We start from the raw sequence: 46,991 nt of genomic DNA on the forward strand, positions 1-46,991 counted from the left end.
ATCGCAGATGTTGAGTGGATTGACCCAGAGCCGTTGCAGGCCACAGCCCATAAAGCGGCCGAGATGAAGGAGTATCTGCGGGAGTGGGAACGGATGAACGACATCATCCGGGAGAAGTTGGCTCCAAAGGAAGCACGGGCTGCGGACCTGACCGCGAAGATAGAGAAGGCCCGCGAGTTGCCGAAGGAACTGCTTAAGACCGCCGCACTGCCGGTGGATGGACTGACAGTTGACGACAAAGGGCGCATCCGCATTGATGGCACGCTACTGGATGGGCTCAGCGAAGGAGAGTCCTTCGAATTCGCGTTCAAGCTCGCCAAGGCTCAGGCCGGGGAACTGAAAGTAATCTGCATGGACGGCTGGCAGAACCTCGGCAGCAAGCAGCAAGAGATTCTGGAGGCTGCGCAGCAGGATGATTACCAATACTTCTTGCTTTCTACCGTTGAGGGCAAAGAACTGAATGTCGAAACCGTGGAGGGATAAGGAATGTCAAACACCCAATTAGCGACGATTCATAATAACCTGGAAAGATTGATCGATTCCAAAAGGGACGCTATGCCCTCCAGTTTTAATAAAACCAGGTTCTTGCAAAACTGCATGACCGTCCTGCAAGACACCAACAGGATAGAAAAGGCTGATCCTGTCAGTATTGCCCGGACAATGCTTAAGGGCGCGTTCCTCGGTCTGGATTTCTTCAATAAGGAATGCTACGCAATTATATATGGCGGAAAAGTCGAATTCATGACGGACTACAAAGGCGAGGTTAAGCTCGCTAAGAAGTACAGTTTAAACCGGATAAAAGATATCTATGCAAAGGTAGTACGGGCAGGGGATGAATTCGAAGAGATCATCGAAGGCGGAAAACAGAGTGTTAATTTTAAACCTCTACCGTTCAATGATGGAGAAATATTGGGGGCTTTTGCGGTCGTTACGTTTGAAGATGGCTCTATGAATTATGACACCATGAGTGTTAAGGATATCGAAAATATCAAGGAGAACTTCTCCAAGAAGTCCAAAGAAACGGGACAGTTTTCCAAGGCGTGGGTTGTCACCACAAGTGAAATGTACAAGAAGACGGTCCTCCGGAGGCTCTGCAAAAACATTGAATTGGACTTTGATACTATCGAGGCCAAGCAAGCTTTTGAGGATGGCGGAGATTTTGATTTCAATAAGGAAAAGCGCCCGGTGCAGGAGAGTCCGCTGAACCCCAAAGCAACGGTAATTGACGGAGAGTTTACAGAGGTCAAGGAGGGCGCTGCTGGTGGAACTGAACAAGAGTAATTACTTCAGCTTGGAAGCCAATCGCCACTATATGAGTGTCAGCCAGTTTAAAGGCTTCCTGCCCTCCTATGGGGGCTGTGAGGCTCAGGCAATGGCTAAGATCAACGGCGAGTATGTTCAGCCGCCGTCTGTAGCCTTCATGGAAGGACATTTCGTCCATGCTTGGAATGAAGGCACCCTTGCAGAATTCAAGGCTAACAATCCTGACTTGTACAGCAGCAGAGGGGCGACAGCCGGGCAACTTAAATCCAACTTCCAGCATTGCAACAAAATGATTGAGGTGCTGGAGAACGATCCGCTGGTGTTGAAGGCGCTAGCCGGACAAAAGGAAGTCATTATGGTCACGGAAATGTTCGGCATCCCTTGGAAGGTCATGCTGGACAGTTACCAACCGGAGGCCAAGATATTCGCTGACTTGAAGGCACTGAAAGAGATGGACAGCAAGTTTTGGAATCGCGAGGCGCAGGCTTACGAAAACTTTCTGGACCATTACGGATACATCATCCAGATGGCGGTATACGCCGAGGTAGAGCGCCGGGTATCCGGGCGCAAAGAAGAGGATTGGTTACTACCTCACATGGTTGTCGTGACTAAGCAAGACCCACCAGACCATGAGATTATCTATTTTGATTTTGATGATATCGCGTCTCACCTGCGGATTGTAGGCAATCACATTGAACGCGTCAAGGCGGTCAAGTCCGGCAAGGTAGAACCGGTTCGCTGCGAGAAATGCGAGTACTGCCGGCAGACGAAGAAAATCACCCGAATCAAACATCACAAAGAACTGGCGTTGTACTAATGAGCGCCTTCGGCTTTCATCCTGCACCGAAGCCGAGCTTTGGTCGGGGAAAAGTGAAGCGCGGCGTTCGGGGAAAGTTTAGCCAAGAAACAATAGAGGAAATCTTTCGGCGTGACGGATACCGATGTGTCAAATGCGGTGAAGGCAGGGACTTGGAAGACAAGCCACATCATGTAGTCTTCAAGTCTCAGGGTGGACCGGGCACGGTAGACAATGGCGTTACCGTCTGCCGAACCTGTCACCGCTGGGCTCATAAATCCCGGGAAGGGCGGATATGGTTTGAGCAATTCATTATCCGGCTGTATGGCCGGTTGAATGGAGCTGAGCCCCATGAATGAGATGGTTGAAATTCACCTCCGGCTGCTGGACTGCCAGATATGCGGCGGCGAGATTAACCCGGACCGAGAAGAGTACTTAGGCCGCAAACGGGTGTGTCGTCGCTGCTATGACAGTCTGACTTGCGGACCAGACCGGAGGTCAAGGAAAAACGGATATACCAAAAAACGATACAGAGGTGTAAAAATGCCAATTGAAATAAAGGTGTTTAACAAAAGGAGTGCCGGGGAGGCTCCAGCGGTGAAATATGCCGCAAGGCTGTTAAATGAAAAAGGTTTCGGATTAGCCCAAGATTCGAACCCTTGCAGGAGCGCGCAAATCATTGAAGGTATCCATTCGGGGCAAATCGTGCCGTATGACAGTTACGTGATTACAGGTGAGTTGCCTGCTCAGGCTGATGTAATGCTACAAAACACGAAGATGATTGAAGCCCTCGCTGAAGCCGGGCGGACCATTAATGCACATGTCCGAACCATCGGTTCCCTGCGGCAACAGCTTGAAGCCGGCAAAGGAAATGACAACCTTGCCGCATTACATGATGATGTTCAGCGTGCGGTTAAGGAATGGTGGGTTTCGGCGGAGTCTACTAGCGATAGCCTAATAGATTCAATCTTTAAATATATCCGGCAACGCGAGGACGGCAAACAGCCCTTTTAAAGCAAAGCAGGTGAAGTAATGGCAAAGCCCCAGAAGGAGAACGGGTTTGCGCCTATTGCAAATGAAATCTTAGATGCGTTATGTCAGTACACCTTCAACGGAGCGCAACTGAGAATTGTACTGAAGATATGGCGGCTCACCTACGGATATGGCCGGAAGGACCATGACTTCTCAATTACCTTTCTGCAGCAAACAACAGGTATATCAGGGAGAACGGTAAAGAAGGAGATTGCCTTCCTGATTAAGTCCAAAGTGCTGCTTGTCACGAAGAGCGAGACGAAGACCACGGCCCGGCGTCTCGCCTTCAATAAGAATTACGATGAATGGACAATAACGAAAAGCGGTGATTTCATGGAGGAGCAAATTGAAATGTTTTCCACTGATGAGGGGAGCAATACTTCCCCTCCTTATGATGAAGGGGGAGGGGAGCAATACTTCCCCTCTGAGGGGAGCAATACTTCCCCTCAAGTAGCATCTGGGAGGGGAGCAATACTTCCCCCATATAAAGAAATAAAGATCTTAAAGAAAAGTATTAAAGAAAATATAGAGCGGTTTGATGAGTTCTATCAAAAGTACCCTCGAAAGGTCTCAAAGGATGCTGCTAAGAAGGCATGGGAGAAGCTGTGCAAACTGAAGGGTTTCGAACCGGATACAGCTATCCAGAATACAGCCAATTTCGCAGAGACTTGCAAACTGCTCCAAACGGAGAAGCAGTTCATCCCGCATCCTTCGACCTTTTTAAACCAGAAGCGCTATAAAGACTATCCGGTGGTAGATCCGGAAGGGATGCTAAAGCCTGCCGAGACATCAAAGAAAACGGGCAGCGTGCTGGACCGAGCACTACAGAGGGAGGTGGAGGGCATTGGATCGAGTCGGCGTGACATTACTCCTGAAGTACCTGTCGGCAGCTTACCGGAGCTTTGTGATTAACGAGGACGAAGTGCAGGATGTCGTAGGAGTATGGACGGACATTCTGCAAGACATTCCGCCGGATGTCGCCATGGCTGCCGCTCGCAGGCTCTGCCGGGAGAATACCAGCTTTGCTCCAACACCTGGGGAAATCTATCAGGCCTGTATGGATAGCGGACCTGAGCTTACTATCTACCAGTTACAGAAACAGGAACAACAACAGCGATTGCTTGAGCTGCGAGAGTATCACGAAACGGAGAAGGTCGGACCGCCGCCGGATCATATCCGGCAAAAGCTTGATGCGATCTTTAAGAAAGCGCGGGTGACTGAAGATGAATCTTGACGCTGAACGTGCAGTGCTTGGGTCATTGCTAAAAGATCACTCACTGATGGATGACTGCTTTCTCAGCCCCGCAGATTTTACAGAGGATGAAGAAGATAACCGACTGCTTTATAAGGTCCTGCAGTATGCCAAGGAACACTCAGAGGGTGCGACTAATCCATTTGACCCGGTAATCCTTGTATCAAAATGGGGAGCCAGGCTGCAGCGCATCGGCGGGATAAGCAGACTTATGGCATTGCGTGATTCTGTACCGAGTACAGACAGCTTTACGTACTACCAGCGGGCAGTGCGGACAGAGCGGGTACAGAAGGAACTTGCTGAGATTGGCAGAGATATTGCAAACATAGGCGGCGGTGACCTAGGGGAACTCAAAGCCAGGATGGAACAATTGGAAGAGTTGCAGCAAGGCGATAGCGTAAGCGGTCCTGTGCGCATGGCAACTCTATTGGAGGGTCATGAGAAGGTCATTGCCAAGCGAACCAACAGTGGGGGTATCACTGGAGCGAAAACGGCTTGTCATGACTTTACTGAGCTAAGCAAGGGGCATCAACCTGGAGACCTTGAGATTATTGCTGCGCGGCCTTCAATGGGCAAGACACTATATACAGTAAACGACATGGAGGCAGTAACGGCGTCCGGCTGGGCGGATGTATTGTTCTCCTTGGAGATGGGTGCCCTTGAAGTGGTAGAGCAGATGGCTTCTTGTGTCGGCGGGATTAAACGGGACCGGATATCTTCTGGTCAAATGTCGGATAATGACTGGCTGAGATATGGTGACGCCTTGGAAATCATCGCTTCTAGGTCCCTGTACATCGACGACAAAATAGGAGCAACGGTGGAGTACATCCGGCGGCAGGTAAAGATTCTGAAAAAAAAGAACCCGAGACTGGTTGTGCATATCGACTTCCTTCAATTTCTTCAGACGGAGAAAGAATTCGGCACCGCCAAAGAACGTATCGGTTACATCACGAAGTATCTGAAACGCATGGCAAAAGAGCTTCAAGTCTCTGTCGTTTGCTTGTCAGCAGTGGGACGGAATTGCGAGCAGCGACCGGATAAGCGTCCTTTGTTGTCAGACCTGCGCGACTCCGGCGACATCGAGTCTGATGCGGATATCGTCACATTCCTCTACCGAGACGATTACTACAACGCGGACAGCCCTAAAAAGGGATTCGCGGAAATCATTGTCGCCAAGGGCCGAAAGATCGGCACAGGAACGTTTGAAATGGCGTTTTTCCCGGGAATCAGTCGATTTGTGAATTTGACGAAAGATGAGAAATACAAGCTCGCTGAGAAGGTGAAAGAGTATGAGCAGCAGCGGACGAATCGAAGATGAAGAAGCATATGAAAAATCACTTGCGTGGTTGGTAGAAAAGGCGGAATTGCTAAGCGACCCTTTAACATTGACGACAGAAGAACGATCAAAGCTGCAGCGCACTTACGACTTCGTGGAACAGCGAATACACGAATACAAGCGCGGACATATGGTTTTGTTATATCCCTATCTCAGGGAGATATACAAGGCCGCAGGGGTTGAGTATCAAGAATTTACCTCTCCAAGAAAGGAGTGATTGGCCTTGAATTTATTAAAGAAGAATCAACTGCAACTATATGAGATATCAATTGACGATAGCGTTGATCTGAGTATCCGGTATGAGTGCTGTCGCAGGATGAAAGCTCATGAACACTATAACCCGCACTTGGGCGATATGACTGAGTTTATCCAACAAAACAAAGGATTGGTTTATGACCTAGCCTACAAACATAGAAGGAAAACAAGGCTGCCGGTGGAAGTGGATGATCTCATTCAGGAAGGATTTATCGGACTGATTAAGGCTTATAACTACTACGATCCGAGCAAAGGAGAATTTTCAACGCTGGCTTATCCAATCATTCGGAATGAAATGATGATGTACATGAGAGACAGATTGCCATCGGTTAAACCGCCAAGCCGCATTTATGATTTAATCGGGAGAATCCTCAAATACCAACTGGACAATAGTCCACCGGAGGTAATCGCAAAGGCGCTGGAGGTCCCGAACGAGTCAGCAGAAAGAGCACTTTGGTACATGGAGTACGGAGCCCATACCTCTCTTAATCAGCCTGTTGGCAATATAAACGGGACAGAAGTTGAGTATTCCGCATTGATTGGCTTTTGCGAGGACGAGAGTGGTGTTGAGGTTGAGGATTTCTTAAACGCCCTGCCGGACAGGTTACGCAAAACCATCCTTTATCTGATGGCCGGGTATAACATTCCGGATATCGCAAGGGAGTTCGGAATTAGCAGGGCTTGGGGATATAAGTTGCTCGAAAAGGCTCAGGAGATTTACCTAAAGGATCGGAGGCGGTCCACATTCGTTTCGTAGGAATCGACCCAGCCACGACAACCGGATTTGTCGCATTGGATGAAGAAGGAAATGTCCTTGTGGCAACAGACGTCAGGGGCGAAGGAAAGCGAGTCCCAGGAGGGATTAGCACAAGCATGTTGGTGTCGCTGGAGAACAAGGTATATGGGCTGCTCAAGCCTGGTGACATTATCGCGATAGAACAACCAGCCATGGGCACACAGACAGCCGTCACAGCTGGGATGATACACGGTGGGCTGCGCTCCATGATCTACCGTAAGGATCTTGAATTTATTGACGTCAACCCACAGCGCACTAAAGGATTTGTGAACCGGAATCAGCGCGTGCCAAGTTCGGAGAAAAAAGCATTTGTGGCTGCCGGCGTCCTGGAGCATTACGGATACGAGCACAAGAGCGACAACGTGACGGATGCTTATATCATTGCAAAGGTTGCCGAGGCGGTATATCGGGTCAGGAACGGCGGCAGCCTAGAGGGCTATACATCTTATCAACAGCGGATTATTCAGGCGATTATAAGCCCAGAAACCAAGTCGCCCAAAGCGATATCTAAAACGAGCAAACGCCCCGGGAAGCCTACGGTGGCGGACAGTCACACCCAAAATACAGAACAGACGCTCTTATTTTAAGGATGGTGTACGCCGAATGAGTGCAAAACCTAACAGATTGATTGCTTCCAGGAGACTGAAGCGAACTTGCATTTACTGTAACGGTCGCATTGAGAAAGGCCGAATCTACTACCGGCAGCGAACGGTAATTGACGAAGACGGAGAAATTTTTGCTTCCGAATATGTTTTCTGTGCTCGTTGTAATTTCAAAGGACAGGATCGGAAAATCCGGTATGCAAGATTTCAAGAGACCTGTGTCCATCCAGATAAATTTATCGAAACGGTATGGAGCTACATTCCAGGTGAAGCGATTAAGGAGCCACATCATTCAGTATGCATCCTCTGTGGAGCTTGGGTGTAAGAAAGGACGGATTGAGAGATATGAAAACAGTAATACGTCTACGGGACGACAACGGACGCATCATCGGCACAGCCCGGGAAGAGGAACAACCAAGCCCTACCCAGGTATTGGTGAGGTTTAGCGTGGCTCTGGCGGTGCTGGGACTTCTGCTTACTCTGCTGATTTAATGGCAGACTGGACACCTGAAGTCCCTACAATAAAGCAGCACCCCGGCAGGGATGGCAAACTACGCACCTACATTGTAGCCGGCAGTGAGTTTGAAATTGAGGTTATGCTGCGGGCTGCCGGGGTGTTTGCCGGGACGATTCACCAGCAAAATAATGCGGCGCTGACCGGATACTATCGGATATTGCGGCCGCAAGAATACAAACAGGTAAGGGAGAGGTTTCCGTGATCTTACAAGGAGACAACATGCTGATCATGCCGACGCTGGACGCTGAGTGCTTTTACACCTGCGTCACCAGCCCGCCATATTGGGGCTTGCGAGATTATGGCATTCCGCCGACAGTCTGGCCGGAGACCACTTACACGCCGATGCCCGGGCTGCCGCCGGTGACCGTGCCAGCTTGGACTGGCTGCCTGGGACTGGAGCCTATGCCGGAAATGTTTGTGGCTCATAGTGTGGCGGTGTTTAGGGAGGTTTGGCGGCTGCTGCGGAAGGACGGGACGCTCTGGCTCAATTACGGGGATAGCTACGCAGGCAGCGGCAAAGGTGGCGGCGGCTCCTACGAGAAGGAGCGTCCAGGGTGGCAACAGGCAAAAAGCAAGCGCATAGAGCGTGGATCGGGAAGGTGGGGGGGCGGAAACAGTCCTGCCGGAAACGGACTTAAACCCAAGGATCTGATCGGCATCCCCTGGCGTGTAGCATTTGCTCTTCAAGCGGACGGCTGGTATCTCCGAATGGACAACATTTGGAGCAAGCCTAACCCAATGCCAGAGAGCGTGGCGGACCGGCCGACAAAGGCTCATGAATATTTATTCCTTTTGGCTAAGTCGGATCGGTACTACTGCAATATGGATGAAATCAAGGAATTGGCTGTTGCGGATCATTTACCCGGCAACCACTCACACAAGGGGACGAATGCATATGAGGCTGGAGACAAGCACTTCCGAACAAAAGCCGGACTGGTTGCTTACGCCCAAAAGGTCAGGGCTAATTCATTTGCACGCAAGGTAAACGAATCGCCGCCGCCCGGCCAGCCGCAGCAGCACCGCCCTGATCGGGAAGACATTGAGTACAACGGCATGCGCAATAAGCGCAGTGTTTGGACAGTGGCCACTCAAGCATTTCCAGAAGCTCACTTTGCCACGTTTCCTGAAAAGCTCATTGAACCTTGCATCCTGGCAGGCGCTCCGTCGGGCGGACATGTACTTGATCCCTTCGGCGGTAGCGGAACCACCCGTAAGGTCGCCCTGGAGAACAACCGGGAATGTACCATTATCGAAATTGGTCCGCAGTATGTTGAGATTGCGCAGCGGCGGACGGCAGTTATACAGCAGCAGTTATTTTGAAGGGGCTGTTATAGCCCCAGGGAGGGAACAGACATGACCACGATAAACGTCCTTAACAAATCAGGCGGCAAGGATAGCACAGCAACATGGCTTTATTGCTTAGAACAGGGCGTCGAGCCGATGGTTGTCTTCAACGACACGGGTAATGAGCACCCGCTGACATATGAGTATCTGGATTATTTGGAGAGTAAGCTTGGACCGATACGCCGGATTAGAGCAGACTTCCTGAAACAGATAGAGCGCAAGCGGGAAACGGTGCAGACAAAGTGGAGGAATGAAGGGATAGGGGAGGACGTGATTCAGGCAGCACTTGAAATGTTGCATCCAACTGGAAATCCGTTTCTCGATTTATGTATCTGGAAAGGGCGCTTTCCGAGTACAAAGATTCGGTTTTGTACGGTGGAATTGAAGGTGCGGCCAATGTTTGACCAGGTATTCTTACCTCTTCTGGAAGCCGGAAACAAGGTCGTATCCTGGCAGGGGATTCGGGCTGATGAAAGCCGGGCGCGTGCATTGATGACTGAACGAGAAGAGACCCCGGAAGGATATGAAATTTACAGGCCTCTGCTGAAATGGATAGTAGACGATGTGTTTGAAATCCACCGGAAGCATGGAATTGATCCAAACCCTCTATATAAGCTTGGCATGGGCCGTGCGGGCTGCATGCCCTGCATCAACTGCGGGAAACAGGAGCTTTTCGAAATAGCCCGCCGATTTCCGGAGGAAATTTCCCGTATCGCTGAATGGGAACGAATCGTGAAGCAATCTTCTAAGCACGGAGGGGCGACGTTCTTCCCAACAGCAAACGGCCGCGAAACGGAAGGAATATACGACAACGTGGAATGGTCGAAAACAAGCTACGGCGGCAGGAATTATGACCTGATCAAAGTGCTTGAGTATGAGGACGTACCGTCTTGTTCCAGTCAATACGGACTTTGTGAGTAAATCAGGGCATAGGCCCATAAGGAGAGAACCAACATGCTAACGATGAGTGAAATCAAACACAAGATCATACAAAACAGACTACCTATGCCCATGTTTATCATTAATGAATTGGAAGAACGAGATGAACGGATTAGAGAGTTAGAAGGTAGGTTAGCAGAGGCAAAACAACGAGGCAGCGAGCTATCGGATGAAGTAGAGACCTACTTTACTTGGTGGGAGATGGCGGACAAAAATTTAGACGAGGCACAACAACAATTAGCAGAAGAACAGAAATTGCGTGCAGTAGAACATGAAGTTGCTGGAGGATATCACCGTGAGCTGGTAGAGGCACAACAGACCATAGCCCGGCAACGGGAGGCCTCATTAGAACAGCAGCTTTTGGAGATGTGGGAGGCGGCTGGCATTGAAGAAATTTTTAAATACAAGAATCGGATTAAGGTATTCAAACGTCCGGGACTTGTCAACTATGAATTATTTTGTGATTTGACGTACAGGATGTTCCAGGATGTTTACGACACCGCAAATGACGACCACACAACAGCAGAAGACGTCAAAGTGAGCGTTAAGGCGCTGCTGGAAGCCATAGTAAATAAGGGAGGGGAGACACAGCCATGACACAGCCCACCAAACGCCAAGCCATCTTTAACAAAACCGGGGGACGCTGCTATTACTGCGGCGATCCTCTCCCGGCAAAAGGATGGCATAAAGACCACGTAGAGGCAATACGCCGTAACTTTGACTTAACGGGCAGGACAGACGGCACCAGCCTTAACCCGGATGCAGACCGCGAGGACAACTTTGTGCCGGCCTGTGCCAGCTGTAATTTGCAAAAAGGGCCGCTGACGGTAGAGCAGTTTAGGGACAAGATAGCTCAGTTTATCTCCAGCCTCAACGCTTACCACAATCAGTACATTGTAGCCCGGCGGTATGGGCTTGTGGTAGAGACGGGACAAAATGTAACATTTTGGTTTGAAAAGGAGGCGAAGTCAGTAAAACCATGACACAGGTACAGACAATGACCAACCCGGAGCTTAACCGGGCGCTGGCGGAGCTGATGGGGTACACCGTCAAATCGCTAACTATCGGAGATAACGGCAAACAACTATATGCCTTAGTAACTCCAATGGGTAGAGAGAGACTACCCGCGTCAACAATAGACAAAGCATATTTGGACGCACCCGACTACTGCACTGACCCTGCTGCCTCTCTAGAGGTACAGACAGCAGCCAGGAAGATTGACCCGGAAGGGTACGCCCTTAACCTTGCTAATCAGATACAAAATAGCATGATACGAAAAATTACTGATCCCTATTACGGAACGTTGGTTGCTGCGATGTGCGACGCCAGCCCCCGAGAGAGGGCAGAGGCGGCATATATCACGCTTAGTAGTAAGCAGTAGACACATACGGTTCAGCAGAAAGGAACAGCAAAGTGAGAAAACTTAGCCTGTTTAGTGGCATTGGTGGCATTGATTTAGCAGCTCACTGGGCTGGGATGGAAACTGTAGCTTTTTGCGAAAGAGAGCCGTTCCCGCGCCGGGTACTCGCCCACCACTGGCCGGGCATACCGATATATGAAGATGTTTGTACTTTAACAAGAGAGGTGCTGGAGCGCGATGGCATCATTGGACCAGATAGAGCAATTGACATTGTTTCCGCCGGATACCCTTGCCAGCCTGAAAGTTTGGCCGGGCAGCGTAGAGGCACAGAAGATGACCGTTGGCTCTGGCCGTACGTTATCAGACTTATCCGGGAAATCCGGCCCCGTTTCTTTATTGGCGAAAATGTTGCTGGGCACATCTCTATGGGGCTCGACACTGTGCTTGCTGACTTGGCAGCCGCGAATTACGAAGTCCAAGTCTTTGTTATACCAGCTGCGGCCGTCTACGGCAGCCATAGACGAGACAGAGTTTTCATTGTGGGGCACACCGAATGCTTCGGATTCGACTGGGAGTCACGGCGGGGGACAGAGCAAGAGCCTGAGAACGGATGTATACAACGCGAATCGAGCGTACTGGGCGACACCGCAGGCTCGGGATTATCGCAGCGGGGACGATCCGAACGGACCGAGATCCAGCAGGAAACGGGAACAGGGTTGGAGCCAGAATTTGAACGATCAAGTCAAAATGTGGCCGACTCCAAGGGCCAGTCAACGCGGGGATTGTCCATCAGAAAGAGAACGCCGGACACCAGATTTGCAATCGGCAGTCAAGATGTGGCCAACGGCAACTGCGCAGGACAGCAAGAATGCCGCGTTGCCGCCATCACAAATAGATCGGGACTTAGTACCCGGGGCGCTAATCCAGGAGGGCTATTCGGGGCAACTCAACCCGGCATGGGTGGAAACACTGATGAATTTTCCGCCTGGCTGGACCGAGGTGGAGTAAATCCACTAGATAAACTGGCTGATTTGATAAGCTCTTATCCGCAGCCTGCACTCATGGGAATGCCGCAATATGAATGGGAGCCCCCCAGGGTAGCAACCGGCATTAAGGAGAGAACGGCCCGTCTTAAAGCGCTGGGCAATGCAGTAGATCCTCTGCAGATATACCCGGTAATGGCTGCAATAAAGGCAGTAAATGATTATACCAGCTGCTGAACAGTACGAAGATATCGGGACAGAGAGGGTATACAACCCTCCTCTCCCAAAGGCAGAGTAGACGCATACGGCGTATCAGAGGGAGGTTGAACCGTGAAGTACAATTTACAGCCATTATCTCTTACTGAAGCGCGGGCGTTTGTGGATGAGCATCACCGGCACAATGTCGCCCCGCAGGGACACAAGTTTTCAATCGGTCTCAATGATGGGGAAAAGGTGATCGGTGTCGTGATCGTAGGCCGACCAGTAGCAAGGCATAACCAGGATGGCTGGACGCTTGAGGTTACACGCTGCTGCGTCCTTGATGGATATAAAGATGCCTGTTCCAAGCTCTACGCAGCTGCTTGGAGATCGGCGCGAGGTATGGGATATAACAGATTGATTACCTACACTCTCAAGAGTGAACCGGGAACAAGTCTACGCGCGGCAGGCTGGAAGGTAATCGGGGAGACTCAGGCCCGGAAGAATGGATGGAATACTCCATCAAGGCCACGGGTAATGGCTGAACGTTATCCGACAGAGCAGAAGGATTTATGGGAGATCAGTTAATGCGCATTACGAAGGAGGAAAGGCATGAACACAGAGATGGAAGAATGTCCGCATTGCGGATCTGATGAAGGGTTCTATGAGAAACAAACGGTCAGCGGAAAAGCCGAATACCGCTATGCATTTGACGGCAGCGAAGCAGAAAACGGTGAGCTGCACGAAGGGCTGACATATAAACGCAGAAGTAAATTCGCATTTTGCTGCTCGTGCCATAAGAAATTGTTCGTCTTGTGACGCAGTCCGAGAGGACTGGGTAGTTGACGAATACGGCGCAGTTAAAATGGAGGGATTTTAATGGATCAGGAAAAATGTGTGGTATGTGGACGTACAAAATGGATTGATGAAATGCAATATACTCTGGATTCTGAGGGGAATAAATCTTGGGAATGCGAAGGACATTTTGGGGACGGGGAGACAGTAAGGATTCGAGAAACGGACGAAATTGTAACAGTAGAACGGTGGTGGGTTGCTAAAAATATGCCTAGTTGGGAGGTGCAATACAATATCAAAGAACACCCCGCAACTTTTTTTACAGAAAGTGAACTGGATAGGGTTTGGTGATGCATAGAACGAAGACAGCAGGGACAGAGAGGGTATACAGCCCTCCTCTCCCACTAAGGGAGGATATAAGCATGTCAAAAAGAGTTTATCTGTCAGCAGCAGACATTGAAGCATTTGAACTGATGGAAACATGTTTCAATGCAGACGCAGCCAACACGGGAGATTATACGGCAGAAGAAGTTGAAGCAGTACGGAAACTAGCTTCAAAAATTACTGGGGAGGAAGCCCAATGACACAAACACCGCAACACCCGCCAATGACCTATGAACAGTTGCAACAATCGCATGACGAATGGAGGATGCTCGCCATGCACAATTACGGCGTTGCAAAATCAGCAGAGGCCCGGGAACAACGACTGAAAGATGCTGTAACAGAGGCATTATCCTGGACATGGGATTGTGCAGAGGGGAACATGCTGGAGGTTAGGGAGGCGCTGAGTAAGGTTTTATCCACCCTATACCCAGATACCCCAGCACCCACAAACGAGGAGGAATAATTATGGGACCAGGAAGAGAACCGGAAGTATGCGAAAATGACGAGTTGGTATCCGAGTTTGAGATTGCCTGCCGTGCCGGTGATTATGAATTTGCGGATGAGTACAAAAAAGAGATCATTCGGCGCTTGGAGGCAAATAAACAACCGGAGACCATTGATCCTAACGCCTTGCTGGAGCGTAACGGCATTGATCCTACGGGCTGGACATGGCATACCCCAACACCCACACCTGAGATTAAACAGCCGATTACTGCGAGACCAATAGACGATTGGCACGAAGACGTAGGGGATGTGCTCTGGTGGGAGTTTCCGGTTTCTGAGCCTCCATACTGCGGAACTCCAATAGATGTAGACTGGCCGGGATATCACACTCACTGGACACCAATCGTTATTCCAGAAGCACCCAAGGAGGGCGACACTCTTGATTAAGCCAATAAACATAAAGCTTAGAAAGCCGCAGAATCCTGGTATCTTCCATGATTCCAGAGGAGACTCTGAAAAACTCCGGGAGGTTTGCAATATTCTAATCGACAAAGTGAACGAATTGGTAGAAAAGGTAAATAAATTGGAGGATAACCAATGACACTCACAAGGGAAGAGAAGACAGAGAACGACAAGATAATCACCCTTGATGTTATCCGGCTTGAACGGCATAAACCACGTAAATGCACATGTGGAGACGACAAACATTTCACCGTTGATAAGGTTAATCGTGAAATTACCTGCGATTGTGGCATGACGGTAGATCCGTTTGAGGCGATGCTACACCTTGCTGAACATTACGACTACCTCAATAGGCAGCATGAGTCTTTGAGCCAGCAGCGGCTGCAATGGTTGAAGGAGAAACCACACTCAGTGATATTCAAAAAACTAGAAAGGGAATATCAACGTGGAAAAATGCTCCCGTATTGTCCGCGTTGCGAACAACCATTTGACTACAAGAACATTAACAGTCATGTCAGTGCAGAGTATTTTCGAAAGTGGCAAGAAAGGCAGCAAAGAACTTAATTGGCCGTCAGGCCTCCGATTCGACCGCAATACTCAGCGTAGCGGAGGCCGTAACAGGTCTGGTACTTAACTTATAAGGGGGCAGAGACATGAAGGTGAAGGTCAAAAATTGCCGCAAGTGTAAAGTTGAAATGAAATGGCAATGGTCAGATGCGGACGACCTGGGCGGCATTGAAGAATGGATGGAATGCCCGGAGTGCGGATCTACAGCGAGAGTTCCTAAAAAGTGAATTTAGGGGGCATAGACCCCGAAGGGAGAGGATATACGTGAGAGAGCTTAAGTTCCGGGCCGGAGGCCATCGTTACGACAGCATAAACCCTGCAACACGTGGGCAGACAAATAAAATGCTTGATGATTGGAGGGATGTTAATGGATGAGCACGAGGTAATCAAGTTCATGGGCAGGTTCCCGGACCGGATCAACCCGGACCCCATGTTGTCTAAAAGCTGGAAATGCAGCATGTGCGGTACAGAATATAAATTTGCAGAGCCTGTAGATATACCAGGACCATGCAGCTGTGGGAGTATTGCTTTTACAAAAACGGATTGAGGGGGCAATCCCCCTCTCCTACGGGGAGGAATGGCGTTTATGAGTAGTGACAAAATCGTTATGAATCTACCACCTGGGCATGAGTTGAACAGGCTGGTGGAAGAAGCTTTGAGCGAATATGTAGAATGCGTCCATGATGCTGCTGGCATGGTATTCCGGTGGTCAGAGTCCGGGAAAGAAGCATTGGAGCTTTGGGGATATATCGAAGAAAACGTTGGAGAGGCTGGAGTCCTGCGCATGCCGGACGCTCCTTCTATCATCCGCCATTTTGCCAGCGTGGGAGATTCAGAGAGTAATGTATCAGTCTGGACCAGCGACTGGAAGGAATCGCTTTGCAAGGCTTTCCTGCTCTATCAGGCGGGGTATCGTGGGGAATACATGCATCCAAAGTGGGAAGAGGCTGAACGAAACGCACCTAAACGAATTACCCAATAAACCCAAATTCGAGAGGAGCAATTATAAATGAAAATCCAAGTAGCAGCACACTTCAACAAGCAGACCAAGGACTCCAAGAAGGAACTGGTACAGTTCCACGTAAAAGGCGAAGACGAGAAGAAGCCAGAGCTGAATGCTATGACACGTTCGGTTGTCCTTCTCAGTATCGAAGGCGTAGAAAAATCGCTGACCACTGAATTCAGCAAAAGCACCAAGGACGCCAAGAAGACGGTACTTGAATTTATCGTTAAGGGAGACACCTCGTCTGAACACTCCTATGAGTTTTACCGAAAAGCAGGCTCGGATGTAGTGCTGGACATTGCCGAGTCACAAATGAGCATTGAAGAATTCCGGGGTGACGAGGAATACGACGACGAAGAACACGACGAGCCGCGCGAAGGTGTTCACGGCAAACTCAATCCAGACGGCACGGTGGACGTAGACGATCCAAATCAATTGACCCTGGAGGATACGCAGGGAGACACCGAGGGCGGCGAAGACGGCCCGGTAATACCTGAAGGTGATTCAGACGATCTGCCGTTCTAATTGCTCAATCCCCGGCTTCGGCTGGGGGGACTCTTTTACAGTGAGGTGATAGCAGGTGCAACAGAGCTTCCTGCCTGAGATAGATAGAGAGAGGACGCAGGCTGCCGTTGAGGCTGCGCTTGAGAAGTATCGGATGAACAAATTTCTTTCATTCGAAGAACGTGAGGCAAGTACAACCGCAACTTGGTCGGACTCCCCAAAAGGATTCACGGGAAATACTACAGACCAGACCGCTAGCATAGCCATTCATAATGTCGATACCAAAGCAGCGCAGCGAGAGTATTGTGAACGGATCGAGCGCATTGTCCGAAGGCTGCCGCGAATGGAAAAGTTCCTAATAGAGGAACGCTACATGACTAACGAACATGATTACATCACACACGAGAAAGTGTATTCGTTCAGCTTCAAGCCGCCGATCAGTGCGGGGACTTATAAGAAAATTCGCTGGAAGGCATTTTACAAGCTGGCTCTTGATTTGAATTTGATTGTGGAAAAGGAGAGTGATAAAGGTGAGTGATAGCGCATATAAGTCAACTTCTGATTTGCCTGCTGTGCTCTCGGCAAAGGAAGTGCAGGAGATATTAGGGATTGGGGAAAGGCAAACCTATGAACTCCTAAACTCCGAACAATTTCATATCGTCCGAGTTGGCCGAATGATTAAGGTGTCTAAGGATGTCTTTCTCAAATGGTTGGAAGGATAAAAAATAGTGGTGCCATAATAGGCACCACTTTTGCGTTAGTCCACTACAGGGCACCAAAATGGCACCAAATCACTAAATGATTCAATGAGACAACAGGCTGACCAAAAGAAAAAGCCTTATAAAATAAGGCTTCCCCAGTATAGGACGGATGGGGTTCGAACCCATGACCCCTACCCTGTCAAGATAGTGCTCTCCCGCTGAGCTACCGTCCTGCAACGAAATTTATAATACCACAGGATGTGAGATGAAGGCAATATCTTTTTCAGAACTGATCCAAGATTCTGTTGCCGGGTGATGTTAGCCGGCTGCAGAAGGGGGTTCTTATGTCTCCTGGCATCGGCGGTAGTACCTTGACCGGTCTTGATTATCCGCCGGAGAGTGGAATCGCTACCTTCAAGATGATAATCTTAAACTTAAACAACGATAAAAGGAGCAAAGAATTTGCCGCAACCAACTGAGGAAAAGAATAAAACCTCCGCCGGACTGAAATGGCTGGGGGGCGGGGCAGCTATGCTGCTCCTGAAGGGAAAGGCGATTTTATCTTTGCTCAAGCTCGGCAAAATCGCCGGTCCGCTGATATCCATGCTGTTCTCCGTGTGGGCGTACGCGCTGATCTATCCCTGGCAGTTCGCCATTGGATTTGTGCTGCTGCTGTTTGTCCATGAGCTGGGGCACGTGATTGCCGCAAAGAGAATCGGGCTCCCGGTAAGCGCTCCGCTGTTTATTCCTTTTCTGGGAGCTTTAATCACCATGAAAAAACAGCCGCTTGATGCGAAAATGGAGGCTTATATAGCCTTCGGCGGTCCTCTTCTGGGCACCGCAGGCGCGGCAGTTGTTTTTGCGTTCGCGTACTATTACCACAGTCCGCTCCTGTATTCGCTGTCCTACATCGGATTTCTTCTTAATCTGTTGAACCTGCTGCCGATTCACCCGCTGGATGGGGGGCGCATCGCGACTGCGGTCACACGCTGGCTGTGGCTGGCGGGGCTGATCGGTGGTTTGGGCGTGATTCTGTATCTGAAATCGATTCTGTTCCTGATCATCTGGCTGCTGTTCGCTTATGATCTGTACAAGAAATATATCGGCCGGCGCAAGAACGCCCAGCCGAGAACGGTATTGCTCAGATTTCTGATCCCTGTAGAGCATTTGCGGGAGCAGGGTTATCTGATTCCGGGTCCGGAACACACAAGAGACCTGCCGTTTACCACCTACAGCGATTTGGAGCGGCAGCAGTATATCGGTATACGCTATGAAAGCCTGAATTATTACGGAACCGCCAGACTTCCTGTGCAGAGTATCCCGCAAAAGGTCAGGCTGACCCGGATTGAACAGATTATGACGGAGTCCGGACTGCATTTGAATGCGGAATGCGAGGTTCAATTCACCGTGTTTGAGAACGACAGATATTATGATGTGCCGCCAGGTACCCGCTGGAAATACGGAGCTGCTTATTTTGCGCTCGCGGGATGCCTTGGCATCCTGATGTATTTGGTGCATGCAGTGGGGAATGTAAATCTGTAATCTGCCGTTTAGCAAGGCTCCAAACCGTCAAAGCTGTAAAAAAGCTAAAGGATAGGAGGAGTATGCTTATGCGCAGAAATATATGGCGGAAAGCTGCGGTCTGTTTGTTGGTGCTTCTGGGCACAGCGGGGTGTGCGGCGCAGGATCAGGCCCCGGGGGCAGTGGAAATCCGCAGGATGACAGATCTGGACGGGCCTCTGGACCGCACAGACAGCACACTGTCGCCGGTTATGCAGGATGTATATGACCGTTCCATCCCTGAAGAGGTCTATTCCGTCCAGTAACACCGCATTTAAGAACAGATGCCGGGATTTCTTGTCTCACTCTGTACAGAGAAATAGAATTTCTGTATAATGGGTCAACTATCGTTGTGACCTGTTGAGAGGAGACAAAGGGAAATGGCTGCAGAAATTGTACATGTGACTACGGATGAACAGCTCCAATTGGGACTGGACATCCGCAAAAAGGTATTTGTTGAAGAACAGAAGGTGCCGCTGGAAGAGGAGCTGGACGAATATGATGTCATTGGCGACAACGCGCATCATGTGCTGCTGCTGGATGAAGGCATCCCGGTAGCTACGGGCAGACTGATATACTATAAAGCCGGCACGGCCAAAATGCAGCGTATTGCTGTGCACAAGGCATACCGCAGCAAGGGATACGGCCGGGTCCTGCTGCTGGCGCTGGAAGAGCTGGCCCGGGAGGTCGGGCTGGAAGCCTCTGTTCTGGACGCGCAGTGCCACGCTGAAGAGTTTTATGCCAAGCTGGGCTACAAGGTGATATCCCCAGAGCCTTTCTATGATGCGGGAATCCTCCATGTACGAATGGAAAAGCCGCTGTAACCGGGCAGTGATACATACTCTTTCGCGGCGGGGGACATGCTAGGACTGAGCCTGATAATGGCCAATCCAAACGCGAAGGAGAGAATCCTAAGTGAACAGTGCAAGGGAACGGTTTATAGCGGCCCAACGTAATGGTGACGGCGACTTGACCAGCTTCCAGACCTCATCGGGCCGGGTGCTTGATTACCAGGAGGCACTGCGTGAGGTTCAGGCGGGTGCCATTGCCGGTGTGAATGTTTTCAAAGGCAAGGACGGAGAAATGTACATCCGCGGAGATGCAGATGGCGATCCAACGAACAATCTGGATCAGCTACCGCAGTTTTAAAAGGCGGCATAGATAAAACGGCCGGACAGGCGTCGATTGACGCAGCTGTCCGGCCGTTTTTGTGTTCTGATCCAGAGCGGAGCCCGTGCCCTGGCTTAAGCAGACGAAGCACCGGGTGCATAGTCCTTTGAGAAATGGTGGATAATGTGTGTACCGCTGTGCCAGAGCCTATGCTTCCGAGGCGCTTTTTGTACGAAGCGGCCCAATGTTGTCAAGATTACTAACTTATAGGAGGGTGCCAATGTTCTCGCTGTTCCGAAAACCGAGTGTGAGACTCAGAAACACTTCTCAGAGCCCTGCTCCTCCTTCGGCGGCGGGGGTCGAGCCGGGAACGGAGCTGAAAGAGCGGCTGGAGTGGTTCAGGCTTCGCCTGGCCGATTGCTACGATGTGATTATACATTCTATGGCAGACAGCGGGAGGAAGTATGGTCTTATTTATGTCAGCGGTATGGTCAATGTTGAAATGATTCAGGAGGGTCTGATCAATCTGATCCTGGACCGGGATGAAAATGGCTGTGAGAGCAAAGGTTCAGCTGTTGACTTCAATACCCTTTTGTTCAGTGCCTGCACGGTGGTCGACAATCATAATGAGGCGCTGCGTTTTATTCTTGAGGGAGAAGTGCTGCTGATTATTGACGGAGACCTGAGGATGATAACCTATCCCTTCAATAACTACGAGAAGAGGAGCATCGGCGAAGCGCAGAATGAGGTGGTGATTCGCGGTTCCCGGGAAGCGTTCATTGAGGATCTCCATACGAATGTCACGATGCTCCGCAGGCGAATCCGAAGCCCCGAGCTTAAGCTGCTTCATATGCAGATCGGCAAGCACACGATGACTGAGGTTGTTATTGCTTATATGAATGGCATTTGCCGGCCGGAGCTCCTGAAGGAAATACGGCACAGGCTGTCCGGGATTCATATTGACGGGGTGCTGGAAAGCAGCTACCTGGAGGAATTCATCGAAGACCACCCGTACTCGCCGTTTCCGCAAATTCAGAATTCGGAGCGGCCGGATACGGCGGCAGCGGCGCTTTTGGAAGGAAGAGTGGTCATTTTTACCGATGGCACCCCCATTGTGCTGATTGCACCGGTAACCTTTCCTGTTTTTTTTCAATCCCCGGAAGATTATTACCAGCGATCCTATGCTTCTACCTGGATCCGCTGGATCCGGTACACGTTTATGATGGTGTCCCTGCTGGCCCCATCCTTCTATATTGCCTTGACTACCTATCATCCGGAGATGATACCGGCGAGTCTGCTGTTCAGTATTGCCGCTGCCCGGGAGCCTGTACCCTTTCCGGCTTTATTTGAGGCGCTGATTATGGAGATTACCTTTGAGGGCTTGCGGGAAGCCAGCATCAGAATTCCGTCTGCCGTCGGGCAGGCCGTTTCCATATTGGGGACGCTTGTCATTGGGGAAGCGGCTGTACGGGCGGGCATCGTATCTTCTCCTATGGTTATTATTGTTTCGCTGACAGGAATAGCCTCCTTTATCGTGCCAAGCTACAGCTTGGGGCTGACGCTGCGTCTGATCCGTTTTCCCATTATGTTCCTGGCGGGCAGCTTTGGACTGCTGGGGCTGTCGCTCGGGATATATCTGTTGCTGCTGCATTTGGTTGTGCTCACTTCTTTGAGGGTGCCTTACATGACTCCGGTTGCACCATTGAAGTGGAAGGATATTAAGGATACATTGATCAGGGCTCCATGGAGGCTGATGAAGGTCCGGCCTTCTGCTTTTGGAAATCAGCCCACCATGCGAATGAATACTTCACAACACAATGATGGGGATGACCGGGATTGAGAAACCTGACTTCGGCTGCAAGAATAACGCTCCTTCTTCTTCTTGTGGCCCAACTGCTGCTTTCCGGCTGCTGGTCAAGGATAGAAATCAACGACAGGCTGCTGGTCGTGGCTATGTTTATTGATGAGGCTGCAGACAATTCGGTTCAATTAACGCTCGGCTATGCCAAGCCCAATCAGATTTCCTCGCAATCCGGCGGCGAAGCTCCAAGCACGGAGGCGCCTTATGCAACTGTAAGCGGCAAGGGAAGGAATATTTCCGAGGCTTACCGCAATATTCAGACCAACATTTCCCGTGAAATATTCTGGGGACAGGTCAAAATGATTGTGGTTGGGGAGACCTGCGCCCGCAAGGGACTCGCTCCGCTGTTGGATTTCGTAGACCGGAAATCAGGCATCCCTTTGAAGACTTACATTCTGGTTGCCAAAGGTGAAGCGAGAGAGGTGGCGGATTTCCCTACACAAATAGAGAAATTTCCGAGCGAAGTCTTTCGTGAGCTGGTGACACGCAAAAAAGTAATATCCGGCAGTGTGAAGCACTTCCTCACCGCCGAGGAATACGGAAGAGGCATGATCCTGGGCTATGTGGCTGCCAATACAGACAAATCAAGCGGAACCCAGATAACGGTGCTGGGCTCCGCCCTGTTTCAGGACAGTGCAATGACCGGCAAAATGGACAGTTATACAACGAGAGGGGCAATGTGGTTGAGGGGCAATATCAAGGATGCTGTCATAACGTTTGCTTCACCAACCGACGGAAAGCTAATCAGTATTCTGGTTATGGATGCCAAATCAAAGATCGTTCCCCATGTAAGGGGGAGCGAGATTTCCTACACGCTGCAGCTGGATGTTGAGAGCATCATCGATTCTTCAGAATCGGCAATTGACCTGGAGGACCCGTCGGTGCTCTCCAATCTGGAGAGCCTGCTGAGTGAACAGATCGAGGAAAGGATTCAGAAAGCATTTCAGGAGTCACAGAAATCCGCAACGGATGCTTACCAGCTTGGCGCTTATCTAGCCTGGTATTATCCCAAGGTGTGGAAAGCCAGCAATAAGGACTGGTCCAGCATCTATAAAGAGAGAGTCCGGCTTAACGTGGAGACGAAGGCAAGAATCCGCCTAATGGGAGCGATGAAAAATCCGGAGGAGGCTGGCCGGTGATAGCGACAATGGTTTTTTACCTGATTATGTTTGGGACTGAATGGATCTACCTGCGGCATCATCAGCGGAAAATACGCACCTTCCTGATTACATTTGGTGTGATGCTTGTCTCCTTGCTGTGCAACCTGCTGCTTATCGGGCTCGGGGGCGCCTAGAGCCCCGATTACATTCATTGAAGCTATTCTGCAATTTTAACCGGTAAGGAGAGTTACAGTGAAAAGCATATCCCCAGGCCAGCTAGTTATGCTGATGAGCATCTATTTGTACTCCGAAACAGCCGGCTTTCTGTCGGCTCCGATTGCCAAAACCGCTTCCTACAATGCGGTGGTTTCCTTGTGCCTTGGAGCTTGCATGGGATATGTTATTATGCTGTTCAGCACGGCTCTGGCCCGGTTGAATCTGGACGAGTATTTTGCTGTATTCGGCAAGTATATTCTCGGCAAATGGCTCCATTACCCGTTGATCTTTATGCTGATAGCCTATTGTTTGCACAGGGCGTCCATGACCACGCGCAATCTGGGGGATTTTTTGCTTGTCAATCATTTGCCGACGACTCCGGAGGCGGTTATTCTTGTGCTGGTGGGGACCGGAGTGGCCTTTACGGTGAGGGCGGGGGTCCAAGCGATTGCGCGGGTGGCGGAGGTGCTGTTTTTTATAAATATCCTGCTGTTTGTCATGTTGACCCCGCTTCTGCTCGGAGTTGAAATCCAAATTCCGATGGTGAGGGCTTTCGTGACCAATTTTAATCCGGTGCAAACAGCGGCGGGAATGTTTCAGGCTACCCCATGGTTTGGCGACGGGTTTGTCATCCTGTTCCTGTACCCTCATCTTAAACAGCATCTGAAAGTTAACCGGATGCTTTTTAGAGGGCTGCTGATTTCGCTCGGACTGATTCTCTCTTATCTGATCCCCTCCATCCTGGCCTTTGGTCCGGCGCTCACAGGGAAAATGACCTACCCGGTAATGGAGTACGTGAGAATGCTGCGGATTGCCGACTTTATTGAAACGCTGGACCCGTTCTTGACGATCCTGTGGATACCGGCCATTATTGTGAAGATCAGCCTGCTGATATATGCAGCGGTGGTTAGCCTGGCCAGAATCTTTGCCCTGAAGGATTTTAAACCGCTGTCCTTTTCGGTCACGGCGCTGGTCACCGGCTATTCGATTCATTTTACCGGAAATTCAACGAATCTACTTAACTTTATGACAGTGGACTGGCCAGCCTTTGCGTTGACCATGCAGTTGATTCCAGTATTGTATTGGACCGTGGGAAAGCTGCGCGGCAAAAATTCGGCTATGAAAAAGGCGCGGTGACCGCAGAAGCGGCCGGCTTTCCTTCCCGGATATATGCGCGTGCGGCTCTATGGCTAAAAGAAAGAAATAATTCCCTGCCACTGCCGCAACTTGTTGTTATTTTTGCAGTATACATTAACAGCATGAATTACTTGGAGGGTCTCTAGCGATGAGATGGAAAAAAATTGCTCTGTGTGTGGTCATATTTTCCTTAATGGGTGGCTCCTTATTATTCGCGGACGCGGTAAATCAGAAGATCAGAGTATGGAGCAACGGCAAGGAAATAGCCGATGGCGGTTACTTAATTGACGGCAAAGCATATATCCCGGCCAGAGAGGCGGGGGGGATTGTCAATTGGGAAAATTCAGGCAAGCTGACCATCCTCAAGCCGAATGTGCATATTGTGCTGTTCAAGGGTGACAACGTCTTTGGCAATGTGAATGTCGGCAAGCTCAAAATCAAGGTGCTGACCCAGGTAGACAGCTTAACCGAGGATGTTGCAGCTGTGAAGGTGGCGATTACGGACCCTTCCGGCAATGTGAAGGACATCCAGTCGCAGGAGCTTGGAAACTCAAAGAAAGAGGATTTCTGGTTCCCGACCTCGGAATTCACCTATGATTTCAAGGATGCGGGCAAGTATCGGGTGGGCTTCTACATCAAACCTTCCAAAGGCGCGGATTATATACTTGTGTCAGAGAAAGTAATCACTGCTCTGCAATAGCCGATGGCGGGCTCCCTCAAATTGACCTGAACTTACCTACGTGTTACGATACCAAATGTAGGATAAATCAATTTAAAGTGAGGTATTTCAATGAGCGATCACAAACATGAGCATGGCCATGAACATGGTGAAGCATGCGGTTGCGGACATGATCACGACCATGAGCATGAGGAATTTGTGCTGACCTTGACGAACGAGCAGGGCGAAGATGTGGAAATGGTGCTGGTAGAAACGTTCGACGTAGGCGAGAAGCTATACGCTCTGCTGCTGGAACGCGAAAACCCTGAAGCGGATGGCATCATTCTTCGCATGGAAGAAGAAGATGAAGAAATGGTTCTGTACAACATTGAAGATGAAGCTGAATGGAAAGCTGTTGAAGAAGCTTACAACGAGCTGCTTGCCCAGCAAGAATAGATTTCAGTGAAGCAACTTGGGACTTGCTGTCTTGGACAAGACCGCAAATCCCGTCAGCAAAAGAGGCTGTCCCATAAGTGGATTTTCTATAACGGGAGACAGTTCTCTTCATTCTTAAAGCCGCAAAAAGCAAGCAAGGCAGCGATTCATCCGTTATTCGGGAATCGCTGCCTTGCTTTTGGTCAAATATAAGAATTTATATGTTTCACGCTATCAATTATCCTTCTATTTTTGGAGAAACGGGTGGACGGCGAAGCCGTTTCTTCTTAAAAGATCAGAATTTATATGTTTTGGGGTCCCCGCAAAGTACCTGAGTCATCATCGAAGCCAAGGCCCCACTTTGTGGGGTTATTTTACGTAGGCTGTTGGAGTGGACGCTCCGCGAACGGATCGTTGTCCGGGTCGCAGTGCTCTCCAGATCTATTTCATACCCCTTAGGAGCTGCGAGGAAATGAGTACCCGCTTTTGTTGACAAAAGCTCCACGGTTTTGGGAGTTTTGTCAACAATGCAGCGGTACTTTATTTCGTCGCAGTCTCTTGGCGGTGAAAATCCGGAGACCCAGGCTGCCGCTGTTCCGCGGGTCCGTCCGCTCCGATGGTTAAGCGGAGGCGGTTCTGTAATCTTTAAAAAACACAATAAAGAAACTTAATGTATATGAAATGAACCGGCTTATATGAATTGAACCGGCGAACCTGAAAACGCTGATGGAACGCAAGGAGATTCATAGGTAACGGAAGCGAAGTGTAAAAAGTAACACTAATGGGCTGGAATTCTGGCTTGAACGGGCTTTAGTGGGATTTTGTACACTTAATAGAGGCCCGCTCCCTCCATACGGCTGATTTCAGCCGGATTAGTTGTACTTTTTCCCACTAGGGATGATCTAGTCTCCGAATGAGGTGGATTAGTTATCCTTTTTACCACTAAAATGGCTGCCCTTTGGATGAATGGTTCAAGTGGGTCCATGGACTATTGAATGTACAAAGGAACCTCTCCTTTGAAATGGTTGTGTGGTAACTCCATTTTAGCAAAAGAGAGGGTCTTTTGTGTTTTTAAGAGTATTCTTACGTATTCCACTTGAACAGTGGAGAGGACGGACTGATTGTGGAAAAGCGGTAGCGGTCGCCTTTGTCCCCGGATTTTCACCGTTAAGTAGAATAAAAAAAATCTGGGGACAACAGCGATTGGAACAACGGTCCGTTCTCGGAGCGTCCTCACCACGCGCTTACGTATATCTTGCTCAAAAAACGAGGGCTGTCTCTCTGGGGGGACATCAGGAGATCGGCTCTGCCTCCACGATGACTTTGATGTTCGTGATGCTGCGGTCCTCGGGGCCTTTGACCGGCAGCCCGATTTCCACATGGTCAATGATATAGTCGATGTTATCCTGGGTAATAACTTCACCAGGGAGCAGAATCGGAATCCCCGGAGGATAGACGTAAATGAATTCTGCGATAATATAGCCTGCGGATTCGCGGAACGGAACCAGCTGGGTGTCCGCATAGAACGCATCCCGGGGAATCAGCGCCAGCTGCGGAATTTCCGGCACCTGCACCTTAAGCTCATAAATTTCGCCTTTGCTGTAATGAATGGCCGAGAGCACCCGCAGTGCAGCAATCAGCTTATCTACAGATTCCTGGGTATCTCCAGGCGTAATCAGGCAAAGAATGTTATACATGTCACTAAGCTCAACTTCAATGTTGTATTTCTGGCGCAGCCAGTTCTCGGTTTCGTAACCGGTGATGCCAAGGTGGCGCACATGAATGTTCAGCTTGGTCGGGTCGATATTAAAGGTTGCTTCTGTGCCGAGAATTTCTTTGCCGAAGCTGTAGAGGCCTTCAATGCCGTTAATGGCATCGCGGGCATAGTTGGACAGGGCGATAGTTCTTGCAGCCATCTCGTGGCCGTTCAGGGCCAGATTGCGTCTGGAGGTATCCAGGGATGCCAGCAGAATATATGATGTTGAAGTTGTGGTCAGCATGCTGAGAATCGTCTGAACCCGCTGCGGGTTGACCAGGCCGGTTTTGGCATTCAGGTTGAGCACCGAGCTCTGTGTCATGGAGCCGCCCAGCTTGTGTACGCTGGTTGCCGCCAAATCCGCTCCGGCCTGCATGGCCGATACGGGGAGATCCTCATGAAAATGAATCAATACTCCATGTGCCTCGTCCACCAGTACGGGAACCCCGTAGCTGTGGGCCAGGTCGACAATCGAACGCAAATCGGCACAAACGCCAAAATACGTAGGATTGATAACAAGTACACCCTTGGCATCGGGATGGCGCCTTAAGGCCTTCTCCAGTGCACTGGTGGTAATACCGTGATCTATCCCAAGATTCTCATCCTGTACAGGAGAGACAAAAACAGGCTTGGCTCCGGAGAAAATAATGGCCGACATCACTGATTTGTGAATGTTGCGCGGCACAATAATTTTATCTCCTTCCGAGCAGACAGAGAGGATCATAGTCATGATGGCATTGCTCGTGCCCTGTACGCTGAAATACGTATAGTCGGCGCCGAAAGCCTCCGCAGCCAGCTTCTGAGCTTCAAGAATTACGCCGGTAGGCTGATGAAGGTCATCAAGCGGTGCGATGTTGATCAAATCTATGGATAGAGCGTTATCGCCGATAAACTCACGGAATTCGGCATCGGTTCCTAGCCCCTTCTTATGCCCGGGAATATGAAATTGAACGGGGTTCCCGGCGGCATGCTTTTTAAGAGCGGTGAAGAGGGGAGTTGCATGTTGATCCATTTAATGCTGTCACAACCTTTCGTGAAGATTAATTTTTTCAAGCAAGCCTCAGTATAACAAATCAATCACCATAATACTAGGATGTGATGGAATGTCTGGCAAAGTAGCGCAGCGTGTGCATATCAGTTTGGCTTCACCGTTCATTTTGGAAATGTGGGCGATCATATTCTTGGTGGAATTCGTCAAGGGATCACTGCTTGTAGCTCTGCTGCCGGTCTATATGGAGAATATTCTCGGCCTGTCGGTGACAGTCGTCGGCTTCTCCTTTGCGATGCAATATCTGGGCGACAATCTTTTCCGCAGCCCGTCCGGCTGGGTCATGGAGCGCATCGGATACCGCTGGACCATGACGGGGGCCCTGCTGCTGATTCTGGTGTCGCTCGGTATGATAATCTACGCCAGAGACGCGGTTTGGTTGTCTGCGGCCTGTCTGATTCTCGGCATCGGAACCTCGCCGCTGTGGCCCTGCACCATGACCGGAATCACGGAGCTGGCGGGTTCAACGGAAAGCGGAAGCAGCGGGGCGGCCATGGGGGCGGTAGAGATGGCCTCGCTGGCCGGAACCGGCATCGGCCCGATCACATTCAACTTTCTGATGGACCATGGCGGACAGAGCTACCGGACAGTATTCCTGGTGCTGATGGGCTGTGCCGCGGCCGTCGCAGCCGTCGCACTTCTTCTGCCGTCAAGGATCGGGGATCATGCGCCGCATGCGGTTGTCCGTGACATGAGAGGTGAAGGGGCGGCGGCTGTGCGCGGACGGATGCAGCCGCTGGAGAGTCTGAAGCGGACGCTGCATCAGGTCAGAACCTCGCTGAAGGTCAGCCGCCTGCTGTTTCCGGCACTGTTCCTGCAGGCCTTTGCAATTGGCCTTATGACCCCGGTGGTGACCCTGTTCGCCCGTTCAGAGCTGCATGTGACGCCCAATCAGTTCAGCCTGCTGCTGATCGCAGGAGGGGGCATCACTGTGCTGGCCCTGATTCCGGCGGGAAGGCTGGTGGACCGGATCGGAACAACCGTCTTCCTTAACATCGGCTTCCTGCTCGCTGCAGGCTCGCTGGCCTTCTTTTCCCAGGTGCGCTGGCTGCCGCTCGTCTACTGCGCAGTTGCGCTGGTAGGCATAAGCTATGCGCTGATTCTGCCCGCGTGGAATGCATTTCTGGCCAAACAGGTGCCGAGGGGAGAGCGGGGAACCGTGTGGGGGCTGTTCCTGACCCTGCAGGGCTCCGGCATGGTGGCGGGTCCCGTTCTCTCGGGCAAGCTATGGGATTCTGTGGGACACAGCACTCCGTTTCTGGCCAGCGCCTGCGTTATGGTGCTGCTGTTCGGGCTGCATCTGCTCATTATCCATAGAACCAAGCTGAAGAACGGGACAAGCTGAGACGGTGGCTCGAGGGACAGCAAAAGCCGCAGGCAGCCGGGAAATGCCGGAAGCCTGCGGCTTTTGCTGAAATAGTAAGGAAGTACATATTTCAGAACTTTGCGGAGAGCTTAAAAGGACATGCGGTAGAGCGGAAGGAGCGTCTCAAAGGTCTGCCGGATCACTGCGAGAAGCTTGCCGCCATCGGACAAAAGCGGGTCCTCCCGGTCAATGCGCAGTCCGCAGGTAACTTCGGCTTTCTTGACCTCCTTAAGCCTGCGGGACAGCTCGGCGAATGCCGGCTGGTCCATATCGGCGTGCAGGGTTCCGCGCGAATCCAGATGATCTGCAGACCAGAAGTAATTGCCGGGCAGCCCCTCCCGAATGTCGTCCATATTCCGCAGCAGCGACTCGGCGAACGTCACCTTATTGCCGCTTTCATAGATGATGGCAAAAACAATAAACAGATGGCTCTCAAACATGCCAACCTGAAAGTGCGGCAGCGCCTTATATCCTCGTTTATTCGGACCCCAGGCAACCCAGGTATCGTTCGGCGCGTGGACCGTGCGGCGGGCGTGCTTGGCTACATGCGGGAACATTTCTTCCCCGGTAAGCGCGGACAGGAAGGGGGCGGCTTCGTCTCCCAGCTCATTCAGCCTGGGGCGGACCGCGGCAATCAGCGCGTCCATGCGCGGCTCCAGACCGTCAATGCGGAAAACATCAAAATCAGCGGTGGAAAATCCTTGAAATGGCATTACCGTATCTCCTCGCATAAATTTTGGTTTGAAAATTAAATAAAGACAGCCGGTTGCAGTCTGCATAGCTTCCAGAACCGGTCCGGCAGGCGGTTATTTGCGGCTAAAGCGGGACAAAGCGTTTGGAAATGGAGCAAAGCGGGTAAAAATAGTCAATAAACCAAGTTACCGCTACATAAAATGAAGTATAAAATAAGAGTAAGATTAATGCAAAACAAGTGGAAACGGCTTTGCCGTCCTTAATAAGGAAGGTATCCGTTTCAGCGAGAAAGATAAGGCTAATTTATACGGAAACATATAAATTCTTATCTTTTTTAATATGTCAAGTGGAGGTCCGGCAGTCGGTTCTACTCTGAGTTAAGCTAATGAGGCTAGCTTTGCTGAAACTAAGCAGTTAGGGGGGAGTGCCGTGAACAAAAACGACGAAGTCGAGTACTGCAATCTGGAGCTGCGCTTTGACAGACAGCATATCCAGGATCTGATCAAGGACCTGATTAAGGAAGGCTATTCCCTGTATTGGAGCGAGAATGAGAATGTTTTTCTTATTTCGGTGCGCACCGGCCGCAAGCTTGTGAAGCTGCGCTTCCAGCGGATTAAGGACGGCTTCAAGCTGGTGGGAGATTATATGATCCGTGATGCGCGCCTGTCCGAGTGGATGGAGAAGCTGATTGGGGATATGCGGGGGCATGCCGTCGTCAAGCGGTTCCGCGACCGCCAGATTATTATTGAGAATATTTTATTCGGCGAAGTCATCCGGCTGGTGGAAATTTCCGGGTATCAGCAGCGTGTGCTCTACCAGAAGGGGCCTCTGCTCTCCGATCAGGAGCTGACCAAGCTTTTCTATTCCGTGGAAGGCGAAGAGCGGATACGTGACCGCAGGCTGGAGGTGGATGAGCAGCTCGACCTTTTGCATCAGGCGCTTGAGTCCAAGGACACAGAACTGATCGAAGCATGCAATGCCAAGCTGCTTGTGCTGACCAGGGAATTGAATATGCTTGAATGGTGACAAACCATCGTTTACTTAAGGCCAGGGCATCCCGCATAACGGGGTGCCCTGTGCTGTGCAGCTCACCTGTGTGCAGGGGTTCACTTCTGGCGGCAAAAACGTTAAAATAGTCATTGTGAGCAATTTCCATGATTACGCAGGAATTTGTCAATGAAATTGATCTCTTTCATGCAGGCTGAACTTTGCTGTCCCTGACAAAGGATGGTATTCTAATACTGCGAGAAATGGATTTCACAAAAAATATAAGAGGCAAAGGGTGGAGAACCAGATGGCAAAACAACAAATCGGTGTGATCGGCTTGGCGGTAATGGGTAAAAATTTGGCTCTGAACATCGAGAGCAGAGGCTTCACGGTATCGGTATACAACCGTTCCCCGGAGAAGACTCATGACCTGATCAGCGAAGCTGAAGGCAAAAACCTGGCGGGGACTTTTTCCATCGAAGAATTTGTGGAATCGCTGGAAGTGCCGCGCAAAATTCTGATCATGGTCCAGGCGGGCAAAGCAACCGATGCTACGATTGAGCAGCTGCTGCCGCATTTGGATCAGGGCGATATCATCATCGACGGGGGCAACGCTTATTTCCCTGACACGGTCCGCCGCAACAAGGAACTGGAGGAAAAAGGCTTCCGCTTCATCGGCACCGGCGTATCCGGCGGTGAGGAAGGCGCATTGAAAGGGCCTTCCATCATGCCTGGGGGACAAGAAAGCGCGTATAAGCTGGTAGAACCTATTCTTACGGCAATTTCGGCCAAAGTGGACGGAGAGCCTTGCTGTACATATATCGGGCCGGACGGTGCCGGACACTATGTCAAAATGGTGCATAACGGCATCGAGTACGGCGACATGCAGCTGATCGGCGAAGCTTACCACCTGCTCAAGGATGTGCTGGGCCTGGATGCCAAAGAGCTGCACAGCATCTTCAAGGACTGGAACAGCGGAGAGCTGGACAGCTACCTGATCGAAATCACTACGGATATCTTCGCAGAATACGATGAAGAAACCGGCAAGCCGATGGTAGACGTTATCCTTGATGCCGCCGGCCAAAAGGGTACCGGGAAATGGACAAGCCAAAGCTCGCTGGATCTTGGCGTGCCGCTGTCCATGATTACCGAATCCGTATTCTCCCGCTTCCTGTCCGCTATGAAGGAAGAGCGTGTCGCAGCGAGCAAAGTGCTGAGCGGTCCTGAGACCGAGCCATTCCAGGGCGACAAAGCCGAGTTCATCGAAAATGTGCGCAAAGCGCTGTTCGCAAGCAAAATTGTATCGTATGCCCAAGGCTTCGCTCAGCTTCGTGTAGCTTCCGACGAATATGGCTGGGATCTGAAATACGGCAACCTGGCCAAAATCTGGCGCGGAGGCTGCATTATCCGCTCCCGCTTCCTGCAAAATATCACCGATGCCTACGAAAACAATCCGGCGCTGAAAAACCTGCTGCTGGATCCGTTCTTCAAGGACATCATGGATTCGTATCAATCCGCATGGCGCCAGGTGGTTTCCGCCGCGGTGACCCAAGGGGTTCCCGTTCCGGGCTTCTCCAGCGCGCTGGCTTACTATGACAGCTACCGTACAGAACGCCTGCCTGCGAACCTGCTTCAGGCACAGCGCGATTACTTCGGTGCCCACACCTTCAAGCGTGTGGACAAAGAAGGCATCTTTCACCACGATTGGCTGTCTGAATAACAATTCCTGGCGCAAGCCGCAAAACAGCGGCCCGGGAGGCTTTTCCGCTTGCAGCGGGGGCTTTCGGGCCTTTTTTTTGAAAGATAAGAAATTATCCTGAATATCGAAAGTGAAATGAACAAATCCAGACCGGACAAGGGATAACCCCTCTTTTTCCTTCACCCATTGGGTGCAAGCTGTTTGTAGCAAGACATCCCTTCGTGTAGAGCTTTTTAGATGATTTGTGGATAATTACTTTCGAAATTCAGGTTTATATGTTTTGGGTTCCCCGCAAAGTATCTGAGTCATCATCGAGCCAAGGCCCCGCTTTGTGGGGTTGTTTTGTGTTTTACCGTTTCTCTGCAAATGCAAATTAAGCAGGAAGGCCCGGTTCGCACAATGGCAGCATTGGAGTTTCCGGAACGCCTGCAACAGTGCATTGTGTAAAGTTTTGACCCTGTGTTATGATATGACAAATGTCGCGGTTGGAGGATCGTCATGAATTACAACAATAAAAATATCATTCTGGTCGGGATGATGGCCACGGGGAAGTCTACGGTAGGCGCTCTGCTCGCGGAAGAACTGGGCTATGAGCTGGTTGATCTGGATCATGTGATTATACAGAATCAAGGACGGAGCATCGCGGAGCTCTTCGCCGAAGGCGGGGAAGCATACTTTCGGAAGATTGAGTCGGCAGTGCTGAAGGAAATGCTGGAAGGCGAGGGACGGATCATTTCTACAGGCGGAGGCGCAGTACTGGCTCCGGGGAATGCAGAAATGATGCTGCAAAGAGGCCTTGTAGTGGCGCTTACGGCTACTGAGGAGGAAATTCTCGCCCGCGTCAGCGGGGATCTGAACCGGCCCCTGCTCGCCGGCAATGCACAGAAACGGGTCCGGACGATCTTGGAGCAGCGCCGGGACGCTTACCGTTTTGCACATTGCACGGTCGATACAACGAAGCTGAGCGCGGCAGAAGTGTCGCAGCATATTTTAACGCACTACCGCGGTTGAGCTTTTAAGCGTATGTGTGCAGGGCTTAGGCGTCAGCGGTTTCATTCCATTCGATCATCCCGCCGCTGAGGTTGGAGGTCCGGTAGCCGAACTGCCGGAGATATTCACAGACGCGCTGGCTGCGGGCGCCTGAGCGGCAGATGAAGACAAGCTCGGCTTCCTTCGGAAGCTCTCCGGTGTGCTGCGGAATCTCGCCCATTGGAATATGCTGCGCACCGGAAATCATTCCGGCAGCGACCTCTTCGTCTTCGCGGACGTCTATCAGTACAAGGTCTTCACCTGACTCCAGACGCTGCCGCAATTGCGCTGCTGTAATTTGGGGAATCTCATTCATGGTTATGACCTCTTTTCATCTGGAAGAATGCTATCATGATAACACAATTACGGATTACTCTGTCAAACCGGGCATTACATAATATCTATTCCATACAATAAGGAGAGCTTAGATCATGGACGTTATAGTTAGGCCTACGCCTACTTTGCAAGGAGAATTTGGAGCCCTGTCTTCCAAAAACTACACTACACGCTACCTGCTGGTTGCAGCCCTGTCCGAAGGAGTCAGCACGATCTATCATCCGGCGCACAGTGAGGACAGCGATGCAATCCGCAGATGTATCGCCGATCTTGGCGCGGTGCTTACGGAGGACGAGGAGAAAATTGTCATTCAGGGCTTCGGGCGCCATCCCCGCGATGTCAAGGAACTGAATGTGGGCAATGCGGGAGCGGTGCTGCGCTTTCTGATGGCGGTGGCTGCTCTCAGCCCTGAGGTCACTTTTGTAAATGCGTATCCGGATTCTCTGGGCAAACGGCCGCATGACGACCTGATCACGGCGCTTGGCCAGCTTGGCGTGCAGGTGGAGCATAACAACGGCAGGCTGCCGATTACGATTCGCGGCGGCAAACCGGCCGGAGGACGGATCACGGTATCGGGTGCGGTCAGCTCACAGTATCTGAGCGCCTTATTGTTCCTGACGCCGCTGCTAGAAGAGGACAGCGAAATTATCGTGCTGGATGACCTGAAGTCCAAAGTGGTTGTAGGCCAGACGCTGGAGGTTCTGGAGCAGGCGGGTATTATCGTTCATGCGGCGGAGGACTATATGTCCTTCAAGGTGCCGGGCGGCCAGGCCTATGCGGCCAAGGCTTACACGGTGCAAGGAGATTATCCCGGATCTGCGGCGGTGCTCGCGGCGGCGGCGGTCACGAAATCGGATGTGAAAATTCACCGGCTTGCCGAACATAGCAAACAGGGCGAGCGGGCGATCGTCGATGTGCTGCGCATGATGGAAGTGCCGCTTACCCACGCGAATGGTACGGTGCATGTGCAGGGCAACGGCAAGCTGAAGGCGGTGGAGTTTGACGGCGATGCGGCGACGGACGCCGTGCTGGCGATGGTGGCAGCGGCCGTTTTTGCCGAAGGGACTTCACGTTTCTATAATGTGGAGAACCTGAGATACAAGGAATGCGACCGCATTACCGATTATTTGGCTGAGCTGGCCCGCGCCGGAGCAAGCGTAGAGGAGCGGCGCGACGAGATTATTGTGCACGGCAAGCCTGAGGGGGTCGAAGGCGGCGTGACGATCAATGCGCATTACGACCACCGGGTGATTATGGCGCTCTCGGTAGTCGGACTGCGCGCCCGCCAGCCGCTGCGGATCAAGGACGCCCACCATGTGGCCAAGTCATATCCGCAGTACTTTGATCATCTGCGTGCGCTTGGCGCCGGTGTGGAGTGGGTGGAGTAACTGATGATCTTAAGAAGCGGGGAATTGACCAGTTCTATCGCCCGTGAATTTGGAACTTTTTACGTCGCGCTGTATGATGGACTAGTGAATGAAAATGTGCTGTACGGCAGACACACCGCAGACGCATGTATGTTGCAGTGGAAACCGCCGGCACTATAAACGGAAAGGGGAATTGCACATGAGCTTTGAAAATCCAGGCCGGGAGCAGATCGGAGATATTCTTGCTTCCGCGGGCAATATAGCCGTAGTCGGACTCTCCGACAAAACAGACCGCACCTCCTACATGGTGGCTGGAGCCATGCAGAGCCGGGGTTACCGCATTATTCCGGTAAATCCATCGGTGGACGGTGAGATTCTGGGCGAGAAGTGCTATCATACGCTGGCGGAAATCCCTGAGCCTGTAGACATTGTCAATGTCTTCCGCCGCAGTGAATACTGCGCGGCAGTAGCACAGGAAGCCGCTGATGTCGGTGCGCGCGTCCTCTGGCTTCAGCAGGGGATTATCAGCCAGGAGGCTGCCGACATCGCTGCCGAGCACGGCATGATCGCAATCATGGACCGCTGCATCAAGGTCGAGGAAGCGATTACGATGAAGGGCCGCAGCCGGGGGTAAGGCTAGGGCTGGGGGGCCGCCTGCGGCACGGTGGCTGGTGGCCCAAGTGGCCCAGTGCACTGATGGCCCGGTGGCTCGGTAGCCCAGTGCCCTGGTGCCAGTGCCCGGTAGGCCAAGTGGCCCGTGGTCCAGGTGTCGCGGTGTCCAGTAGCCCATAGCGTTTGACAACCAAGCAGTGGCCGGGAATTTCGGCTGTACCTGGCCGGGCAATTTTAGCCGGATCAGTAGATTTTACCAGACGGCGTTGCTATACTTAGAAACAGACGAAGAACGTCCTTTACCCGAATTGTACTCGGGCAGGGGCGTTCTTTTTTTAAAGATAAGACTTTATAGGTTTCACGCTAAAAATTAGCCTTATCCTTCTCGCTGAAACGGATACCGTCCTTATAAGGACGGCGAAGCCGTTTCCACTTGAAAGATCAGAATTTATAGGTATTGGGGGAAGCGAAGCTTATCCGTTATTCCACGGCTGCGCTGTAAATGAAAGAATGGATCGGGACTTCGGCCAGGCAAACTGCGCTATTGCATTGGCCGCAGCGGGCAGGTAGAGGGAATCAAAGGCAGAAGTACCTTTGAATTCGCCCGAAGCCGGCTGGAGGGTGAAATCAAAGGCAGAAGTACCTCTGATTTCGCCCGAAGCCGGCTGGACGGTGAAATCAGAGGCAGAAGTACCTCTGAATTCGCCCGAAGCCGGCTGGACGGTGAAATCAGCGCGAAATGATTCTTCTCCTCCCCACTGAAATGGCAGTATTCTTATATAGGACGCGATAGGCGTCTTTCTTGTCGTTTAGGAAATTATGCTTCTCGTCAATTGTGGATAAGGTATGTTATGAAGTTAGGGGAAAATTATAATGCGTCTTAATCGTGCTGAATCGTGCTGAATCGTGCTGAGTTTGCTGAATCCCACTGAGTTGTGCTGAGTTTGCTAAGCCGTGCTAAGTCTGCAGAGTTTGATGAATTGTGCAGAGTCTCTTGAGCCGTGCGGAGTCTGCGGGTTCTATGTTTTGCAGGAGGAAGCGCGGAATAGAGCGGGTCCAACCGAGGCCTCTACTGGGCAGGGACGTGAAGTGGAATGGAGTGAATGAAGTGGAATGTGTAAGAATTAGTACACTTACACGGAAGGAAAGGTCTTAAAGGAATCGTGGGAAAAAGCTGGCTCCATCTAAATTCAACCTGCAATCTTATTCCAATCAGGAAACCGGGCTTTAACAGCGGCCGGAAGAACCCTCTGAACCCGCAGCGGACTTCATTCACATCGTCAACCGCTGATTTGGCTTTGAGCCAAAAAGGTAATTGAATGTATAGGAATGGAACCGGCGGACTTGAACAAGCTGATGAAATGCAAGGAGGTTCATAGGGAACGGAAGCGAAGTGTAAAAAGTAACACTAATGGGCTGGAATTCTGGCTTGAACGAGCTTTAGTGGGATTTTGTACACCTAATGGAGGCCCGCTCCCCCCATATGCCCGATTTCAGCCGGATTAGTTGTACTTTTTCCCACTAGGGATGATCCAGGATCGGAAGGCGGTGGATTAGTTATCCTTTTTACCACTAAATTGGCTGACCTTTGGATGAATGGTTCAAGTTCATCTTAATGTAGGCGTATTCCTCTGTAAGGGGGCGAAACGGATCGATTAGGTATCCTTTTTTCCGCTAACGCTTGCGAAAAAGGGGCTGAGGGGAGTATGAAGTGACCTTTTTCCGCCTGGTTTTCTGCCTGGCTTCAGCAGCCAGCTTTACACCTGAAATGCAAACAGCTGCGCTGGCCAGTCAAGGGCAGTGCAGCTGTTTTGTTCTTTTGCCGGGGAGGGAAGAAAAATGAGTTTTGAAAAAAGCACATAGTACATTCATCGGACATCATGCCGGCGGACCGACAGGCGAGCGGAAGGGGAGACTGCAAAGGGGGCATAATTATGCGGAGAAGCTGCTTTTGCAAAGTGTATGGTAGCCGGTTTTTGAGTCGCTGGACAACCTGCATCCGGAATATGAAATATACGACTGGGACCGGAAATCACAGTTCCTGGATTTTGCGTTTCTGCCTTCCAGCGGCGGGCGTTTCAGCATTGAGCGCGACGGATTTCAGAGCCGCATTAAGGACATGGACCGTGAGAAATTCAGCTATGCGCTGAACCGGGACACCTTTCTTACCGGAATGGAGTGGAGGATGCTCCACTTTTCCTTTGATGATATTCAGCAGCGTCCTGAGGTGTGCCGGATGCTGCTTCAGCTGGCCCTTGCGCCATACTTAGCCAAAAAGACGGTGGTTAAGGACATTTTATCCGGAGAAAAGGAAGTCCTGCGCCTCGCCTGGCAGCTTGGCAAACCGCTTCGTCCAAGGGATGTGACCAACCATTTTCAGATTAATTTCCGGACCGCGCGCAGGCTGCTGTCGCTTAGCGACAAGGGGCTGCTTGAGCCGGTTCACGGGGGAAGAGGGGGCCGTTATTATGAAGTGAAAGCTACGCCTTCAGAACAAGTATGGTAATTGGAACTGGAATAGAGGCTTAACTTATTTTGACTGTATTTCGTGCAACAGAATTTATCCTGAATTTCGAAAGTATGTATCCACAAATCATCTAAAAAGCTCCACACGAAGGGATTTCTTGCTAAAAACAGCTTGCACCCAATGGGTGAAGGAAAAAGAGGGGTTATCCCTTGTCCGATCTGGATTTGTTCATTTCACTTTCGAAATTCAGGTTTATATATATACTCTGCTCAAAAGCGAATTAATTGTATTTTGTGCAGTGCAGTAGAATTTAAGTATTCCCCCTTATTGGGAGGATTGTGAATCATCTGCTGTATGAAGTGCAACAGAATGCTGATCTGAGCCATTAACCAGGCTTTCTGTTGCACAAAATACAATAGACATCCATGCCGCTGCACGGCGCCCTAGAGGATGCAAATATAAGCAGAGCCGTCATGCGTCATTAAAACTAATCAGGCAATATCCACGCATTAGCAACAGGCACTGTATGGAATTCCTTACCTGCCGGGTAACTTGTAACCAGAATCTTTTGACAAAAACTGCTGCAAAGCTTACCATTCATTATAGAAAGAAAGGAGAGTGTCACCTTGAATTGGCTCGGATCTTTGCAGCAGTTGGGCAGAGCCATTATGCTTCCTACCATGGTGCTTCCGGCTGCGGCTATTCTGCTGAGTCTGGGCAGCCTGCCGTGGTCTGCATGGGGACTTTCTTCGGTGTCCGAAGTGACTACTTACGCGGGGCAAGGAATATTTTATTTCATGCCTTATTTGTTTGCTGTCGGTGTGGCGTGGGGGTTGTCCAATCAGGCCGGACCGGCGGGAATGGCGGCGCTTGCAGGGATGTTCACTTATGACCGGATTGTTTCCAACATGGGGGACGGAGCGGTGCAGCCCGCAACACTAATCGGAATTATCCTGGGGATTGTCGCCGGCGTTGCGCATAACCGGTTCAAAAATATAAAGCTGCCGGAGGCGATCCAGTTTTTTGGCGGGTCGCGTTTTGTTTTGCTGTTCATGGGGCTGTTCTCCGCCCTGTTCGCCTGGGTGATGCTGGGATTGTCGCCGTTGCTGCAGCATGGGCTGGATATATTATTCCGCGATATACAGGCGACCGGAGGCTATGGCGTTTTTGTATACGGGGTTCTGTACAGGGTACTGACAGCGTTCGGACTGCATCATATTCTCAATAATGTGTTCTGGTTCCAGCTGGGCACCTTTGCCACACCTGACGGCAGTGCGGCTGTGCAGGGGGATTTGCCGCGTTTTTTTGCCGGTGATCCTACGGCGGGCATCTTTATGGCCGGACTGTTCCCGATTATGATGTTCGCGCTGCCGGCAATTGCATTTGCCATTATTCAGGAAGCGCGCGAGGATCTGAAGCCTAAGATCAAAAAGACGTTTTTACGCGCCGCCATGGTCTGCTTCCTGACCGGAGTGTCGGAGCAGATTGAATTTGCCTTCCTGTTTGCTTCACCGTATCTGTTCGCGCTCCATGTAGTCATGTCCGGTCTGGCTATGGTGCTGACCTATTCGCTGGGCATCCACCACGGCTTCTCCTATTCGGCGGGGGCGATTGACTTTATCCTCAATCTGCATTTGTCGCAGCGGGCATGGCTGCTGATTCCGATCGGCATCGGCTACGGAATTGTATATTATAATGTGTTCCGCTGGGCGATCCGCCGCTTCCAGATTCCGACTCCCGGACGCGAGGAAGGCTCGGAGCTGGGTGACTGGGCAGGGAACATTCCGTATCAGGCCCCGCTGATTCTTGAGGCGCTCGGCGGCAAGGAAAACATTGTACAGGTGCAGGCCTGCATCACCCGATTAAGACTAACGGTGCATAATGACCGATATATAGATACAGGGGCGCTTAAAGGCCTGGGCTCGGCGGGGATTATCAAGCTGGGCGGCGGAAATGTGCAGGTCGTCTTCGGAACCTATTCCGAGCTGATCCGTGAGGAGATCAACAAGCTGCTGCTCCGGGATCTTCCGCAGGTGCTGTTCAGCTCGCCGATTCAGGGCCGGATGATGCCGATTGAAGAGGTGCCGGACCATATTTTTGCGGCAAAGCTGGTGGGCGACGGGGTGGCTTTTTTTCCGGAAAAGGGGGAGCTCGTCTCGCCGGTCTTCGGCAAGGTGATGCACGTATACCCTACGATGCACGCAGTGGGCATTTCTACGCCGGAAGGGCTGGAGGTGCTTATGCATATAGGGATTGACACTTCGCAGCTTAAAGGGCCGTTCGAGGCCCTTGTGAAGGAAGGGGACAGTGTGGAGCCGGGGCAGCTGCTGGTGAGGTTTGATTTGACCTTTTTGCGCGACCACGCCGCATCACTGGCTACGCCAATGGTCATTACGAATCCGGACCGTGTGAAATCCTGGAGCTACGCTCCATTTAAAAATGTTAAAAAGGGGCAGTCGTCCGTGATGTCCGTGGTCTTACATGAAAGCAATGTTGGAGGGATTGAAGCATGATACAAGGCATAGGCGCCGCAGCAGGTGTAGCCATCGGGAAGGCCTTTGTCTTGCCGAACTGGGAATGGAGCCTGCCGGACACTCAGGTGAACCCGGTGGATCTGGCTAAGGAGTTTGAACGTTTATATGAAGGCATCCGCACCTCTAAAGATGAGATTGAATTCATCAAGAAAGAGTTCAGGGAGGTCGTGGGGCCGGAGGAATCCAGCATTTTTGACGCCCATCTGGCGATTCTGGATGACCCGGTGTTCATGAGCGAAATCCGCGGTATCATCGAGCGCCAGTACAAGGCGGCGGAGGTAGCGGTAAAAGAGGCCATCGACCACTTTGTGGCGATGTTTGATTTGCTGGATGATGAATATATGAAGGAGCGGGCGGTCGACATCAAGGATGTAGGCAACCGTCTGCTCAAGCATCTCCTGGGTGCGCCGGAGGTTACACTGCCATCCGATACGCAGCCTTATATTCTTGTGGCCAAGGAGCTGTCGCCTTCACAGCTGGCGCATTTGAATCCAACCTATGTGCTGGGCATCGTAACCATGATGGGCGGCAAAACCTCACACTCCTCCATTATGGCCCGGGCGCTCGGCATTCCCCTGGTAGCGGGCCTGGAGAACAAGATTCTGACTCCGATTCAGACCGGCGACATGCTGGTTATGGACGGTGAGGCCGGGGTAGTGCAGCTTTTCCCGGATGAGCTGACAGTGAAGGATTATGCGTCCAGACGGGCGAAGCAGCAGCGCAAAAAAGAGCAGCTGGAGCTGCTCGCCACCGTGGAAGCCATCACCAAGGACGGTGTTCCGCTGCGTCTGGCCGGCAACATCAGCTCCGTGAAGGAGCTGGATATGGCACTGAAATATGGGGCGCAGGGAGTTGGGCTGTTCCGCACTGAGTTTCTGTATATGGACCGCAGCTCTTTTCCTACAGAGGAAGAGCAGTTCGAAGTCTATAAGCTGGTAGCGGAAAAAGTAGGGGGCGAAACGGTGGTCATCCGCACGCTGGATATCGGGGGAGACAAGCATCTGGATTATTTCCAGCTGCCCGAAGAGCAGAATCCGTTCCTGGGCTACCGTGCGATCCGCATCAGCCTGGACCGTAAGGATATGTTCAAAACCCAGCTCACTGCGATCCTGCGGGCCAGCCATTACGGAAATGTGAAAATGATGTTCCCGATGATCTCCTCCGTAGAGGAAGTGCAGGCAGCCAAAGCCGTGCTGAACGAGGTTAAGGAGGAACTTAATCTGCGGGGAGTTCCCTATAACCGCAATATGCCGGTAGGCATTATGATTGAGGTCCCGGCGGCAGTGATGATTGCCGATCTGCTGGCGGAGGAGGTAGACTTCTTCAGCATCGGCACCAATGATCTCGTGCAGTATGTGCTGGCGGTTGACCGCATGAATGAGCAGATCGCCCATATGTACCATCCCTATCATCCGGCAGTGCTGCGCATGATCCGCATGACAGTGGAGGCGGCGCGAAGTGTGGGCATTGATGTCAGCGTATGCGGCGAGATGGCTGCGGATGAGCGTTCCCTGCCGTTGTGGCTGGAGATGGGAATCGGCGATCTCAGCATGTCCCCGCAGGCGCTGCTGAAGGTGAAGCACCGTGCGCTGAATACTCTGGCTTCCGAAGCCAGAGTAACGGCCAAGTCCTGTTTCGGGCACCGGACCAGCTCGCAGACGGAAGCGGCGCTTACGGCTTTTGCGGGGCGGAGCGGGATACCGCTTGGAGCAGGTGCGGATTCGAAGGGAAAAACCTCTTGATGCATCCAAAGCACACATAGCAGCATAAGCAGAGAGTCCGGCGGTATCGCCGGACTTTTTGCTAATGAAGGCAAGGAAGCCCTGCCCTTCATTAGCTGAAGGTGCAGGGCTCTGTATGCCGCTGTCGTTTATTCTCCTGCCAGCGCATCGCAGAAGGCTTTGCCGTAAGGCGGCAGATCCGGCGGACGGCGTGCGGATATGATATGCCCGTCAGTGACGACAGCTTCATCTTTCCAGACCGCGCCGGCATTTTCCATATCATCACGGATGCCGGGGGTGGAGGTAACCGTCACACCTTCCAGTATTTTGGCGGAGATCAATACCCAGCCGGCATGGCAGATTTGCCCGATCGGCTTCTTGGCCGCATTGAAATCCTGCACCAGCTTCAGCACTGCGCTGTAGCGGCGGATTTTATCGGGAGCCCAGCCGCCCGGCACAAGAATGCCGTCGTAATCGGCGGCGCTCAGCTCATCCCAGGAATATTCGGCTTTGGCGGGTACGCCATATTTGCCGATGTAGGTCTTGTCTTTTTCCAGTCCGGCCAGATGTACCTCGGCCCCTTCTTCCCTTACGCGGTATACCGGATACCACAGCTCCAAATCCTCGAATTCATCGTCTACAAGGGCTATAACCTTTTTTCCGGCCAGTCTCATCCTTTAAGCAGCTCCCTTCGTGAATCTTGGCTCCAGTACATTCTAGCAAATTTGAAATATGAAGTCATCCTGCGGATTGAAAAGCTTAGGCTATTTTCCAAATAAATCATTTTATGCAAATCAGCAGGAATTGAGGGGAAGCAGGTCGAATATAGCTTATGGAAAAGGTCAAATCTCGTCCTTTTTCAATATTAAGTCTGAGGTGTGGGAGATGTATAAAGATCATTTAATGAAGAAGTCGTGCGGCTGCGGAGGTACCATGACCATACATATGCATACGCTGATCTACAGCGCAAAGATAAAAATTACTCATGTTCCAGTCTACACCTGCGGAGAGTGCGGGCGCTATGAGCCACTGCCGTTTATCAAGCATGATCTGGGCAAGCTGATCAAAGAACTGGGAGAAACCCCGTCCAAGCGGCATCTTTCGTTTGCGGACAGAAATGAATGGGCAAGTGTGCTTAAGGAAACTTTTGCAAACGGCTTGTTTGCGGGCGGAATGTCGGAGGTGGAAGAAACGATCCGGGCGGCCATCCAGGGACGGATAGATTTGCTGCTGGATGTGTACCGTTTGGCAGTGGATCTAACGGACCGCAAATGGATGGAGGAAACTGGAAGCAGACTGTCGCAATTGACAGTTCAGCCCGCAGAAAGTGCGAAATAAAGCGGATACTGAAATTTTTTCTGCAAAATCAATGAAAATCTTTCATGAATGTTGGATTTTTCACGCGGTTTTTGATACGATAGAATCAGAACAGGCAAACCTATGATTGCGACAACTTTAGACAGGAAATCTTTGGATGCAATGAAGCAGAAGGAAGCCCCGTATCCCGTATCACGATAGCGCTCCCAGCCTTTGAAAGAAATTTTGAAAGGAAAATGAAGCGTTATCATTGCACAATTGTACAAAGTGTCGTATCATGATTTTAATTAGTCGAACGATAAAATTTATCGCAATGGAGAGAGTAATTTGACGGTAACCATTTACGATGTAGCTCGAGAAGCAGGCGTATCGATGGCTACGGTATCACGGGTTGTGAATAATAACCCGAACGTGAAGCCGCAGACCCGGAAGAAGGTTTTTGAAGCGATTGAGCGTTTGGGCTATCGTCCAAATGCCGTGGCGAGGGGTCTCGCCAGCAAGAAAACGACAACCGTAGGGGTTGTTATCCCTGATATCTCGAACTCGATTTTTGCGGAAATTGCGCGCGGGATCGAAGATATTGCCAACATGTACCATTACAACATTATTTTGTGTAACGCGGATAAACGCAAGGAGAAAGAAATTCGTGTAATCAACACGCTGCTGGAAAAGCAAGTGGACGGGCTTCTGTTCATGGGCGGAACGGTAACGGAAGAGCATATTCAAGCATTCCAGACGTCTGCGGTTCCAATTGTACTCTGCGCGACCCGTGATGAGAAGGGCACTTACCCGTCTGTTGACATCGACCACGAGACCGCTGCGTTTGATGCCGTGAACACGCTTATCCGCCACGGCCACCGCGAAATTGCGATGATCAGCGGAACACTGCAGGACCCTGCCAACGGTTATGCCCGTTTCCAGGGCTACAAGAAAGCGCTGGAAGCCGCAGGAATCGAGTATCAGGAGGATCTGGTACGCATCGGGAACTATCGTTACGAATCCGGTGTCGAAGCGATGAAATACTTCCTGGGACTCAAGAAGAAACCAACGGCTGTGTTTGCGGCAACCGATGAAATGGCGATTGGTGCAATCCACAGTATTCAGGATGAAGGCCTTAAGGTTCCGGATGACTTCTCGATTATCAGTGTCGATAACATCCGTATGGCTTCCATGGTCCGTCCGTTGCTGACAACCGTAGCACAGCCTATGTACGATCTGGGCGCGGTGGCAATGAGATTGCTGACCAAGCTGATGAAGAAAGAAACCGTTGAGAATCCGCGGGTCATTTTGCCGCATGAGACGATTCTCCGCCTGTCTGTAAATCATTTGAACAAATAAGCACGAATGACAAGGGTTAGAACATAGGCACATAGAAAGCTCCTTTTGGAGCTTTTTATGTTTTATAGCCGATTTTTGCTGCAGGAGGGGTACATATGAGTGGAATTACAGGATTAATTGGGGCAATGGATGAGGAAATCAAGCTGCTGCTGGAGAGTATGAGAGATAAGGTAAGCACGGTCAAGGCTGGCGTTACTTATTACTCAGGCACCATATTCGGCCAAAAGGCTGTCCTCTGTAAATCAGGAGTGGGCAAGGTTAACGCTGCGGTGACGACACAGGTTTTGCTTGATGTCTTCGGCGTAACACGTGTACTTTTCACAGGTGTTGCAGGGGCTCTGCATCCGGATCTTGAGATTGGAGATATTGTAGTCTCGTCGCTCTGCATTCAGCATGACATGGACGTCGGCGCCCTTGGATATCCCAGGGGAGTAATTCCGTATCAGGAGGTATCCTCCTTTCCCGCAGAGCCTGAACTCATACAGCTTGCCGAAGAAGCCTGCCTGGCACTGAGGCAGAAATCGGTTACCGGCATAGTGCTGTCAGGCGATCAATTTATTGCCAGTGCGGCTGTTGTGGCCGAGCTCCGTGAGCAGCTGCATGGAGCGTGTGCGGAAATGGAGGGGGCGGCTGTTGCCCAGGTCTGCTTCATGAATGAAATTCCTTTTGTGATTATCCGTTCCATGTCAGACAAGGCAGACGGGTCGGCGCATGTAAACTACCGTGAATTTACGGTAGCGGCCTCCGAACGCTCTCATGCAATCCTCGAATATATGCTGAAGGCAATGTAATATTGTGTTCTTATAAGGAATCTACACCGCGCCATGCTGAAGATTGACTTTCCATTTCCCGCAGAAGCAGGTACCGTCTATTTAAAGGGAGGTACCTTTTTTGAAGGATAAGAATTTATATGTTTTGGGGTCCCCGCAAAGTACCTGAGTCATCATCGAAGCCAAGGCCCCGCTTTGTGGGGTTATTTTGAAGGATAAGAATTTATCCTGAATTTCGAAAGTAAGTATCCACAAATCACCTAAAAGCTCTACACGAAGGGATTTCTTGCTAAAAACAGCCTGCACCAAATGGGTGAAGGCAAAAAGAGGGTTTATCCCTT

Annotated in this window: 58 protein-coding genes and 1 tRNA gene (1 of these 59 only partly in view); 53 read left to right on the forward strand and 6 right to left on the reverse strand. The window is 51.0% G+C overall.

The features are described 5' to 3' along the window. The 31 genes from HYD27_RS19715 to HYD27_RS19865 all read left to right on the forward strand — a co-directional run. Positions 1-483 carry the final stretch of an AAA family ATPase gene (locus HYD27_RS19715; RefSeq protein ID WP_219217989.1) on the forward strand. It extends 1,149 nt beyond the left edge of the window, so only the last 483 of its 1,632 coding nucleotides appear in the window; its start codon lies off the left edge, out of view; the stop codon is at positions 481-483. A gap of 3 nt (positions 484-486) precedes the next feature. Continuing rightward, positions 487-1,281: a RecT family recombinase gene (locus tag HYD27_RS19720; protein ID WP_219217991.1), complete on the forward strand. Its 795-nt coding sequence runs from the start codon at positions 487-489 to the stop codon at positions 1,279-1,281. Then, on the forward strand, positions 1,262-2,080 hold the full coding sequence (locus HYD27_RS19725; protein WP_219217994.1) for a PD-(D/E)XK nuclease-like domain-containing protein: 819 nt from the start codon (positions 1,262-1,264) through the stop codon (positions 2,078-2,080). The genes HYD27_RS19720 and HYD27_RS19725 overlap by 20 nt, the downstream gene beginning before the upstream one ends. Continuing rightward, entirely contained in the window at positions 2,080-2,418 is a 339-nt protein-coding gene (locus tag HYD27_RS32960; protein WP_375373933.1) for an HNH endonuclease, read from the forward strand. Before HYD27_RS19725 ends, HYD27_RS32960 begins: the two co-directional genes overlap by 1 nt. Then, entirely contained in the window at positions 2,411-3,073 is a 663-nt protein-coding gene (locus tag HYD27_RS19735; RefSeq protein WP_219217997.1) for a hypothetical protein, read from the forward strand. Before HYD27_RS32960 ends, HYD27_RS19735 begins: the two co-directional genes overlap by 8 nt. An 18-nt stretch (positions 3,074-3,091) precedes the next feature. After that, entirely contained in the window at positions 3,092-4,003 is a 912-nt protein-coding gene (locus HYD27_RS19740) for a replication protein (RefSeq protein WP_219217999.1), read from the forward strand. Then, on the forward strand, positions 3,936-4,325 hold the full coding sequence (locus HYD27_RS19745) for a replicative helicase loader/inhibitor (RefSeq protein WP_219218001.1): 390 nt from the start codon (positions 3,936-3,938) through the stop codon (positions 4,323-4,325). The genes HYD27_RS19740 and HYD27_RS19745 overlap by 68 nt, the downstream gene beginning before the upstream one ends. Then, positions 4,315-5,661: a replicative DNA helicase gene (locus tag HYD27_RS19750; RefSeq protein ID WP_219218003.1), complete on the forward strand. Its 1,347-nt coding sequence runs from the start codon at positions 4,315-4,317 to the stop codon at positions 5,659-5,661. Before HYD27_RS19745 ends, HYD27_RS19750 begins: the two co-directional genes overlap by 11 nt. Beyond that, a complete protein-coding gene (locus HYD27_RS19755) occupies positions 5,633-5,896 on the forward strand; it encodes a hypothetical protein (RefSeq protein WP_219218005.1) in 264 nt (87 codons plus the stop codon). Before HYD27_RS19750 ends, HYD27_RS19755 begins: the two co-directional genes overlap by 29 nt. Positions 5,897-5,902: 6 nt before the next feature. Beyond that, positions 5,903-6,691 (forward strand): sigma-70 family RNA polymerase sigma factor, encoded by a 789-nt coding sequence (locus HYD27_RS19760; RefSeq protein WP_219218006.1) that lies wholly within the window; start codon positions 5,903-5,905, stop codon positions 6,689-6,691. A 116-nt stretch (positions 6,692-6,807) separates the two neighbouring features. Next, entirely contained in the window at positions 6,808-7,317 is a 510-nt protein-coding gene (locus HYD27_RS19765; RefSeq protein ID WP_219218008.1) for a hypothetical protein, read from the forward strand. 360 nt (positions 7,318-7,677) lie between these two features. Next, on the forward strand, positions 7,678-7,824 hold the full coding sequence (locus tag HYD27_RS19770) for a hypothetical protein (RefSeq protein WP_219218010.1): 147 nt from the start codon (positions 7,678-7,680) through the stop codon (positions 7,822-7,824). A gap of 244 nt (positions 7,825-8,068) precedes the next feature. After that, positions 8,069-9,169 carry a DNA-methyltransferase gene (locus HYD27_RS19775; protein ID WP_220101692.1) on the forward strand — a complete coding sequence of 367 codons (1,101 nt, stop codon included), beginning with the start codon at positions 8,069-8,071 and terminating at the stop codon, positions 9,167-9,169. Between the two features lie 33 nt (positions 9,170-9,202). Next, a complete protein-coding gene (locus HYD27_RS19780) occupies positions 9,203-10,114 on the forward strand; it encodes a phosphoadenosine phosphosulfate reductase domain-containing protein (protein ID WP_219218015.1) in 912 nt (303 codons plus the stop codon). A 33-nt stretch (positions 10,115-10,147) separates the two neighbouring features. After that, a complete protein-coding gene (locus HYD27_RS32110) occupies positions 10,148-10,729 on the forward strand; it encodes a hypothetical protein (protein WP_228745220.1) in 582 nt (193 codons plus the stop codon). Further along, positions 10,726-11,115: an HNH endonuclease gene (locus HYD27_RS19790; protein WP_219218016.1), complete on the forward strand. Its 390-nt coding sequence runs from the start codon at positions 10,726-10,728 to the stop codon at positions 11,113-11,115. Before HYD27_RS32110 ends, HYD27_RS19790 begins: the two co-directional genes overlap by 4 nt. Next, on the forward strand, positions 11,112-11,513 hold the full coding sequence (locus HYD27_RS19795; RefSeq protein WP_219218018.1) for a hypothetical protein: 402 nt from the start codon (positions 11,112-11,114) through the stop codon (positions 11,511-11,513). Before HYD27_RS19790 ends, HYD27_RS19795 begins: the two co-directional genes overlap by 4 nt. A 32-nt stretch (positions 11,514-11,545) precedes the next feature. Next, on the forward strand, positions 11,546-12,712 hold the full coding sequence (locus tag HYD27_RS19800; protein ID WP_219218020.1) for a DNA cytosine methyltransferase: 1,167 nt from the start codon (positions 11,546-11,548) through the stop codon (positions 12,710-12,712). A 93-nt stretch (positions 12,713-12,805) separates the two neighbouring features. Then, positions 12,806-13,261: an XF1762 family protein gene (locus HYD27_RS19805; protein WP_219218022.1), complete on the forward strand. Its 456-nt coding sequence runs from the start codon at positions 12,806-12,808 to the stop codon at positions 13,259-13,261. Between the two features lie 24 nt (positions 13,262-13,285). Further along, positions 13,286-13,492: a hypothetical protein gene (locus HYD27_RS19810; protein ID WP_219218024.1), complete on the forward strand. Its 207-nt coding sequence runs from the start codon at positions 13,286-13,288 to the stop codon at positions 13,490-13,492. A 60-nt stretch (positions 13,493-13,552) separates the two neighbouring features. Continuing rightward, entirely contained in the window at positions 13,553-13,819 is a 267-nt protein-coding gene (locus HYD27_RS19815; RefSeq protein WP_228745221.1) for a hypothetical protein, read from the forward strand. A gap of 71 nt (positions 13,820-13,890) precedes the next feature. Next, positions 13,891-14,052, forward strand: coding sequence for a hypothetical protein (locus HYD27_RS19820; protein WP_219218026.1), 162 nt, complete (start codon positions 13,891-13,893; stop codon positions 14,050-14,052). Next, positions 14,049-14,315 carry a hypothetical protein gene (locus HYD27_RS19825; RefSeq protein ID WP_219218028.1) on the forward strand — a complete coding sequence of 89 codons (267 nt, stop codon included), beginning with the start codon at positions 14,049-14,051 and terminating at the stop codon, positions 14,313-14,315. Before HYD27_RS19820 ends, HYD27_RS19825 begins: the two co-directional genes overlap by 4 nt. Positions 14,316-14,317: 2 nt before the next feature. Continuing rightward, the gene (locus tag HYD27_RS19830) at positions 14,318-14,743 is read left to right on the forward strand and encodes a hypothetical protein (protein WP_219218029.1); all 426 of its coding nucleotides are present in this window, start codon (positions 14,318-14,320) and stop codon (positions 14,741-14,743) included. A 150-nt stretch (positions 14,744-14,893) separates the two neighbouring features. Next, positions 14,894-15,322, forward strand: coding sequence for a hypothetical protein (locus HYD27_RS19835; RefSeq protein WP_219218030.1), 429 nt, complete (start codon positions 14,894-14,896; stop codon positions 15,320-15,322). An 89-nt stretch (positions 15,323-15,411) separates the two neighbouring features. Further along, positions 15,412-15,552: a hypothetical protein gene (locus tag HYD27_RS19840; protein ID WP_219218031.1), complete on the forward strand. Its 141-nt coding sequence runs from the start codon at positions 15,412-15,414 to the stop codon at positions 15,550-15,552. A gap of 140 nt (positions 15,553-15,692) precedes the next feature. Then, the gene (locus tag HYD27_RS19845) at positions 15,693-15,872 is read left to right on the forward strand and encodes a hypothetical protein (RefSeq protein ID WP_219218032.1); all 180 of its coding nucleotides are present in this window, start codon (positions 15,693-15,695) and stop codon (positions 15,870-15,872) included. Positions 15,873-15,911: 39 nt separating this feature from the next. Next, positions 15,912-16,307, forward strand: a complete 396-nt coding sequence (locus HYD27_RS19850) for a hypothetical protein (protein WP_219218033.1) — start codon at positions 15,912-15,914, stop codon at positions 16,305-16,307. Between the two features lie 27 nt (positions 16,308-16,334). After that, positions 16,335-16,853 (forward strand): hypothetical protein, encoded by a 519-nt coding sequence (locus HYD27_RS19855; RefSeq protein WP_219218034.1) that lies wholly within the window; start codon positions 16,335-16,337, stop codon positions 16,851-16,853. 55 nt (positions 16,854-16,908) lie between these two features. Next, a complete protein-coding gene (locus HYD27_RS19860; RefSeq protein ID WP_219218035.1) occupies positions 16,909-17,370 on the forward strand; it encodes an ArpU family phage packaging/lysis transcriptional regulator in 462 nt (153 codons plus the stop codon). Further along, positions 17,363-17,554 carry a helix-turn-helix domain-containing protein gene (locus HYD27_RS19865; protein WP_219218037.1) on the forward strand — a complete coding sequence of 64 codons (192 nt, stop codon included), beginning with the start codon at positions 17,363-17,365 and terminating at the stop codon, positions 17,552-17,554. The genes HYD27_RS19860 and HYD27_RS19865 overlap by 8 nt, the downstream gene beginning before the upstream one ends. A 140-nt stretch (positions 17,555-17,694) precedes the next feature. Here HYD27_RS19865 and HYD27_RS19870 read toward each other — a convergent pair. Further along, positions 17,695-17,766, reverse strand: a tRNA-Val gene (locus HYD27_RS19870). Between the two features lie 229 nt (positions 17,767-17,995). Between HYD27_RS19870 and HYD27_RS19875 the strand changes: the two genes are divergently transcribed. The 10 genes from HYD27_RS19875 to HYD27_RS19920 all read left to right on the forward strand — a co-directional run bounded on the left by HYD27_RS19875 (position 17,996) and on the right by HYD27_RS19920 (position 25,631). Then, a complete protein-coding gene (locus HYD27_RS19875; RefSeq protein ID WP_219218039.1) occupies positions 17,996-19,075 on the forward strand; it encodes a site-2 protease family protein in 1,080 nt (359 codons plus the stop codon). A gap of 68 nt (positions 19,076-19,143) precedes the next feature. After that, on the forward strand, positions 19,144-19,359 hold the full coding sequence (locus tag HYD27_RS19880) for a hypothetical protein (protein WP_219218041.1): 216 nt from the start codon (positions 19,144-19,146) through the stop codon (positions 19,357-19,359). A gap of 114 nt (positions 19,360-19,473) precedes the next feature. Then, positions 19,474-19,917 carry a GNAT family N-acetyltransferase gene (locus HYD27_RS19885; protein ID WP_219218043.1) on the forward strand — a complete coding sequence of 148 codons (444 nt, stop codon included), beginning with the start codon at positions 19,474-19,476 and terminating at the stop codon, positions 19,915-19,917. A 91-nt stretch (positions 19,918-20,008) separates the two neighbouring features. Next, positions 20,009-20,242, forward strand: coding sequence for a DUF3892 domain-containing protein (locus HYD27_RS19890; protein WP_219218046.1), 234 nt, complete (start codon positions 20,009-20,011; stop codon positions 20,240-20,242). A 241-nt stretch (positions 20,243-20,483) separates the two neighbouring features. Continuing rightward, positions 20,484-22,043, forward strand: a complete 1,560-nt coding sequence (locus HYD27_RS19895; protein ID WP_219218047.1) for a spore germination protein — start codon at positions 20,484-20,486, stop codon at positions 22,041-22,043. Further along, positions 22,040-23,203, forward strand: a complete 1,164-nt coding sequence (locus HYD27_RS19900; RefSeq protein ID WP_219218049.1) for a Ger(x)C family spore germination protein — start codon at positions 22,040-22,042, stop codon at positions 23,201-23,203. Before HYD27_RS19895 ends, HYD27_RS19900 begins: the two co-directional genes overlap by 4 nt. Continuing rightward, positions 23,200-23,358, forward strand: coding sequence for a hypothetical protein (locus tag HYD27_RS19905; protein ID WP_219218050.1), 159 nt, complete (start codon positions 23,200-23,202; stop codon positions 23,356-23,358). Before HYD27_RS19900 ends, HYD27_RS19905 begins: the two co-directional genes overlap by 4 nt. A 58-nt stretch (positions 23,359-23,416) precedes the next feature. After that, positions 23,417-24,517 carry a GerAB/ArcD/ProY family transporter gene (locus tag HYD27_RS19910; protein WP_219218051.1) on the forward strand — a complete coding sequence of 367 codons (1,101 nt, stop codon included), beginning with the start codon at positions 23,417-23,419 and terminating at the stop codon, positions 24,515-24,517. A 148-nt stretch (positions 24,518-24,665) separates the two neighbouring features. Then, positions 24,666-25,217: a flagellar hook assembly protein FlgD gene (locus HYD27_RS19915; RefSeq protein ID WP_219218052.1), complete on the forward strand. Its 552-nt coding sequence runs from the start codon at positions 24,666-24,668 to the stop codon at positions 25,215-25,217. 90 nt (positions 25,218-25,307) lie between these two features. Further along, positions 25,308-25,631, forward strand: a complete 324-nt coding sequence (locus HYD27_RS19920) for a DUF1292 domain-containing protein (RefSeq protein ID WP_019911532.1) — start codon at positions 25,308-25,310, stop codon at positions 25,629-25,631. A gap of 1,271 nt (positions 25,632-26,902) precedes the next feature. On the opposite strand, the gene HYD27_RS19925 is transcribed toward HYD27_RS19920, so the two are convergent. Beyond that, a complete protein-coding gene (locus HYD27_RS19925; protein WP_219218053.1) occupies positions 26,903-28,378 on the reverse strand; it encodes an aminotransferase class I/II-fold pyridoxal phosphate-dependent enzyme in 1,476 nt (491 codons plus the stop codon). A 91-nt stretch (positions 28,379-28,469) separates the two neighbouring features. Here HYD27_RS19925 and HYD27_RS19930 point away from each other — a divergent pair, with 91 nt between their 5' ends. Continuing rightward, positions 28,470-29,759 carry an MFS transporter gene (locus HYD27_RS19930; protein WP_219218054.1) on the forward strand — a complete coding sequence of 430 codons (1,290 nt, stop codon included), beginning with the start codon at positions 28,470-28,472 and terminating at the stop codon, positions 29,757-29,759. A 110-nt stretch (positions 29,760-29,869) separates the two neighbouring features. On the opposite strand, the gene HYD27_RS19935 is transcribed toward HYD27_RS19930, so the two are convergent. After that, a complete protein-coding gene (locus tag HYD27_RS19935; protein WP_219218055.1) occupies positions 29,870-30,493 on the reverse strand; it encodes a YktB family protein in 624 nt (207 codons plus the stop codon). A gap of 409 nt (positions 30,494-30,902) precedes the next feature. Between HYD27_RS19935 and HYD27_RS19940 the strand changes: the two genes are divergently transcribed. From HYD27_RS19940 to HYD27_RS19950, 3 genes are all read left to right on the forward strand, one after another. Next, on the forward strand, positions 30,903-31,499 hold the full coding sequence (locus tag HYD27_RS19940; RefSeq protein ID WP_219218056.1) for a hypothetical protein: 597 nt from the start codon (positions 30,903-30,905) through the stop codon (positions 31,497-31,499). Positions 31,500-31,767: 268 nt separating this feature from the next. Further along, positions 31,768-33,180 carry an NADP-dependent phosphogluconate dehydrogenase gene (gndA, locus tag HYD27_RS19945; RefSeq protein WP_219218057.1) on the forward strand — a complete coding sequence of 471 codons (1,413 nt, stop codon included), beginning with the start codon at positions 31,768-31,770 and terminating at the stop codon, positions 33,178-33,180. A 477-nt stretch (positions 33,181-33,657) separates the two neighbouring features. Beyond that, entirely contained in the window at positions 33,658-34,170 is a 513-nt protein-coding gene (locus HYD27_RS19950; RefSeq protein ID WP_219218059.1) for a shikimate kinase, read from the forward strand. Between the two features lie 25 nt (positions 34,171-34,195). On the opposite strand, the gene HYD27_RS19955 is transcribed toward HYD27_RS19950, so the two are convergent. Then, positions 34,196-34,504, reverse strand: coding sequence for a rhodanese-like domain-containing protein (locus HYD27_RS19955; RefSeq protein ID WP_219218061.1), 309 nt, complete (start codon positions 34,502-34,504; stop codon positions 34,196-34,198). 115 nt (positions 34,505-34,619) lie between these two features. On the opposite strand from HYD27_RS19955, the gene aroA reads away from it, so the two are divergent. The 5 genes from aroA to ptsP all read left to right on the forward strand — a co-directional run bounded on the left by aroA (position 34,620) and on the right by ptsP (position 43,246). Then, positions 34,620-35,912 carry a 3-phosphoshikimate 1-carboxyvinyltransferase gene (gene aroA, locus HYD27_RS19960; RefSeq protein WP_219218063.1) on the forward strand — a complete coding sequence of 431 codons (1,293 nt, stop codon included), beginning with the start codon at positions 34,620-34,622 and terminating at the stop codon, positions 35,910-35,912. Positions 35,913-36,090: 178 nt separating this feature from the next. Then, positions 36,091-36,525 (forward strand): CoA-binding protein, encoded by a 435-nt coding sequence (locus HYD27_RS19965; RefSeq protein ID WP_219218064.1) that lies wholly within the window; start codon positions 36,091-36,093, stop codon positions 36,523-36,525. A gap of 2,097 nt (positions 36,526-38,622) precedes the next feature. Then, positions 38,623-39,009, forward strand: coding sequence for a hypothetical protein (locus HYD27_RS32745; protein ID WP_309242098.1), 387 nt, complete (start codon positions 38,623-38,625; stop codon positions 39,007-39,009). Between the two features lie 587 nt (positions 39,010-39,596). Then, positions 39,597-41,483 carry a glucose PTS transporter subunit IIA gene (locus tag HYD27_RS19975; protein WP_219218067.1) on the forward strand — a complete coding sequence of 629 codons (1,887 nt, stop codon included), beginning with the start codon at positions 39,597-39,599 and terminating at the stop codon, positions 41,481-41,483. Further along, a complete protein-coding gene (gene ptsP, locus HYD27_RS19980; protein ID WP_219218068.1) occupies positions 41,480-43,246 on the forward strand; it encodes a phosphoenolpyruvate--protein phosphotransferase in 1,767 nt (588 codons plus the stop codon). Before HYD27_RS19975 ends, ptsP begins: the two co-directional genes overlap by 4 nt. Positions 43,247-43,374: 128 nt before the next feature. Here the strand turns inward: ptsP and HYD27_RS19985 are convergent, their stop codons facing one another. Next, on the reverse strand, positions 43,375-43,899 hold the full coding sequence (locus tag HYD27_RS19985; RefSeq protein ID WP_219218070.1) for a type 1 glutamine amidotransferase domain-containing protein: 525 nt from the start codon (positions 43,897-43,899) through the stop codon (positions 43,375-43,377). Between the two features lie 259 nt (positions 43,900-44,158). On the opposite strand from HYD27_RS19985, the gene HYD27_RS19990 reads away from it, so the two are divergent. From HYD27_RS19990 to HYD27_RS20000, 3 genes are all read left to right on the forward strand, one after another. Then, on the forward strand, positions 44,159-44,563 hold the full coding sequence (locus HYD27_RS19990; RefSeq protein ID WP_219218073.1) for a hypothetical protein: 405 nt from the start codon (positions 44,159-44,161) through the stop codon (positions 44,561-44,563). A 306-nt stretch (positions 44,564-44,869) separates the two neighbouring features. Further along, positions 44,870-45,880, forward strand: a complete 1,011-nt coding sequence (ccpA, locus tag HYD27_RS19995; RefSeq protein ID WP_219218075.1) for a catabolite control protein A — start codon at positions 44,870-44,872, stop codon at positions 45,878-45,880. Positions 45,881-45,975: 95 nt separating this feature from the next. Continuing rightward, complete coding sequence (locus tag HYD27_RS20000) at positions 45,976-46,671, forward strand: 5'-methylthioadenosine/adenosylhomocysteine nucleosidase (RefSeq protein ID WP_219218077.1); 696 nt, start codon at positions 45,976-45,978, stop codon at positions 46,669-46,671. An 81-nt stretch (positions 46,672-46,752) separates the two neighbouring features. On the opposite strand, the gene HYD27_RS20005 is transcribed toward HYD27_RS20000, so the two are convergent. Beyond that, on the reverse strand, positions 46,753-46,991 hold a 239-nt coding region (locus tag HYD27_RS20005; protein ID WP_219218078.1), incomplete at its 5' end, for a hypothetical protein.

The sequence above is a fragment of the Paenibacillus sp. S150 genome, assembly GCF_019352175.1.
Lineage (GTDB): Bacteria > Bacillota > Bacilli > Paenibacillales > Paenibacillaceae > Paenibacillus_AQ.

Bases quoted from the DNA above. Each gene is read 5' to 3' on its own strand.
- HYD27_RS19720 (WP_219217991.1), top strand. From the start codon at position 487: ATGTCAAACACCCAATTAGCGACGATTCATAATAACCTGGAAAGATTG.
- HYD27_RS32960 (WP_375373933.1), top strand. From the start codon at position 2,080: ATGAGCGCCTTCGGCTTTCATCCTGCACCGAAGCCGAGCTTTGGTCGG.
- HYD27_RS19735 (WP_219217997.1), top strand. From the start codon at position 2,411: ATGAATGAGATGGTTGAAATTCACCTCCGGCTGCTGGACTGCCAGATA.
- HYD27_RS19740 (WP_219217999.1), top strand. From the start codon at position 3,092: ATGGCAAAGCCCCAGAAGGAGAACGGGTTTGCGCCTATTGCAAATGAA.
- HYD27_RS19750 (WP_219218003.1), top strand. From the start codon at position 4,315: ATGAATCTTGACGCTGAACGTGCAGTGCTTGGGTCATTGCTAAAAGAT.
- HYD27_RS19755 (WP_219218005.1), top strand. From the start codon at position 5,633: ATGAGCAGCAGCGGACGAATCGAAGATGAAGAAGCATATGAAAAATCA.
- HYD27_RS19765 (WP_219218008.1), top strand. From the start codon at position 6,808: ATGTTGGTGTCGCTGGAGAACAAGGTATATGGGCTGCTCAAGCCTGGT.
- HYD27_RS19770 (WP_219218010.1), top strand. From the start codon at position 7,678: ATGAAAACAGTAATACGTCTACGGGACGACAACGGACGCATCATCGGC.
- HYD27_RS19775 (WP_220101692.1), top strand. From the start codon at position 8,069: ATGCTGATCATGCCGACGCTGGACGCTGAGTGCTTTTACACCTGCGTC.
- HYD27_RS19780 (WP_219218015.1), top strand. From the start codon at position 9,203: ATGACCACGATAAACGTCCTTAACAAATCAGGCGGCAAGGATAGCACA.
- HYD27_RS32110 (WP_228745220.1), top strand. From the start codon at position 10,148: ATGCTAACGATGAGTGAAATCAAACACAAGATCATACAAAACAGACTA.
- HYD27_RS19790 (WP_219218016.1), top strand. From the start codon at position 10,726: ATGACACAGCCCACCAAACGCCAAGCCATCTTTAACAAAACCGGGGGA.
- HYD27_RS19795 (WP_219218018.1), top strand. From the start codon at position 11,112: ATGACACAGGTACAGACAATGACCAACCCGGAGCTTAACCGGGCGCTG.
- HYD27_RS19810 (WP_219218024.1), top strand. From the start codon at position 13,286: ATGAACACAGAGATGGAAGAATGTCCGCATTGCGGATCTGATGAAGGG.
- HYD27_RS19815 (WP_228745221.1), top strand. From the start codon at position 13,553: ATGGATCAGGAAAAATGTGTGGTATGTGGACGTACAAAATGGATTGAT.
- HYD27_RS19820 (WP_219218026.1), top strand. From the start codon at position 13,891: ATGTCAAAAAGAGTTTATCTGTCAGCAGCAGACATTGAAGCATTTGAA.
- HYD27_RS19825 (WP_219218028.1), top strand. From the start codon at position 14,049: ATGACACAAACACCGCAACACCCGCCAATGACCTATGAACAGTTGCAA.
- HYD27_RS19830 (WP_219218029.1), top strand. From the start codon at position 14,318: ATGGGACCAGGAAGAGAACCGGAAGTATGCGAAAATGACGAGTTGGTA.
- HYD27_RS19835 (WP_219218030.1), top strand. From the start codon at position 14,894: ATGACACTCACAAGGGAAGAGAAGACAGAGAACGACAAGATAATCACC.
- HYD27_RS19840 (WP_219218031.1), top strand. From the start codon at position 15,412: ATGAAGGTGAAGGTCAAAAATTGCCGCAAGTGTAAAGTTGAAATGAAA.
- HYD27_RS19845 (WP_219218032.1), top strand. From the start codon at position 15,693: ATGGATGAGCACGAGGTAATCAAGTTCATGGGCAGGTTCCCGGACCGG.
- HYD27_RS19850 (WP_219218033.1), top strand. From the start codon at position 15,912: ATGAGTAGTGACAAAATCGTTATGAATCTACCACCTGGGCATGAGTTG.
- HYD27_RS19855 (WP_219218034.1), top strand. From the start codon at position 16,335: ATGAAAATCCAAGTAGCAGCACACTTCAACAAGCAGACCAAGGACTCC.
- HYD27_RS19880 (WP_219218041.1), top strand. From the start codon at position 19,144: ATGCGCAGAAATATATGGCGGAAAGCTGCGGTCTGTTTGTTGGTGCTT.
- HYD27_RS19885 (WP_219218043.1), top strand. From the start codon at position 19,474: ATGGCTGCAGAAATTGTACATGTGACTACGGATGAACAGCTCCAATTG.
- HYD27_RS19895 (WP_219218047.1), top strand. From the start codon at position 20,484: ATGTTCTCGCTGTTCCGAAAACCGAGTGTGAGACTCAGAAACACTTCT.
- HYD27_RS19915 (WP_219218052.1), top strand. From the start codon at position 24,666: ATGAGATGGAAAAAAATTGCTCTGTGTGTGGTCATATTTTCCTTAATG.
- HYD27_RS19920 (WP_019911532.1), top strand. From the start codon at position 25,308: ATGAGCGATCACAAACATGAGCATGGCCATGAACATGGTGAAGCATGC.
- HYD27_RS19925 (WP_219218053.1), bottom strand. From the start codon at position 28,378: ATGGATCAACATGCAACTCCCCTCTTCACCGCTCTTAAAAAGCATGCC.
- HYD27_RS19930 (WP_219218054.1), top strand. From the start codon at position 28,470: ATGTCTGGCAAAGTAGCGCAGCGTGTGCATATCAGTTTGGCTTCACCG.
- HYD27_RS19935 (WP_219218055.1), bottom strand. From the start codon at position 30,493: ATGCCATTTCAAGGATTTTCCACCGCTGATTTTGATGTTTTCCGCATT.
- gndA (WP_219218057.1), top strand. From the start codon at position 31,768: ATGGCAAAACAACAAATCGGTGTGATCGGCTTGGCGGTAATGGGTAAA.
- HYD27_RS19950 (WP_219218059.1), top strand. From the start codon at position 33,658: ATGAATTACAACAATAAAAATATCATTCTGGTCGGGATGATGGCCACG.
- HYD27_RS19955 (WP_219218061.1), bottom strand. From the start codon at position 34,504: ATGAATGAGATTCCCCAAATTACAGCAGCGCAATTGCGGCAGCGTCTG.
- aroA (WP_219218063.1), top strand. From the start codon at position 34,620: ATGGACGTTATAGTTAGGCCTACGCCTACTTTGCAAGGAGAATTTGGA.
- HYD27_RS19965 (WP_219218064.1), top strand. From the start codon at position 36,091: ATGAGCTTTGAAAATCCAGGCCGGGAGCAGATCGGAGATATTCTTGCT.
- HYD27_RS32745 (WP_309242098.1), top strand. From the start codon at position 38,623: ATGGACCGTGAGAAATTCAGCTATGCGCTGAACCGGGACACCTTTCTT.
- ptsP (WP_219218068.1), top strand. From the start codon at position 41,480: ATGATACAAGGCATAGGCGCCGCAGCAGGTGTAGCCATCGGGAAGGCC.
- HYD27_RS19985 (WP_219218070.1), bottom strand. From the start codon at position 43,899: ATGAGACTGGCCGGAAAAAAGGTTATAGCCCTTGTAGACGATGAATTC.
- HYD27_RS19990 (WP_219218073.1), top strand. From the start codon at position 44,159: ATGACCATACATATGCATACGCTGATCTACAGCGCAAAGATAAAAATT.
- HYD27_RS20000 (WP_219218077.1), top strand. From the start codon at position 45,976: ATGAGTGGAATTACAGGATTAATTGGGGCAATGGATGAGGAAATCAAG.